Here is a 47,102-nt window from a genome sequence, read left to right on the forward strand (position 1 = left end):
TGACCTTCGCGAGATAGATGTTGCCCTTTACCTGTTTTTTGGTCGACGACTCGAAATCGAACTCTTCGAGCCGGTTGCCGCTGAGCACCACAACCCGAGTCTCTTCGGGGTGGGCAGCGTCGATAAGCATGCGCTTTGCCATTCGGACGGAACTCCGGGACGCGCGGCTGCGACCGCTTCAGGAGCGGCCGGCGGCGCGGTGAGGTGAGATGAGAAGCGGGTGGCGTCTGCCATGGGAGCGTCGCGGAAATTGATCATCGGCATCGCGGCGACAATGTCGGGGGGCCAGAGTCGCCCTCGCCGTGCAGGACACGTTTGTTTTGTTTGCAGGAACGCAGGCCAGCGCCAATCGGCGCGGGCTGATGAGCGCCGCTTTGATGGGGTCCGGCTTTGGCCTGGCCCTGGGCGCGACCTATCTGATCGGCGGCATGGCCCAGGCCATTGGCGACCATCACCGAGCGGTCCGGATCGCGGAAGCGGCCGGCGGCGGGTTCTCGGAAACCATGTTGCAGCGCGAAATGGATCGCATGGATCCGGGCGCCCTGCGGCTGGCCCGGGCGCATGACGCCTTCGCCGCCGACGCCGCGACTGGCGTCGCCGCGAGCTGGCCGTTCCGGCCCGGCGTGCGGCAGCCGATCGGCGGTCGCGCGACGCCGTTGGCCAGCGCCCGCGAGCTCGATTGCCTGACCCAGTCGGTCTATTTCGAAGCCCGTGGGGAGACCCCGCGCGGCCAGGCCGCGGTGGCCCAGGTGGTGCTGAACCGCGTCGCCAACCCCAACTTCCCGAAGACCGTCTGCGGCGTGGTCTTCCAGGGCGCCGCCACCCACGGCTGCCAGTTCAGCTTCGCCTGCGACGGCTCCATGCGCCGTGGGCGCGAGCTCGGCGCCTGGGACCGCGCCCGCCAGGTGGCCGAACGCGCGCTTTCCGGCGTGTCGGTGGCCGGCATCGGTTCCGCGACGCACTTCCATACGATCGACTGTTCCCCGGACTGGGGACCGCAGATGCTGCGTGTGGCTCAGGTCGGCCTGCACGTCTTCTACCGCTTCAATCCGCACGCCCCGCTGAACCGGCCGGAGGATCAGCGTATGCTGGCCAGCCTGCCTATGGGCCCTGGCGCTAACCTGCGCCTCGCCACGGCGGTGTTGGAAAAGGCTTCGGACGTGACGGTGGCCGCCAGCGGTCTTGGTCCGGCGGCCTCGGCTCCCGAGGCCGAGGCTAAGGCCGCCGCCGTGAAGGGCGCGGACGTCGCCGCTAAGGCGCCGGAACCGGCGGCTCCGCAGCAGCCCGCGGAATCCTAACGCTCCGGCCCTAAGCCCTGGCCGCGCGACGCAACGCCTGCGGCGGCTGGCCGAAGGCGCGCAGGAAGGCGCGGCGCATACGTTCCGGGTCACCGAAGCCGGCGGCCAGCGCGACGCGGTCGATCGGCTCATGCCCCGCTTCGACCCGCACGCGCGCCGCCTCCAGCCGCAGCCGTTCGACCGCCTTGGCAGGGGTGACGCCTGTCTCGGCGGCGAAGGCGCGGGCGAAGTGGCGCGGGCTCATGGCCGCTCGGTCCGCCAGCCGCTCCACATGCAGCGGCTCAGCCAGCCGCTCGCGGATCCACTCCATCAGGTCGGCGAACCGGCCGTTGGGCCCGCCCATATCCAGTAGGGCGGAGAATTGCGACTGGCCGCCCGGCCGCCGCTGATGGACCACCAGCTGCTGGGCCGTCTGCTTGGCCACCTCGCCGCCCAGGTCGTCCTCGATCAGCGCCAGCGACAGGTCGATGCCGGCGGTGATCCCGGCCGAAGCCCAGACCTCGCCATCGCGTGTGAATATCCGGTCGGGCTCCAGCCGCACCCGCGGATAGCGCCGGGCGAAATCGTCGGACCGGCTCCAGTGGGTGGTGGCGCGCCGGCCATCCAACAGGCCGGCCTCGGCCAGGATGTACGCCCCGGAGCAGACGCTCGCCACGCGTCGCGCGCGCGGCGCTGCGGCCTTCAGCCAGGTCACGACCTCCGCGAGGGCGGGCAGATCACGCGTCCCGGCGCCGCCGGCGACGACGATCGTGTCGTAGGGCCCATCGCCGAGGCGCTCCGCCGCCAGGCTGACGCCCGCCGAACTCGCCACCGCGCCGGCCTGCGCCGCCAGGACCTCCAGCTCATAGCCGCCGCGCGCGATGCGGCCGGCGATGTCAAAGGCGCTGATCGGTCCGGCAGCGTCGAGCAGTTGAAATTGGGGGAAGATCACGAATGCGACGCGGCGGGTCATGGCGTAATCCGAGGGAAGAGCGAGTTTCCAGCCAACAGCTAGGCCTGGGATGATCCGTTCGTCAAATCCGCCTCAGTCGGCCTGATCTCGACGGTCCTCACCAGCGCAGCTTGCGCGCGCCAGGCGCCCTGGGTCTTATGCCGCCGCCCGATCGTCGGCCATCCCAGGACGCGTCTCATGAAGTACCGCAAGCTCGGCGCCAGCGACCTCGAGGTCTCGGAAATCTCCCTGGGCTCCTGGCTCACCTATGGGGTGGGCGTGAAGGAGGACGCGGCGCGGGCCTGCGTCGACAAAGCCTTCGACCTGGGCGTCAATTTCATCGACACGGCCAATGTCTATGGCCGCGGCGCCGCCGAGAGCGTGCTGGGCGAGACCCTCGCCGGCCGCAAGCGCGACAGCTACATCCTGGCCACCAAGGTGTTCGGCGCGATGAGCGACACCGACAAGGGCCTGTCGCGCGTCCAGATCCTGAAACAGATCGACGCCTCGCTGACGCGGCTGCGCACCGACTACGTCGACCTCTACCAGTGCCACCGCTACGACACGGAGACGCCGCTGGAAGAGACCATGGAGGCGTTGAGCGAGGTGGTCCGCGCAGGCAAGGCGCGGTGGATCGGCTTTTCCGAATGGTCGCCGGACCAGATCGAAGCGGCCTTCGCCATTCCAGGCGTCGAGCGGTTCGTCTCCAGCCAGCCGCAATATTCGCTGCTGTGGCGGCGGCCCGAGGCCAAGGTGATCCCGATCTCGGCGGCCAGCGGCGTCTCACAGATCGTCTGGTCGCCGCTGGCCCAGGGCGTGCTCTCCGGCAAGTACCGGCCGGGCGCGGCTCTGCCGGCCGACAGCCGCGGGGCTAGCGACTCCATGGGTAACGCCATGCAGACCTGGCTTGAGCCTTCGATCCTGGAAGCGGTGCAGAAGCTGAAGCCCCTGGCGGAGGAAGCCGGCTGCTCGCTGTCGCAATTCTCGCTGGCCTGGGTGCTGCGCGAGCCCAACGTCGCCTCGGCCATCGTCGGCGCGAGCCGGCCCGAGCAGCTGGAGGAGAACGCCGCCGCTTCCGGCCTGAGCGTCGACCCGGCGCTGTTCGCCAAGGCCGAAGCGATCGTCGCCGACGTCCGCCGCGCCGTGCGCTAGGCTAAGGCTTTCGGCGGCTTCGCCGAAGCGATAGGTAGAATGATTGCATATCGAATTGGGGTGGGGAATGCAGATGAACGCTAAGCTCAAGGCGGCGATCGCGATTGGGGCCGGATCGGCGATTCTCCTGGCGATGAGCGCGGGGCTGGCGGTCCAGGCGCAGCCCAAGGCGCCGGCGGGAACCGCGGCCTGTTCCGGCGGCGACACGGGTATCACGCTTCCGCCCGGCTTCTGCGCCACGGTGTTCGCCGACAATGTGGGCAATGTGCGCCACATAGCGGTCGCCGCCGACGGCACGCTCTACGGCAACCTGTGGAACGGCTCGTCCTACTTCCCGCGGGACAAGCCGCCCGCCGACGGCTTTCTGGTCGCCATTCAGGACACCGACCACGACGGCAAGGCCGATAAGGTCACGCATTTCGGCCAGACCCCGGCTGAGGGCTCCAAGGGCGGCACCGGCATCGGGCTCTACAAGGGCTTCGTCTATGCGGAGATGAACGACAAGATCGTCCGCTATCCGCTGGCGGCGGGCTCGGTGGTCCCCGCCAACAAGCCGGAAGTCGTGGTGTCGGGCCTGCCACTGGGCGGCGACCATCCGATGCATCCCTTCGTGATCGACGCCAAGGGTCAGATGTTCGTCGACATGGGCACGGCGACCAACTCCTGCCAGCCGAAGAACCGGGTGGCCGGCGTACCGGGCAATGAGCCCTGCACGGAGCTGGAAACCCGCGGGGGCACCTGGCTCTATTCCGCCGACAAGCTGGATCAGAAGTTCACGCCGGCCGAGCGCTACGCCACCGGCATCCGCAATGGGATGGGCCTGTCGCTCGACGCCCAGGGCCGCATCTTCGCCACTCAGCACGGCCGCGACCAGCTCCTGCAGAACTGGCCCAAGCTCTACGCCGACGCCAAGATGACCACCGAGCTGCCCGCCGAAGAGCTGATGCTGGAGACCAAGGGCGGCGACTACGGCTGGCCGTTCTGCTACTACGACAACTTCCAGAAGAAGCTGGTGCTGGCCCCGGAATACGGCGGCGACGGCGGCAAGGCCGTGGGCGTCTGCGCCGGCAAGATCGCGCCGGTCGCGGCCTTCCCGGCCCACTGGGCGCCCAACGACCTGCAGATCTACAAGGCCACCGCCTTCCCCAAGGCCTATCAGGGCGGCGCCTTCATCGCGTTCCACGGCTCGTGGAACCGCGCGCCGGCCGCCCAGGACGGCTTCAACGTGGTCTTCCAGCCGCTGAAAGACGGCAAGGCGTCCGGGAATTACGTGGTCTTCGCCGACGGTTTCGCCGGCCCCAACAAGGCCTCGGGCAAGGCGGTGTTCCGGCCCAGCGGCCTGGCCGTCGGGCCCGACGGCGCGCTCTACATCTCCGACGACGTGAAGGGCCGCATCTGGCGGGTGACCTACCAGGGCCCGCCCAGCGCCCCGGTCACGGCTGCGCCTGAGCCCACTTACGCCCAACCCGCCGCTCCGGCGGCCGGCGCGGGCGTCCTGCCTGTGCCGCCTGGCGCGACCGCCGAGCAGGTCGCCAAGGGCATGGCGCTCTTCCAGGGCGGCAGCTGCGGCGCGTGTCACGGCAAGGACGCCGCCGGGGGTTCGATCGGCCCGCCCCTGACGACCGGCAGTCCGCTGTGGACCGACGGCAGCCTGGCCCAGATCACCGACCTGATCACCAAGGGCGTCCCAGCGCCCAAGCAGTACCGTAGCCCGATGCCGCCGATGGGCGGGGCGCAGCTGTCGCCGGACGACCTGGCGGCGGTCAGCGCCTATGTCTGGGCGATCGGCCACCAGAAGAAATAACAAGACCGACAAGGGAGAGACTGATGAACACGCCCCTTCGCATCGCGGCCTGCGCCGCAATGCTCGGCCTGGCCGCGGCGCCCGCGCTCGCCCAGGTCAGCCGCTCGACCCCCGGTCAGCCGGAGGCGCGCACCGCGCTCGACCTGATGCCGGCCAAGACCAAGCTCGCGGTCACTACCCCCGCCTTCAAGGACGGCGGCGACATCCCCTTTGAGAACACCCAGTACCGGACCAACACCTTTCCGGGCCTGAACTGGACCAAGGGGCCGGCGGCGACGAAATCCTACGTTCTGATCATGCAGGACAATGACCTCCTGGCGCGCGGCGCGCCCGTGCTGCACTGGACGATGTTCAACATCCCGGCCGGCGTGACCAAGCTGGAGGTCGGCATGACCACGCCGCCCGCCGGCTCCGGCTATGGCCCCAACTACAAGGGCGCCGCCCAGGCCTACACCGGCCCGCGCACGCCGCCAGGCCCGAAGGATCACTACCATTTCGAGATCTTCGCGCTCGACACCACGGTGCCCGATCCCGGCAAGGACTACGCCGCGCTCACCGCCGCCATGGCCGGCCACGTGCTGGCCAGCGGTGAGGTGGTGGGCCTGGGCGAGAAGGACCCGATGGCGCCCGATCCGGCGCCGCGGCCCGCGCCGCCGAAACAATAGGCGGAATCTCTGCGACGCCACGGTTGTCGCGCCGCGCGCCATACCTAGGTTATGAATCCAGGGAATCGGCGTTGGGGGGCGCAAAACCGTGAGTGCGACGGAATTCACCGACATTGAGAAGCGGGTCACGCTGTGGGGCGTCGCCATCGTCTTCCTGCTGTCGGCGCTCGATCAGACGATCGTGGCCACCGCCATGCCGCGGATCATCTCGGAGCTGAACGGCCTGGCGCTCTACAGCTGGGTGACCACGGCGTACTTGCTGTCGTCGACGGTGATGGTGCCGATCTGGGGCAAGCTGGGCGACCTCTTCGGACGCAAGCCCGTGCTGCTGGCCGGCATCCTGTTCTTCCTGGCGGGGTCCTGGCTCTCCGGCCTTTCCGGCGAGTTCGGGCCGTTGCCGATCATCGGCGGCGGCATGGTTCAGCTGATCGTCTTCCGCGCCCTCCAGGGGATCGGCGGCGGGGCGCTGTTCACCACCGCGTTCGCGATCATCGGCGACCTCTATCCGCCGCGCGAGCGGGGCAAGATCGGCGGCATGTTCGGAGCGGTCTTCGGGCTCTCCAGCACCATCGGCCCCTTGATCGGCGGCTACTTCACCGACCACGGCACCTGGACGCTCGCGGGCCATGTGATCGCCGGCTGGCGCTGGGTGTTCTACATCAACCTGCCGCTTTCGATCCTGTCGCTCTTCATGATCATCGTGAAGATGCCGAAGATGAGCCACCAAGCGAAGGGCAAGATCGACTTCATCGGCGCGGGCCTGATCATAGCCACGGTGGTGCCGCTACTGCTGGCGCTCACCTTTGGCGGCCACCAGTACCCCTGGGGATCGGCGATTGAGCTGAGCCTGTTCGGCGGTTCGGCGCTGGGGCTGGTGCTCTACATCGTCAACGAGCGGTTCGCCTCGGATCCGATCCTGCCCCTGGAGCTGTTCAAGAACCGGGTGTTCTCGACAGCCAACCTGGCGGGGTTCCTGGTCTCCATGTCGTTCATGAGCACGGTAGCCTTCCTGCCGCTGTTCCAGCAGCTGGGGCAGGGCGTGGCGGCCACCACCAGCGGGCTGGCGCAACTGCCGCTGATGTTCGGGCTGTTCGGCTCGTCGATCCTGTGCGGGCGCATGGTCAGCCAGACCGGCAAGTACAAGGCCTTCATGATCGGCGGCTTGGTGCTGACCTTCGCCGGCATCTGGCTGCTCAGCCGCATGCATGCCGACACCTCGCGGCTGGACCTGGCCTGGCGGATGCTGGTGCTGGGCATCGGCCTAGGCCCCGGCCAGAGCCTGTTCTCGCTGGCCATACAGAACGCCATGCCGATCAGCCAGTTGGGCGTGGTGACCTCGTCCAGCCAATTCTTCCGTCAGATCGGCTCGACCATGGGGGTGGCGATCTTCGGCACCTTCCTGACCGCCAACCTGAATTCGGGGCTGGGCAAGATCATGCCGGGCGTCGATGTGGGCAAGCTGCGCGCCATGGGCGGGGCGGCGCATGCGGGCGCCGCGCCAGTGTTGCCGATGTTCATCAAGGTGATCATCTCCGACGCGATCACCAACGTCTTCTTCCTGGGCCTCTATGTGGTGGCTGTGGCGTTCCTGGTGACGCTGTTGATCCCCAACGTGCCGATGCGCGACCGCAGCCTGATGGGCGCGCAGGCCTCGAAGAAGGACGGCGAGACCGTCATTCCCGCTGAGGCTCATCTCTAAGGCGCGCCACAGTCTAGGTAGTATTGCTATGACGTAGTGTCGCAGTCGCCCTCACGTCCGCGTTAAGGCGGTGGCGCTAGTGTTAGGCCCTCAGAACAGGGGCTACCGATGCGGGCGACAAGCCGTAGGATATTTGCGGAACTGCTGACGGGCCTCGGCGCCCTGGTCCTTGCGGTGCTCGCTCAGGGGGTGATCGTTTGGGCGACGATCGACCGCCTGCAGGCGCTGGACGCGGCCGACGATGAGGCGCGCACGGAGCTGCTTCAATACGGCGTCATGATCGAGGCGGTGCAGGATCAGGAGGCCGGGGTGGCCGGCTTCGCGGTCAGCCGGGATCCGGCCTATCTGCGGATGTACGAGAACGGTCGCCGGCGGTACGACGCGGGCCTGCCGCGCCTGATCGAGCTGGCCAGCGACGACCCGAAGTTCATGCGCGACTGCGTCGCCGACGTCTCCGTCCAGGTCCACCGTTGGACCGACACGGTCGCTTGGCCGCAGATTGGCGCGGCCCGCTCCGGCCGCCGTTTGTCCGGCGCGCCGACCGGCAGAGCCGAGATGGACGCCATCCGCAACGATTTCGCCGTGCTGCGCTTCCACGAGATGCGCCGGCTTCAAGAGCGCGACGGCTCTTGGAACGCCGCCTTCTGGCGGAGTCGATTGACCTTGCTGTTGGGCTCGGGCGTGGCCCTGGCCTTCGCCATCCTGATCGCCGCCCGGTCGCTGCGGCGGCTTGTCCAGCAGCAACAGGCGGCGCACGCCGCGGCCACACGGCTGGCCGACGCCCTCGACCGGGCCCACGCCGCCGAGCGGGCCAAGACGCTGTTTCTCTCCAACATGAGCCACGAGATGCGCACGCCGCTCAATGGCGTCGTCGGCATGGCCGAGGTGCTGAGCCGGACGGGGCTTACGGCGGCGCAGCGGGACTTGCTGGATGTGATCTGCGCTTCGGCAGGAACCCTCGACGGGTTGATCGGGAATCTCCTAGCGCTATCGAGCGGGGCGGGCCGCGACCACGCGGTCGCGACGCTGAGCTTTGCGCTCGGAGATACGCTCCGCAGCGTCGCCGCCGAGCATCGGCTGCAGGCGGAACTGAAGGGTCTTCAGCTCGACCTGCGGGTCGATCAGCGGGCAGAGGTCGATGTGACCGGCGACAGCGCGCGGTTGGAGCAGCTTCTCGATTGCCTGCTCTCCAACGCCATCAAATTCACTGAGAGCGGCCGGATCGGCGTCGAGCTCGAGCTCCTCGACGCCGGACGCTACCGCTTCCAGGTCGCCGACACCGGCGTCGGCTTTGACGAGACGCGCAAGACCGAGCTGTTCGAGACCTTCTCCCAGTCCGACGACAGCGCCACACGGCGGCATGGCGGGGCTGGCCTCGGTCTGGCCCTGGCCCGCCAGCTGGCGGCTGACCTGGGTGGCGAGTTGGATTGCCACTCGGCGCCCGGCGGGGGATCTGTGTTCAGCTTTGATATCGAACTCCCGACCGTCGGCGTCAAGATCGACACCCTGCCCGCGCAGGCCGCGCCGATAGACGACGCGCCGCCGCGCATCCTGGTGGTCGACGACCATCCCACCAACCGCAAGGTGCTCGAGCTGATCCTCGATCAGGTTGGGGCCGAATGGGTCTCCGTCGAGAACGGCCAGCAGGCGGTGAACGCCTGCGCGCTACAGGACTTCGCGGTGATCCTGATGGACATCCAGATGCCGGTGATGGACGGCCTTACCGCCACCCGCGAGATCCGGCGTCAGGAACGGGCGGCGGGCCGGCCGGCGGTTCCGGTGATCATCGTCTCCGCCAGCGGCCAAGCCGATCACGTTCAGGCCGGCCGCGCCGCGGGAGCTCAGATGCACCTGACCAAGCCGGTCAACGCCGAGGCTCTGATCGACGCCGTCAACACCGTCCTGGCCGAGCCGGAGCCGCGGGCCGCAACCGCTGTGGCGGCCTGACGCCCGTCGCCGTGGAGCGACGTTCGGCGCTCGACAACCACGTCCCTACGTCAAGCAGCGTCCAGGCCGATATCGAGGACGACGGCCGAGTGGGTGAGGGCGCCGACGCTGATCACGTCCACGCCGGTTTCGGCGATGGCGCGCACCGTCTCGAGATTCACGCCGCCGGACGCCTCCAGCACCGCGCGGCCGGCGGTGCGGCGAACGGCCTCCGCCAGGTCGGAGAGCGCGAAATTGTCGAGCATCACGACGTCGGGGCCATACTTCAGGGCGTCCTCGAGCTGGCCCAGTCCGTCGATCTCCACCTCGACCTTCATCAGGTGGCCGACAGCGGCCTTGGCGCGGCGCACGGCCTCGCCGACTGAGCCGCAGGCCGCGATGTGGTTGTCCTTGATCAGGATCGCGTCATCCAGCCCGAAGCGGTGGTTCACCCCGCCGCCGCAGCGCACGGCGTATTTCTCAAGCGCCCGCAATCCCGGCGTCGTCTTCCGCGTATCCACGATGATAGCGCCGGTCCCTTCGACCAGGTCGACGTAGGCGCGGGTGAGGCTGGCGACGCCGGATAGGCGGCCCAGCAGGTTCAGGCCGACGCGTTCGGCGCTCAGCAGGGCTCGCGCATTGGCGTCCACCCAGGCCAACTTGTCGCCGGGGCCGACCCGCGCGCCGTCCTCGACGACCGCCTTGAAGTCGGCGCTGGGATCGAGCGCGGCGATGGCGAGCCGCGCGCAGGCCAGACCCGCCACCACGCCGCTCTGGCGGCTGGCGAACACGCATCGCAGCCGCGCCTCGGCCGGCACACAGGCCTGGGAGGTGACGTCGCCCGCCCGTCCCAGGTCCTCCGCCAGCGCAGCCTGGACGACAGGCGCGATCAGCAAGTCCGGCAGGGGCTCGATCATTCGGCGGCGTACTTCCAGGCGCGGGGCAGGATGTCGGGGAGGCGGACGAAAGTCCGCCGCGGCTCGGCATCGGTCGCCGGCGCGTCGGTGCGGAAATGGCCCCCACGGCTTTCGGCGCGCGCCAGTGCTGAGGCGGCCACGAGTCGGGCGGCCGCCAACTCGGCGGTGCGTCCGTACTGAGCGACGAGGCCCTCGATTTCGTCCAGCAGCCGCAGCAGGCCGTCAGCCGATCGGATGACGCCAGCGTCGCGGCTCATGGCTTGGCGCAGCCGCTGAACGGCGTCATGGGGCAACGACGGAGCAACCAGCCGAACCAATCGCGTCGGGTTTGGCTCAGGCGCCGCGGCCGCCGCGCGGCCGGCCCGCGCGCCGAAGACAGCGGCCTCCAGCAGCGAGTTGGAGGCCAGGCGATTGGCCCCATGCACCCCGGTCGAGGCGCACTCGCCGGCCGCGTAGAGGCCAGGCAACGAGGTCGCTCCGTCCGCATCGGTGGCGATCCCGCCCATGTGGTAGTGGCAGGCAGGCGCGACGGGGATCGGCTCCATCCGCGGATCGACACCGCCGGCCATACAGGCGGCGAACACCGCCGGGAACGCTTCGGGGAAGTGTGTGCCGACGGCTTCGCGGGCGTCGAGGAAGGCGCCGCGTCCGGCTTCGCGCTCGGCGTGGATGGCGCGGGCCACCACGTCGCGCGGCGCGAGCTCGGCGTCGGGGTGATAGGCGGCCATGAACTGCGCCCCGTCGGCGTTGATCAGCACCGCGCCTTCGCCGCGCAGGGCCTCGGTCGCCAGCGGGGCCGGATCGCGGCCGATGTCGATGGCGGTGGGGTGGAACTGCACGAACTCCGGGTCGGCGATCACCGCGCCAGCCAGGGCCGCGAGGCCGAGGCCCTCGCCCTTGAGCTCGGCGGGCGTGGTGGTCACGGCATAGAGGCCGCCGACGCCGCCGGTGGCCAGGATCGTCGCGGATGCCGCGATCTCGACCAGGACGCCGTTGTGCTCGCAGATCACGCCGCGCACGCCGCCGGCGGCGTCCTGCAGCAGGCCGCGAAGGCGATGGCCGGCGCGCACCTCGATGTGTGGCGCCGCCAGCGCCGCAACGATCACTGCACGCATGATCTCAGCGCCCGCCTGGTCGCCCTTCACCCGGGCGACGCGAGGGCGCGAATGCGCCGCCTCCAGGCTCTGGGCGAACCCGCCGTCCGCCGCGCGGTCGAAGGGCGCGCCGAGGGCCGCCAGAGCGCGGACGGCGGCGGGGCCTTCCGCGGTGAGCAGGCGCGCCATGGCCGCGTCCACCAGGCCTGCGCCGGCTGCGATGGTGTCTTCGGCGTGCCGCTCGGTCGTGTCGCCGTCGGAGAGCGCCGCCGCCATTCCGCCCTGGGCCCAGGCCGACGAGCACCCCTTGCTCAGCGGCGCGTCGGTCAGCACCAGCGCCTTGCGCGGATTGGCGGCCAGGGCCGCGGAAAGCCCGGCCAGGCCGGCGCCGACGATCAGCACCCCGTCATGGACAAGGCGGCTCATCAGATCAGCTCGACGTCGACGTGGTAGCGCGCCTTGACCAGGTCGTAGCGGGCGGGGACAGCCGGCGGCGGCAGGTCGACCATCCGCTGCACGGCCAGCCGCGCCCGCTCGGCGATGATGGGGTCCACGGTCACCTCGTGGAGGCCGTGGAGCAGGGACTCGTAGATGTTCTCCAGCGTGATCCGCTTCATGTGCGGGCAGAGGTTGCAGGGCCGCACGAACTCGGTGTCCGGGGCGTCGGCGGCGACGTTGTCGGCCATCGAGCATTCGGTGATCAGCACCACGCGCTTCGGCTTCCGCGTCAGGACATAGTCGTTCATCGCCGCCGTGGAGCCGGCGAAATCGGAGACCGCGATCACCTCGGCCGGACACTCGGGGTGGGCCAGCACCTCGGCGTCGGGATAGGCCGCTTTGATCTCGAGGATATCTTCGGCGGTGAAGCGCTCGTGCACCTCGCAGCGGCCCTGCCAGGCGATGATCCTGATATCCGTCTGGCGCGCTACATTGCGGGCCAGGAACTCATCGGGGATCAGGATGACGCGGTCGGTTCCGAACAGCCGCGCGGCTTCCTCGACCACCTGCACCGCGTTGGCGGAGGTGCAGCAGATGTCGGTCTCGGCCTTCACCTCCGCGGTGGTGTTCACGTAGGTCACCACCGGCACGCCGGGATAGCGCTGCTTGATCAGGCGCACGTCGGCGCCGGTGATCGAGGCGGCGAGGCTGCAGCCGGCGCGCAGGTCCGGGATCAGGACGGTCTTTTCGGGGCTGAGGATTTTCGAGGTCTCGGCCATGAAGTGCACGCCGGCCTGCACGATCACCTTGGCCTTGGACTTGGCGGCTTCCTTGGCCAGGCCCAGGCTGTCGCCGACGTAGTCGCCGACCCCGTGGAATATCTCAGGCGTCATATAATTGTGCGCCAGGATCACCGCGTCCTTCTCGGCCTTCAGGCGGTTGATGGCGGCGATCAGCGGCGCCTGGGCGCGCCATTCCATCGGCGTGACGTGGCGGCGGACCTTCTGCCAGATCGGCGCGGTCTCGATCTCGACCTCGGGGGTGAATGCGAACTGGAACCCGTCGGCGGCCATGCAAGCCTCCTTATGCTCAATTTGAGCATTTCATCGGACTAAAAAGACGCCAGACGAGACGATCGCTGGCGCTAGTTATGCTCAGTTCGAGCAAAACCGGTGAACGAGATATAGACCGCTCCCGCGATTTCGCAAGTCACGGATTGCTACACGGTTGCGGGAGCCTTCCGCATCACCGCGTCGATCACCGCCGCCAGGGCCTCGGCGGGGTAGGGTTTGGCGAGCAGGGGCCAGGGCGCCTCGGCCGCCGCGCCCAGGGTCTCCCCGGTGTAGCCGGAGGTCAGGATCACCGGCAGGCCAGGACGCAGCGCGACGGCGGCGTGGGCCAGTTCGACCCCGTTCATGCCGCCGGGCATGATCAGGTCGGTGAGCATCAGGTCGATGCGGTCCTTGCGCCCCAGGATCTCGATGGCCGGCGCGGCGGCGTCGGCGCGCAGCACCTCATGGCCCAGGTCCGAGAGCATGGCCTCGACCATCTCGCCGACGCTGGCGTCGTCCTCGACCAGCAGCACGCGGCGCGCGGGGCCGCGCGCGGCGGTCGGGGTCTCTGGCGTGGCGATCGTTCGGGCTACGGCGTCCTCAACCCGGGGCAGATAAATCCGCAGGGTTGCGCCCTTGCCGGGCGCGCTTTCGACGATCGCCGCGCCGCCGCTCTGGCGCGCGAAGCCGTAGACCTGGCTGAGGCCCAGCCCCGTGCCGCGGCCAGGTTCCTTGGTGGTGAAGAAGGGCTCGAACACCCGGCCGGCGGTGTCGGCGTTCATGCCCGCGCCGGTGTCGTGCACCGAGACGCAGAGATAGTCGCCGGCCGGCGCGTCCTCCGCTTCCCCGGCCGCCAGGACGCAAGGGTGGGTCTCGACGCGGATGCCGCCGCCGGGCGGTGTCGCGTCCCGCGCATTGACCACCAGGTTCATCACCGCCGCTTCGAACTGGCTGGGGTCGATGTTGCAGACGCCGCCCGGCGCGCCGGCCTCCACGGTGAGCGTGACGGCTTCGCCGACCGCGCGGCGCAGCAGAGGCTCGCTCTCGATCAGCAGTTCGTCGATGGAAACCAGCTCGGGCTTCAGCGCCTGGCGCCGGGAGAAGGCCAGCAGCTGCTGGGTCAGCCGCTCGCCGCGTTTGGCCGCGCCCTGGGCCGCCTCGATCATCCGTTCGCGCCGGGCGGCGTCGCCGGGGTGGCGCTGGATCAGGTCGAGCGCGCCGATGATGACGGTGAGCAGGTTGTTGAAGTCGTGCGCCACGCCGCCGGTGAGCTGGCCCACCGCCTCGAGCTTCTGGGCGCGGCGCAGCGCCGCCTCCGCCTCGTCGCGCTCGCTGAGCGCGGCCTGCACCCGCTCGGCCAGCAGGTCGTTGATTCGGCTAAGGTCGGCCTGGGCGCGCTTGGCGTCGGAAATGTCATAGCCGACGCCGATGTAGCCGGTGTGCTCGCCGTCCGGTGCGAAGCGGCGCTGTGAGATCGAGCGGATCCAGGGGTACTCGCCGTTGCTGCGGCGGTAGCGGGCCTCCCAGATGAAGTCGCCGCCGCCGGCGATGCTCTTCGCCTCTTCGGCCGCGATGCGATCGAGGTCGTCGGGGTGGATCAGGGCGCGCCAGTCGAACCGCATCGCCTCGTCGTAGCCCAGGCCCAGGAAGTCCAGGTAGGCGCGGTTCACGAACTCTCGCGTTCCGGCGAGGCTGGACACCCACATCAGGACCGGCGCGCTGTCGGCCAGGGTTCGGAAACGGGCCTCCGTGGCGATCAGGTCGGCCTGCACCTTGGCCTCGGCGGCCTTGGATTCGTCCAGCCGCAGCAGGGCCTCGCGCAGCCCCTGGGCCACCAGCACCGTGGCGACGCCCGACAGGCCGAACTGCAGGATCACCGCGTCCCGCGACAGGGTCGAGACGACGGCGGTCGTCTGGAAATAGCCCATCACCATGATGAAGCCGAGGGAGGCCCAGCCCCAGCGAGGCCCCGCGTAGAGGGTCGCCAGGATGAAGGCCGGGAAATAGGTCGCCGAGATGCCGGTGGCGTTGGCGAAGCCTAGCAACAGGCCGCGGATGACGATGGCGCCGGCGAACGCCGCCAGGGTGATCAGGGTCGCTTGCCAAAGCGGCGGGGAGCGCCGGGGAACAAAACGCAGCGGCCACTCGGACGGCGTCATTCGGGGGCCTCTCCGGCACGCGATCTGCAAGCGGCGCCTGCGGAGCCAGAATGGGAGCCCTGGCGGCGGGGCGCAACCGGGGATATGACACTCGGCCGCCACGGGAACCGTCCCGTTCTGGCGCCGCTTGTTCATGTTGTGGCCGAGTTGCGGCCTAACCCGGGACGAATTGCTGGGTTCAGGTTCGAAGGGCTGAGACAGGGAAGAGACAAGATCTTCAAGGCTCTCGACAGATGGCGCCGCGCCGGCCTGGCGGCGGCCTTGGCCGGTTTGGCGCTCTGCGCCTGCCAGCCGGCGGCCGAGCACGCCTCGTCGGGGGTCCGCGCGCCGGACGCCCATGCGCTGGCCGCCCAGGGCCTGTCCGACCCGGCGTTCATCGCGGCCACGGCGAACCTCGATCCCGGCGTCCGCGACATCGCGCGCCGTCACGATCCGGCGCTGCGCCGCGCCGACCTCTGGGGCCGGCCGCTCGGCTGGAGCAACCTCGACCTTCGGGCCGTGCCCGACCTGGGGTTCTCGACCCAGGAAGGCGAGGGCGCGGTGGCGATCAACAACCTTCGCCCCTTCGCCGGGCTGCCGATCCGCCCGATGCGGCCCTTCGTGCTGAACGCCGGCGCTGACGACAGCGCGCGTGCGCTGCACTGCATGACCCAGGCGATCTACTTCGAGGCCGCCCGCGAGCCGATCCGGGGCCAACAGGCGGTGGCCCAGGTGGTGCTGAACCGCGTGCGCCACCCGGCCTATCCGCACTCGGTCTGCGGCGTCGTCTATCAGGGCTCGGCCCGGCCGACCGGCTGCCAGTTCACCTTCACCTGTGACGGCGCCCTGCGCTGGGCGCCGCAGCCGGCCTTGTGGAAGCAGGCGCAGGAGGTGGCCAGGAAGGCCCTGGCCGGCTTCGTCGACAAGGACGTGGGTTCGGCCACCCACTATCACGCCGCCTACGTCGTGCCTTACTGGGCGCCGACGCTGGTGAAGATGACCCAGGTGGGCCAGCACATCTTCTACCGCTGGACCGGTCCCTGGGGCGAACCGCCGGCGTTCAACAACCGCTATGAGGGGCGCGAGTCCGAGCTGTCGCCGCAACTTCTGGCCAGCCTCGATCCGCGCACCCAGGGCTATCTGGCGGCCCAGGCGCAGGGTCCCGCCGAGCGCCAGATCACTCTCGCGGTCGCCGGTGAGGTGCGCACCTACACGGTCGCCGACCCGACCACGCCGTCCGGCGAGCGCACCCGGGTCATGGGCGTACTCTATCCCGCCCACCGTCAGCCGACGCCGGACGAGGTCAAGCGGATCAACGACAGCTTGGCGGCGATGGAAAAGGGCCAGGACGCCTCGGCCGCCGCGCCGGCCAAGCCTGTGGCGACCGGCGTCAAGACGCCGGGCGACGAAAACTAGCCGACGCCGAACGCGCTGGGGTAGGCGACGGTCAACCGCACCGAGAAGGCGCCGTCCTCCAGGGCCAGCGCCTGAAACGCGGGCATTCCCCGGAAGGGCGCGGCCACATCCGCCGCGGCGTCTGCCGAAAAGCCGAAGCGGCTGTAGTAGGCGGGATCGCCCAGCACTAGGAGGCCGTGGCAGCCAAACTCCCTGGCGCTGTCGAGGCCGGCGCGGACCAGGCCTGAGCCCAGGCCCTTGCCCTGCCGGTCGGGGCGAACGGCGAGCGGCGCGAGCGCGCCATAGAGTCCCGTGCGATCGGCCCACATGCGGCTGAAGGCGATGTGGCCCTGAACCGCGCCGTCGTCCTCGGCCACCAGCTCGAACAAGGTGTCGCCGTCCGCGCGCAGCCGCGCCACCAGCTCGGCCTCGTCAGCGCGTCCGAAAGCGCCGGCGACAACCTCGGCGATGGCGGCGTGATCCGCAGGCGTGGCGTAGCGGACCCGGGTCACCAGACGCCGATCTTCTCCGCCTCGTGGTGGCTGATCGGATGGTGCGCCTTGCGGTGGTCTTCCTCGGCCAGGAAGCGCACGGCCTCCAGCGCGGCCATGCAGCCCATGCCGGCCGCGGTGACCGCCTGGCGGTAGATGTCGTCGGTGACGTCGCCGGCGGCGTAGACGCCCTCGATCGCGGTCGAGGCCGAGCCCGCCTTCACCTTCAGATAGCCCGCGGCGTCCATCTCCAGCTGGCCCTTGAACAGCTCCGAGGCCGGGGCGTGGCCGATGGCCACGAAGACGCCGTCGCAGGCCAAGTCCGTCGTCTCTCCGGTCTTGAGGTTCTTCAGCCTGACGCCGGTGACGCCGACAGGGTCGGTGACGCCGGTCACCTCGTCGATCACGCTGTCCCAGACCACCTCGATCTTGGCGTGATGGAACAGCCGCTCCTGCAGGATCTTCTCGGCGCGGAATTCGTCCTTGCGGTGCACGACCGTGACCTTTGAGGCGAAGTTGGTGAGGAAGAGAGCCTCCTCGACGGCGGTGTTACCGCCGCCCACGACCACCACCTCCTTGCCGCGATAGAAGAAGCCGTCGCAGGTGGCGCAGGCCGAGACGCCGAAGCCCTGGAAGGTCTGCTCCGAGGGCAGGCCGAGCCACTTGGCCTGGGCGCCGGTGGCGATGATCAGGGTCTCGGCCAGCCAGACCTGGCCGCTGTCGGTGGTCAGGCGGAAGGGCCGCTTCGAGAGGTCCGCGCTCAGCACGATGTCGTTGACGATCTCCGTGCCCACATGCTCGGCCTGGGCCTGCATCTGGTCCATCAGCCACGGGCCCTGGATCACGTCGGCGAAGCCCGGATAGTTCTCCACGTCGGTGGTGATGGTCAGCTGCCCGCCGGGCTGGATCCCCTGGATCAGCACGGGGTTGAGCAGCGCGCGCGCGGCATAGACGGCGGCGGTATAGCCGGCCGGGCCGGAGCCCACGATGAGGCAGCGGACGGAACGGGGTTCGGAACGATCTTCAGACATGGCCCTTATGTAGGTGCGATTCTGGAGCGCCACATGCAAGACGAATTGAAGACCGCCGGTGTCGTCGGCCTGGTCGGCGCAGCCCTTGGCGCGGGCGTGGCTCTGGGCCTGGGGCTGCGGCTGTTTTCCGCGGTGGCCATGGTGGGCCTTGGGACGGGCATCGCGCTGGGGCTGGTGGCCGGAACGCAACCGCGCACGGTCGAGATGCCGCCGCCGTCGAAGCTCTAGCTACAGGCTCAACTGTTCGAACCTTGCCGCAGGGCTGGCGGCAATCCCCGAGGCTCCGCGGCGGCGGAGGCTCAGTCTTTTGAACCACGGAAAACACGGAAAGAGCACGGAAGGAGCTCTGATCGGGCAAAGCCGACGGATGATTGATTGCGCGCAAGGCGCGCGATTCAGCCTGGCTCGGATGCCTGAGGTCGGCCCCCTTCCGTGCTCTTTCCGTGTTTTCCGTGGTTCTCTTGTCTTGTGTTCGCTTAGCCGGTGTCGGCCAGCTGCGGCTGGGACGACTCGTCGCCGCCCTCACCGGGCGTCTCGCAGAGGCTTAGGGTCAGGTCGCCGGAGAGGTTCATATCGGCGATCATGCGGCGGGCCAGGACTTCGATCGGCAGGGTCTCGAAGTCGGGGCTGCGTGCGGCTTCGTCGAGGCGGGCGGTGAGGTCGTCGCACAGCACCTCGTAGTCTTCTTCCTCGCCCTCGGATTCGGTCCAGAGCAGGCGGTTCAGGAGGTTGCGGACGCGGCTCTTGCGTTGCTCGATCGGGTTGGGAGCCGCGCGCGCTGGCTGGACGGGCGGCGGCGGCGCAGAACTCGCGGCCTCGGCTTCGCGGGCCAATTCCTGCGCCTGGCGCGCGGCGTCGCGTTCCAGCTTGAAGTCCAGCGCGAGCGTCAGGCGCACCACCCGCGAGGTCTTCTGGAAGGCGTCGGCCAGGGCCACGGTCTGCTCGACGTCCTCGCTTTCGCGCAGCCGCACGGCGAGTTCCTTGGCCACCATCAAGGCGAGCTCGGCGAGCTCGCCCAGCATGGCCTCGGCGCGGGCCTGTTTTTCCGGTTGACGCGGCACGAACAAAAAGAGAACATCGGAACAGGCCGAAGTCAAATTTTAAGCGACATTTGCCGCGTGAGATTCTGCGCGCGCCCTCCTCCCCTTGTGGGAGGAGGTGGCCTGCGGAGCAGGTCGGAGGTGGGGTTTCTCGGACTCTCTGCGCGGCCGGAAGCTCAGTCTCGCGCGGCGAACGGAGTGTGACCCCACCTCCGCCGGCCTTCGGCCGCCACCTCCTCCCACAAGGGGAGGAGGATCGCCAAGCTATGGCCTTTGAGTTTGTGGGTTTCCCCAGTCGCGTCGCTTCGCGACCCACCCGGGGCAGGCTTACAAGGCCGGGAATGACGAATTTTGGGCGCGGCGCGGCGGGCGCCCCCAGCGCAGGGTTAACGACGCCTTCAGCGCATCGGCCTAGACTGTCTGGCGATGAGCGCCTCGCCCGAAATCGAGATCGCCGGCCGCAAGATCGGGCCGGCCCATTCGCCCTACGTCATCTGTGAGCTGTCGGGGAACCACAACGGCAGCCTGGAGCGCGCGCTGACCATGATAGACGCGGCGGCCGCCACCGGCTGCGACGCGATCAAGATCCAGACCTACACGGCCGACACCATCACCCTCGACGTCGACCGCCCGGAGTTCCGGATCACCGGCGGGCTGTGGGACGGGCGCAGCCTGCACGAGCTCTACCGCGAGGCCCAGACGCCCTACGAGTGGCACGCGGCGCTGTTCGCCCGTGCGGCGGAACGCGGCGTCACCCTGTTCTCCAGCCCCTTCGACGAGACCGCCGTCGACCTGCTCGAGGGGCTGGGCGCGCCGGCCTACAAGATCGCCTCCTTCGAGGCCGTGGACCTGCCGCTGATCCGCTACGCCGCGGCCAGGGGCAAGCCGCTGATCATCTCCACCGGCATGGCCAACCTCGCCGAGATCGAGGCGGCGCGGACGGCGGCGATCGACGGCGGCGCGGCGGGCGTGGTGCTACTGCACTGCGTCTCCAGCTATCCAGCCGACCTGGCCGACGCCAATGTCCGCACGGTGGCCGACATGGCGACGCGGTTCGACTGCCCCATCGGCCTCTCGGACCATACCCACGGCTCGGCGGCCTCGGTGGCGGCGATCGCCATGGGCGCCAGCGTCATCGAAAAGCACTTCACCCTGGCGCGGTCCGACGGCGGGCCCGACGCGGCCTTCAGCCTGGAGCCGGCGGAGTTCACGTCCCTGGTGCGCGACTGCAAGGACGCCTGGACCGCGCTCGGCCGCGCCCACTACGACGTGCTGGGCTCGGAGCGGGCCAACCGCCAGTTCCGCCGCTCGCTCTACGTCACCGCCGACGTGAAGGCCGGGGAGCCGCTGACGCGGGCCAACATCCGCTCCGTACGCCCCGGCAACGGCCTGCCGCCCGTCCACCTCGACGAGGTGCTGGGCCGCCCCGCCGCCCGTGACCTCGCCCGCGGCGAGCCGCTGGCCTGGGACATGCTGGGTTAGGCTGAATCGATATTCATTTTGAGGCGAGGCCATGGTTTGGCGGTCCTCCTCCCCTTGTGGGAGGAGGTGGCGGCCGGAGGGCCGACGGTGGGGTCGCACTCCGCTCGCCGTGCGAGACCGAGCTTCGGACAGCGCCGAGAGAATTGAGAGACCCCACCTCCGACCCGCTCCGCGGGCCACCTCCTCCCACAAGGGGAGGAGGACGCTTCGAGCCCCAAGCCTGAATGTCGACAAGCCCTAGCCGCCCTTGGCGGCGATGAGCTTCAGGAAGGTCTCGGCCACGCGCGGCGCGCCCAGGCCGTCGCAGAGGTCGGCGCTGGCCTCGGCCAGCTGGCGGCGCAGGGCGGCGTCGGTGGTCAGCCGCATCAGCGCCCGGTCGAAGCTCGCGTCGAAGGCCGGATCGGCGATGTCGAGGGTCAGCGCGGCGCCGCGCTCGGCCAGGGTCCGGGCCGCGGCGCGCTGGTTCTCCGCCAGCACCACCATCAAGGTCGGCAGGCCGAGCGTGCAGCGCTCCCAGGTGGAGGACCCCGCCGCGCCGATGGCGATGTCCGCCTCGGCGGTCAGGCGGGCCATGTGCGGGCTGTCGATGTGCAGCACGATGCGCGTGTCGCGGCGGGCGATCTTCTGCAGGCTGGGCAGGCTCGGGGCCTCGGCGCCCAGGACGATGTCGATGCCGACGTCGCTGACCTTGGGCCGCAGGCGCTCGACCAGGCGGCCGGTGACGCCATCCACGTCGGTCAGCCCCAGCGAGACCAGCACCCGGCCCACCGGCTCGCCACGCCAGGCCAGCGCGGTCTCGCGTAGCGCCGCGAACTCCGGCCGCACCGGCGCATATTGCGGCCCCAGCAGCAGGCGCACGCCCTCCGGCGTCAGGCCGTCATAGTCCTCCGCCCGACGCGCCGGGCCGGAGTCCAGCAGGAGGTCCGCGGCCAGCGGCCGGTCGGCCAGATCGTCGATCACCAGCGTCGGGCGGCGCTGGGCCATGCCCGCATGGTCGCCCTGCGAAAGCCCGTAGTGGTCGAAGACGATCGCGTCGAACCGTGTCGCGCGGACCGCATCGGCCAGGTCGCCGGGCGAGGTCGAGGCCGCCGCCAGACGCTCGGTTTCCGGCGCGAAGGCCGCCAGGATCGCCTCGACCGCCGGCGGGGCGACGAACCGGCAGGCCGCGCCCTGGCCGCTCAGCGCGCCGGCCAGGGTCAGCGAGCGCATCACATGGCCGCCGCCCACGGATGGACCGGCGTCCGTGACAATCAGGATGCTGGGGCCGCTCATGACCGACATCTCCCACACGAATCGACCGCCGACACCCTAGGCGCAAACGCAAAGGGCCGCCCCGAAGAGCGGCCCCCGCAAGAACTAGGAGATCGTGGCCGTCATATGAAGTTTGCGGCCGTAACGTCGGTGAGTGATTTGCCGGTGAGGATGATCGCGTCATCTGCGTTCGTGATGTGGGTGTCGCCGCTTGTGTTCGCGAAGACGACCACGTCGGAGCCGACTTGGATGGCGATATATTTGTCCCCGGCGTGGGCCTGAAGGTCGGTCTCAGCCTGGGTGACCGCCGCAATGAAGTTGGCCGCCACGACCGTATCGCTCCCGAAGAAGACACCCGCACCAGGGCCCAAGGCCCCAATCTGCAGATGGTCCGCGGATGTCCAGTCGGTGATGACCTCGGCGTTGTTGACGTTGGCCAGCGAAGTTCCGGCCACGAAGTCGAATTGGTCGTTTCCGCCGCCGCCGGAGATGACGTCATGGCCGTTGACGCCCAGGCCGCCGCCGGCGGTGATGGTGTCATTACCAGAGCCGCCGGTGATGGTGTCGGCGCCGGTCCCCATGGTGATCTGGTCGTTGCCGGTTCCGCCGTCGATCAGCGAACCGGTGTTGCCGCCGGTGATGGTGTCGTCGCCGTCGCCGCCCTGGATAGCGCCCTGCCCGGCGAAGTGGATGCTGTCGGCGCCGCCGCCGCCGTTGATCACGTCGGTGCCGGTTCCGCCGATGATGGTGTCGGAACCCGTGCCGGTGGTGACGACATTGTTGCCGGTGTCGTTATGGAGGTCGATCTGGTTGCCGCCGCTGCCGCCGGTGATGGTGTCGCCGCCGGCGTTCGCGGTGTTTTCTATCGCCGTGTTGCTGCCTTCGCCGAGGTTGATGGTGTTCACGCCATTGCCGTTAAGGGTCAGCGTGTCGTTGCCGGCCCCCGTCGTGATGTTGTCATGGCCGCCGTTTTCCGTGATGACGTTGGCGCCCGCGCCGGCGTTGATCGTGTCATGACCGCCGGCGGTGATCTGGTCGGCGCCGGCGCCGGTGGTGATCGTGCTCGTCCCCGCCGCTGCGGTGACGGTGTCGCCGCCGTCCCCGAGGGTGATCTGGCCAGAGGCGGTCACGGTGTTGGCGCCCGCGCCGGCCGTGATGGTGTCAATGCCGCCGCCGCCGATGATCGTGTTGGCGCCGTCGCCGGCCGAGATGTTGTCGTCGCCCGCGCCGGCGGTGATCTGGTCGGCGCCGGCGCCGGAGGTGATGGTGTCGGCCAGGGCGCCCGTGTCTGTGATCGTGTTGCCGCCTGCCCCGACATTGATGACGTCGCCGCCGCCCGCGCCGGTGACCGTGTTGGCCCCCGCGCCCAGGGTGACCAGATCCTTGGCGGCGGCGTTCAGCGCGATGCTGTTGTTGCCGTCGACGGCGGTAATCGTGTCCTGGCCGCCGGTCGTCGTATAGGTGTTGTTGCCGGCGCCCAGGTCGACGGAATCCTTGCCGCCACCGCCAGTCACCTGATCGGCGCCGTCGCCGCCGACGATGGTGTCGTTGCCCGAGCCGGCAATGATCGTGTCATTGCCCGTGCCGCCGTTCAGCGAGTCGCCGCCGCTGCCGCCGATCAGCTTGTCGTCGCCGTCCTCGCCCGCCAGGACATTGCCGCCGAAGGAGCTGGCGGAGGCGTCGATCGTGTCGTTGCCGAGGTTGCCGTCCAGGAAGTCCGACGATGTCGCATTGCCGCCGCTGGTGATGCTGTCGTCGCCCTTGCCGCCCAGGATGGTGTCGGCGTTGGCGCTGCCGACGATGGTGTCATTGCCGAGGTTGCCCTGGGCGAAGTTGGTGCCGGTGGCGGAGTGGCCGGAGCCGGTCAGCACGATGCTGTCGTCGCCCTGGCCGCCGAAGATGGTGTTCAGCCCGAGGCCGCCGGTGCTGCCGACCAGCGAATCGTCGCCCTGGTTGCCCTGCAGCACGTCATTGCCGCCGGCACCGCCGATCAGGGTGTCGGCGCCGTCGCCGCCGAACAGGCCGTCGGAGTTGGCCGTGCCGGTGACGTTGTCGGGGCCCGTGGTGCCCACGTAGAGCTTCGAGCTGTCGGGGAAGAGCAGGTGGGTTGATCCCAGGTTGCGGATCGCCGCGCCGTCGTTGCCGAAGGTCACGCTGTTGTTGCCGAGCGTCAGGGTCACGGTGGGCGGGCCGTTGAACGATAGCGGGTTGAACAGCACGGTCGCCTGCGAGGCGGAGCCGGTGCGGAAGATGATCGTGTCCGTCCCAGCCACGAACGCATCGGCGTTCGCTTGCGTCATCTGATCGAAGAAGAAGTTGGCCACGTGGATTCCCCGACTCTAAAAAAGTTGCACCACCATGCCGCGAGGGTGTTGCGAAAGTCTTGCTAAATTGCGGCCTCGTTTACCATGAAGCAAGCTCGGCCGCGGCGGTCTCAGGCGGTCTTTCGTGCGTCGAAACGGCGCAAAAGCTCGTCGGCGGCGCGGTTTGTCTCGTCGAGCGGCGGATAACGCCAGTCATCGAACCGGCCTTCGAACGGGCGGCTGACCCCGCGCCGCCGCAGGTCCTCGTGGAACCGCTCGAATTTCCGGCCTCCGCCCGCCATCGCCAGCACCTGGACGGGCTTGCCGGTGGTCGCCGCGTCGGTGGCCAGGTTCGTGGAGTCCCCGGTCACCAGGATCTGGTCGGCGGCGGCCAGGAAGGCGAAATAGGGATTGTCGCCCTCGCCATCCCAGATCCAGCCGGGCAGGTCCTTCAGGCCTTCGGTGAGGATCGCCTGCGCTGCGTCGGGCGTGCGCCGCGTGAAGCTCAACAGCAGCGAGCCGCCCGCCGCGCGCACCGCCCGGGCGACCTCGGCGGCCATGGCGCGGGCGCGGTCGGGGGGCAGGTCGTGGACCTTGGACTTGCCGCCGACGATCATCGCCACCCGCGGATGCGGCAGGCGCGCGATGCGCGGGCCGAAGCGGGCGAGGTCGCGGCTGAAGCCGTCGGCGTTCATCCGGTTGGGCGCGCCGACGATCGGCAGGACATTGTCGCCGGTCAGGCCGTCGTGGGCGGGCGGCACCACCAGGTCGAAGCGCGCCACCGCGCCGCGCGGATCCTGGGTCTGGACGATGAAGGTCTTGCCGCGCGACCAGCGCCGCACGCGACTGGAGAGCGGCAGGCTGGCCCGCCCGGCGCCGATCCAGATGTCCGGCCAGGGCGGCGCGACGGGACTGTCGGCGCCGAGCGCGAACGCCGGGATCAGCTGCCAGGGCAGCCGGCCCAGGCCCCACTTCCAGCCGATGCGCTTGACGGTGATCTCCGCCGGCCGCCGGCGCGCCACGGCTTCCGCCAGGCCCAGGACCTGGGCCTCGATGCCGATGCGGCCGTCGGAGACGGCCCAGATGGTCAGAGGCGGACGGACCTCAGTCATGGAGCTGGCATTGGGGGCGGTCAGCATTCAGCGAGGCTAGGCGCTCACCCGTCTCCTTCCTCCTCGACGGAGGAAGGTCGGGATGGTGGTGTGACCGGGACGCGGGGGCCAGGCCCCAGGTCGGCGCCGGCCGCTGCTTCACTTCGATCTCGGCGCGCACACCACCACCCTGGCCCTCCTCCGTCGAGGAGGAGGGAAAAGCTTTCCAGTCCGGCCGCTGAATGTCGAGTGGGTCAGACCCACTCCACCTTGGTGATCTCGTAGGCCTTGACGCCGTTCGGGGTGTTCACCTCGACGGTCTCCCCGCTTTCCTTGCCGATCATGGCGCGGGCGATCGGCGAGGTGATCGACACCTTGCCGTCTTTCACGTTGGCCTCGTGCTCGCCGACGATCTGGTAGCGGGCCTTTTCCTCGGTGTCCTCGTCGATCACGCTGACCGTGGCGCCGAACTTCACCTGAGCTCCGGAGAGCTTCGAGACATCGATCACCTGGGCGCGGGCCATCTTGTCCTCGATCTCGGCGATCTGGCCTTCGATCCAGCCCTGACGGTCTTTCGCGGCGTGATATTCGGCGTTCTCCGAAAGATCGCCGTGCGCGCGCGCTTCGCCGATGGCGGCGATTACAGCCGGCCGCTCGATCGTCTTCAAACGCTTCAACTCTTCGTCGAGGGCGTGATAGCCCTCGGCGGTCATCGGGACTTTTTCCATGGGAGATCGGTGACTCGGGTTCGCCCTAAGTTAGAAGTTCGCAGAGACCGGCCGCGGGCGCAGGCGTCCGGGAGGGGAAAGAAGATAGAATTGTGCGCCGCAAAACGCAAGTTCACCCATAGCGGCGCTCTGCGAGCCCCACATGGAGCCGATCTCGCAAGTCTGGCGAAGCTTTGCGACCTGATCGTGACCCCTGTCTATCACGGCGTTGCGGGCGGCCTCGTCTGGCGCGGATCGTAGAAGAAACGCTCCTCGGCGATGCGCTCGCCGTCCCAGCGCTGCAGGGTCAGTTCCTCCATGACCACGGCGGGCCCCTCGGCCGGGGTGAAGGTGAACCGCCAGCGGATCATCACCTTGTCGCCGTCGATCAGTAGGTCGGTGACCGGGTCGGTCTTCATGTGGGCGAACCGCGCCATGGTCGCCCGCTCGTCGGCGATCAGGCGGCCGAGGCCGACCCGCGGCGGCTGCTGGTTGTCCTGCATGGTCGCGTCCGGGTGGTAGAATTGCTCCAGCGCCTCGACGTACTGCGCGCGTTCCACCAGGGCGAGAAAGGCTTCGACGCGCTCACGGGCAGGCATTTCGACGCTCCCAGGCTGGCGGCAGAGGTGGGCGCGCCCTAGCTTAGGCGCAAGCCCTCAGCCACGATGATCTGGAGACATGACACCTATGGCGAGCCCCCGCGGGATCACCCTCTACCATTCGCCCGCCAGCCGCGCCTTCACCGCCTATTGGATGCTGGAAGAGCTGGGCGTGCCCTTCAAGGTCAAGACCATCGACATCAACAAGGGCGAGCAGAAGCAGCCGGCCTATCTGAAGCTCAATCCGGCCGGCAAGGTCCCGACCCTCACCGACGGCGACGTGGTGGTCAGCGAGAACCCGGCCATCGCGATCTACCTGGCCGACCGCTACGGCTACGGGACGCTGGCGCCGAAGATCGAGGAGACCGACCGCGGCGCCTATCTGAAGTGGATGGTGTTCTCCACCGCCGTCGTCGATCCGGTCGCCACCCTGCACGAGAAGAAGATCGACCTGCCGGGCTTCGACTTCAGCTTCGGCGCCTTCGACGACATGGTCCAGGTGCTGACCGGCGTGCTGACGGACCGCCGCTATCTGCTGGGCGACCGGTTCTCCGGGGCCGACGTGGTGCTGGGCGGCACGCTCTCGCGTCTGCTCTACAAGAAGGTGCTGCCGGAGGAGCCGATCCTGCTGGACTACAACGACCGCCTGACCGAACGCGCGGCCTTCCACCGCGCCGCCGACGCCACCTGGCCGGGGCAGTTCTACGCGGCGCTGGTTTAGTCGCTGACGCTCATCACGGCGCCGGTCAGCTCGCCTGGCTCCGGCGGCTCGTAGACGCCTTCGATGAAGTCGAACATGTCCGGCGAGACCTCGATGGCGAAGCTTTCGCCGCGCACCACGTTGCGGCCGGCGACCCGGGCGCGCCGCACCTCGGCCGGGGCGTCGACGAAGTGCCATTGCAGCGGCAGCTCCGTGGCCTCGGCGATCTGGCGCACCCGCGCGCGGTCGGCCTTACGCATCAGGCCGATGTCCAGGATCACCGAGGTCCCCGCCGCGATGGTCCCGGCGGCCACCGACCAGATCTGGGCCTCGCAGCGCCCGACCCGCTCGACCATCCACTCGTATTCGATGGGGTCGGGCATATCGGCGGCGAACAGCCGCGCCATCCAGTCGTCGAGGATGAAGGCCACCGCCCTTTCGCGCCGCGCGAAGGCGTGGGCGTAGGTCGTCTTGCCCGCGCCGCAGGGCCCGAAGATCACGTTGAGGGTCGCCGGCATGGTCGCTTCTGCTAACGGACCGTGAGCCCGCCGTCGATCACCAGCTCCGCGCCCGTGACGTAGCGGCTCTCGTCGCTGGCCAGCCACAGGACGCCGTTGGCGATATCCTGCGGATAGCCCTTCACGCCCAGCGGCACGGCCATGGACGACAGCGCGTCGAGGTCCGGCGGGGCGTTCGCGCCGGGCGCAGCCGAGCTCACGATGCTCATCCAGATCGGCGTCTCGATGATCCCGGGATGGACCGAGTTCACCCGGACGCCATCCTTGGCGTTGGCGCATTCCATGGCCACCGCCTTGGTGAGCAGCCGCACGCCGCCCTTGGTGGCGCAATAGCCGGCGAGGTTCGCCGAGCCCTTCAGGCCGGCCACCGACGACATGTTGATGATGCTGCCGCCATCGCCCGAAGCGCGCATCAGCGGGATCGCGTGCTTCACGCCCAGGAACACGCCGTCCAGGTTGACCCCGGTCTGCCGGCGCCAGTCGCTGAGGCTCATCTCGACCACCGATGCGCTGATCGCGATGCCGGCGTTGTTGACTAGGATGTCCAGGCGACCCTCGCGCGCCTTCACCTCGGCGATCACCCGTTCCCAGGCGGCTTCGTCGGTGACGTCGTGATGCAGATACCAGGCCTTGCCGCCCGCGGCGGTGACGGCGGCCACGGTCTCCGCGCCGGCGGCGTCCTGGACGTCGGTGACCGCCACCGTCGCGCCTTCGGCGGCGAGGCGTTCGGCGCACCCGCGCCCGATGCCGCTCGCCCCGCCGGTGACCAACGCCACCTTGCCCGCCACGCGCCCTGCCATCGCCATCCTCCGCTCTTGTCGGAAGGAGGCCTAGCCCAGGGCGCAAATCCCCGCCAGAGGCCTTCGGGCAGGGCGGAAGTTGGACGCCGGCGCGTTCAGCGCCGGCGCCGGGGCCTCAGCGCATCCAGCTCGGCGTCGAGTCGCCGCCGGTGGCGATGGCGTAGATCATGCCGATCGCCAGCACGACGATGGCCGCGACCATCAACTTGCCGAGGAGACCTTCGAATCGCTCGGCCACATGCTTGTTCTTATGTGGCCGGACTTCCGGTTGATCAGAGTGCATAGAGCGTCCTTCCCAATCTGCTTGGGGGTTCTTCGCCCCCGCCAGACTGCGGCAGACGCCACGCGGCGTCGTTCCGGCCGGTCTATTCTGGGGCCGCCGGAGCGCGCCCGTGAGCCTGCTTCAGTCAGGCTTCTGCGGTGGAATCTGCGCTCATGACGACTCCGCGTCAAACAATATGCTTCAGCTTGTTCGTCGAACGCTGGAATTTGGCTTAGCGTTTCGGGATTTCCGTCGAGGGGAATGGCGGGCGCGGTTCGTCGTCCTTGACCCCCATCTTGCGGCGCAGGGCGTCGATGGTGGCCTTGCCGGCCGCGAAGCTGGTGTCGGGCGCCGGCGGAGCCAGGACGTGGGCGGTGAGGAACCGGAAGCCGTCGCGCAACCTGGGCGGAAGCGACTTGCCCAGGTGGTCGGCGCCATGGACCAGGCGGTATTCGTGCGGGATGTTGTGATCCCAAAGCACGCGGTGGAGGAACTCGTTGCCCTCGTCGAGATGGAACATGTCGAGGTCGTCGGCGTCGACGTAGATCTGCAGGCCGGACGCCAGGATCTTGTCGCGGTTGTCGATGGCCATGTTGGCCGGATTGGCCTTCTTCCAGAAGGCGCGGTCGACCGGATCGCCGAAGATCGATTTAAAGAAGGCGTCGTCGCGCTGGAAGCGGTTGCGCATCTTCACGTCCTCGAACCGCAGGGCGGGTTCGACCCCGGCCTCCAAAGAGGCCAGGCCGCCGAAAATCTCCGGATGGTCGAAACCCAGCCGCAGCGAGCCAAGCCCGCCCATGGAGATACCCGTCACCACCGTCTGCCGCCGGTCGGTCGAGACGCGGTAGCGCTTGCGGATGTCCGGGATCAGTTCGCTGACGATGAAGGTCTCCCATTTCTGGGAGCCATCGTGATAGTCCATGTAGAGCGAGCGATGGACGTCCGGGGTCACGATGACCGCCGGGGGCAGCTCGCCCGCCGCCCAGGCCGCCTCGATGGCCGGCCGCATCTGCGCCAGGAAGCCGTTGTCGCCACCGCCGCCGTGGAGCAGCAGCACCAGCGGATAGGGACCCTTCGAAGGGTCGTAGCCGGCCGGCAGGAGCACCGAGTACTTGGCCGGCGAGGGCACAAGCTTGGTCGGCAGATTGACCGCCTCGAGTTTACTCTGCGCTTGCGCAGCGCCTGCCAAAGCCAGGGCGAACACCGCCGCCAACCAGACCCGAACCATCCTCGCCTCCCACGTTTTTCGGGAAGCTATCACGGGGACCAAGACCTGCTATCGCGCCGTGCCGCTGTGCCGCCGAGTGGAACGCGGCCCTAGGCGTAGCTCTGCAGGGGGCGCACTTCGAGGGTATCTTCCACCGTGGCGATGATCGCCTGGGCGGCGGCCAGCGCGCCGGCGGCTGTCGTGTAGTAGGGCGTCTTCATCATCAGGGCGGTGCGGCGCAGCTCGAAGCTGTCGGCCAGGGACTGGCGGCCCTCGGTGGTGTTGAACACCAGCTGGACCTCGCCGTTCTTCATGGCGTCGACGATGTGCGGGCGGCCTTCCAGCACCTTTTTGACGTGCTCCACCTTGACCCCCTGGGCTTCGAGGTAGGTCGCGGTGCCGCCCGTGGCGAGGATCTTGAAGCCCAGCGTCTGTAGCAGGCGAACCGGCTCCAGCACCCAGGGCTTGTCGGCGTCCTTCACCGAGACGAAGACCGCGCCGGATTTCGGCAGGACGGTGCCGCCGCCGAGCTGGCTCTTGGCGAAGGCCCGCGCGAAGGCCGGCGCGAGAGTCTCGCCCGGCCGCACCCAGTCGAGGCCCATGACCTCGCCGGTGGAGCGCATCTCCGGGCCCAGCACCGTGTCGACGCCGGGGAAGCGGGCGAAGGGGAAGACCGCTTCCTTCACCGCGATATGGTCGTAGGGAGTCTCGGTCAGGTCGAAGTCGGCCAGCTTCTTGCCGGCCATCACCTTGGCCGCGATCGCCGCCAGCGGCCGGCCGATGGTCTTGGCGACGAAGGGCACGGTGCGGCTGGCGCGGGGATTGACCTCCAGCACGAAGATCCGCGGCTCGGCCGAGTGCGGCTCCTCGATAGCGAACTGCACGTTCATCAGGCCGCGGACATCCAGGGCGCGGGCCATGGCGGTGGTCTGCACCTTCAGCTCAGCGATGGTTTCGGGTTTCAGGGAAAACGGGGGCAGGGAACAGGCGCTGTCGCCCGAGTGCACGCCGGCCTCCTCGATGTGCTCCATGACGCCGGCCACATAGACCTCGCCGTCGGCGTCGCAGAGGGCGTCCACGTCCACTTCAGTGGCGCGGGAGAGATACTGGTCGATCAGCACCGGGCTGTCGCCGCTGACCTTCACCGCGTTGGTGATGTAGCGCTCCAGCTGCTCGTCATCGCGGACGATCTCCATGGCGCGTCCGCCCAGCACGTAGGAGGGCCGGATCACCACGGGATAGCCGACCTTGTGGGCGCCCGCGAAGGCTTCGTCGCGGCTGCGCGCGATGGCGTTGATCGGTTGGGCGATCTTCAGCTTATGGAGCAGCTGCTGGAACCGCTCCCGGTCCTCGGCCAGGTCGATGGCGTCGGGGCTGGTGCCCAGGATGGGGATGCCGGCGTCTTCCAGCGGCTGGGCCAGCTTCAGCGGCGTTTGGCCGCCGAACTGCACGATCACGCCCAGCAGGGTCCCGTTCTTCTGTTCGACGTGGATCAGTTCGAGGACGTCTTCCGCGGTCAGCGGCTCGAAGTAGAGCCGGTCGGAGGTGTCGTAGTCGGTGGAGACCGTCTCGGGATTGCAGTTCACCATGATCGACTCCACGCCGATCTGGTCGAGCGCAAAGGCCGCGTGGCAGCAGCAGTAGTCGAACTCGATGCCCTGGCCGATACGGTTCGGTCCGCCGCCCAGGATGATGGCCTTCTGGCGGTCCGACGGGTCGCTCTCGCAGTCCGCTTCCTGGCCCAGCGCGCCGGTCTCGTAGGTCGAGTACATGTAGGGCGTGTCGGCGCGGAACTCGCCGGCGCAGGTGTCGATGCGCTTGAACACCGGGCGCACGCCGAGCGCGCGGCGCGCATCGCGCACCCGGGTCTCGCTGGTGTCTGTGAGCTGCGCGAGGCGGGCGTCGGAGAAGCCTTGCGCCTTCAGCGCGCGGAAGCCCTGCGCTGTGGTGGGCAGGCCTTCGAAGCGGACCTTGGCCTCCTCGGCCACCAGGGTCTCGATCTGGCGCAGGAACCAGGGTTCGTAGGAGCAGGCCGCATGGATGTCCTCGACCGACAGGCCGTGGCGGAAGGCCTGGGCGATCACCCGCAGACGGTCCGGCGTCGGCTGGCCGAGCGCGCGGACCACGGCGGCGTGGCCCATCTCCGGATTGGAGGCGTTCTCGATCTCCACCTCGTCGAGGCCGGAAAGGCCGGTTTCGAGGCCGCGCAGGGCCTTCTGCAGGCTCTCGGCGAAGGTGCGGCCGATGGCCATCACCTCGCCCACCGACTTCATGGAGGTGGTGAGGTGCGGCTCGGACCCCGGATACTTCTCGAAGGCGAAGCGCGGGATCTTGGTGACGACGTAGTCGATGGAGGGCTCGAACGAGGCCGGCGTCGCGCCGGTGATGTCGTTCATCAACTCGTCGAGCGTGTAGCCGACGGCAAGGCGAGCGGCGACCTTGGCGATCGGGAAGCCGGTGGCCTTGGACGCCAGCGCCGAGGAGCGCGACACCCGCGGGTTCATCTCGATGACCACCATCCGCCCGTCGGCCGGATTGACCGCGAACTGCACGTTGGAGCCGCCGGTCTCGACGCCGATCTCGCGCAGCACGGCGATCGAAGCCGCGCGCATCCGCTGGTATTCCTTGTCGGTCAGGGTCAGCGCCGGGGCGACGGTGATCGAGTCGCCGGTGTGCACGCCCATCGGGTCGATGTTCTCGATGGAGCAGACGATGATGCAGTTGTCCGCCTTGTCGCGGACGACCTCCATCTCGTACTCCTTCCAGCCGAGCACGCTCTCCTCGATGAGAACCTCGGTGGTCGGCGAAAGGTCCAGGCCGCGCTCGACGATCTCGCGGAATTCCTTGGCGTTGTAGGCGATGCCCCCGCCGGTGCCGGCAAGCGTGAAGGAGGGCCGCACGATCGCCGGGAGACCCACGAACTCGAGGCCTTCCAGGGCCTCTTCCATGGTATGGGCGGCCTTGGATTTGGGGCTTTCGAGGCCCAGGTGGTCCATGGCGTCGCGGAATTTCTGGCGGTCCTCGGCTTTGTCGATGACCTCGGCGCGGGCCCCGATCATCTCCACGCCGTACTTCTTGAGAACACCGGAGGCGTCGAGCGCGAGCGCGGTGTTCAGCGCCGTCTGGCCGCCCATGGTCGGCAGCAGGGCGTCGGGGCGCTCCTTGGCGATGATCTTCTCGACCATCTCCGGCGTGATCGGCTCGATGTAGGTGGCGTCGGCGACGTCCGGATCGGTCATGATCGTCGCCGGATTGGAGTTCACCAGCACGATCCGATAGCCCTCGGCGCGCAGCGCCTTGCAGGCCTGGACGCCGGAATAGTCGAACTCGCACGCCTGACCGATCACGATCGGCCCCGCGCCGATGATCAGGATCGAGGAGATGTCGGTACGTTTGGGCATTCCGTCTCGCGCGCGAGGGCTCGCACGCTTTCACGCGCCGCCCGGCCAAATCTGCAGGTTAAGCCGCCCGTTTAGAGACGGAGTCGAACCCGCGCAAGCCCGCGCACGGCGCAGGAAGGATTCAACCACGAACCACACGAACCACACTAACGGGCTGGCTTCCAAGACTCCGCGATAGCGGAGGCTCAGCCATATCCAACCAAGGATCGCACGGATTTCCACGGATAGCGCCAGCGCCATCCGTGCGATCTGTGCAATCCGTGGTTCCAAGTGGATGGCGCCCGCTGTGCGGGCTTCTGAAGATCGAACCCGTTCGTGTGGTTCGTGTGGTTCGTGGACAAACAAAATGGGCCGGTGCGGGCACCGGCCCATTGCGAGGCTCTGGATGGGCTGGAGGCGGCCTTTAGGCCTGCAGGTTGCCCGCCGCGGACTTGCCGCTGCGCGGATCCTTTTCCAGTTCGTAGGTGATCTTCTGACCTTCGTTCAGTCCGCGCAGACCCGCCTTCTCCACCGCGGAGATGTGCACGAACACGTCAGGACCGCCTTCATCCGGCTGGATGAAGCCGAAGCCCTTGGCGCCGTTGAACCATTTGACTGTGCCACTAGCCATGTAATTCCAAGTCCCTTGATAGGTTATGGCCGACCGGCGCAAGCATTCACGCCAGCGATCTCAGTTCGAAAGGGATCGGGAGGCAGGTCCGGCGCCGAGGTTATCGAGCGGGGAAAGTCGGCCGAACCGTGACGAATTCGATGGACGCCAGCCTGTAGGATTTCCGCGAGGGAGGCAAGATCGCGAAAAAGTGCGGCAAAGCTCGAAACCAATCTGCGGCTTAGCCATATAGGATGGGAACGGCCGCACCAGCGGCGGCCGATGCGAAAGGCGCGTTCCATGACCCTCGTCGAGAAGATCCCCACGCTCACCGACGCCGAAGTCATCAATCTGTTGACCAATGCGCGTCGTCTGCAGGAGACCGGCGACGCCCGTCAGCAGGCCGCGGCGGCCGAACTGCTACCGGCGCTGGAAGACGCCGCCGCGCAGCGCCAGGCCGAGCGCTCCGCCGCCGCCCAGGTGAAACGCGCCGCCGCCCGCAAGCCGCGCATCGTCGCCGCCTGACCCGGCTTGGCGCCGTCGGCGGACCCCAGCTTGGGCGTAGAGGCTTGCCGCGGCCGCCTTGAGCGGGCAACCTCGATTCCTGACCGCCAGCCGGCAAGCCAGCCTAGCGAGATCTGAGCCCCCACCTTGGCCGCCGCGACCACGCCCGAAGACCTCGCCGCCCTGATGACCCGCGTTGCGTCGGGCGAGCGCGCGGCCCTGCGACAACTTTATGAGGCGACCTCCGCGAAGCTTTTCGCCGTCTGCCTACGTATCTTGTCCGATCGCGAGGAATCCGAGGACGTTTTGCAAGAGGTCTATGTAACAGTTTGGCGTCGGGCGGACCGTTTCGATGGGTCCCGCGCGAGCGTCATGACATGGGTCTCAACGATCGCCCGCAATCGGGCGATCGACCGCATTCGGGCCCGTGGTCCGATGGCCTACGCCGACCAGGTCGAGGATCTCGATATCCCCGACGGCGGCGTCAGCGCCGAGGCATTGCTGGTCACGGCCGGCGAGGAGGGGCGGTTATGGGACTGCCTGTCCGAGCTCGATGGCCGAACTGAAAACGTGATCCGCACCGCCTTTTTCGAGGGCGTAACCTATGAGGCCTTGGCACGCCGCATGGACACGCCATTAGGCACAGTAAAGAGTTGGGTTCGCCGGGGCCTGGCCAAGCTCAAGGGTTGTCTGTCGCAATGAGCGAAGCTCCCGAACTTTCCGAATCCGAAGCCTTCGCGGCCGAGCATGCCCTGGGCGTGCTGACCTCGGCGGAGCGGCGGCAGGCCGAGGCGCGCATGGCGTCCGAACCGGCCTTCGCCGCCCTGGTCGAGGCGTGGCGCGAGCGCTTGACGCCCATGGCCACGGCCCTGACAGCGATTGCGCCGCCGCAGAACATGTGGCTGCGCATCGAGCGGTCGCTGGCGTCCAACGACAATGCGCCGGTCCAGCGGATGGTGCGCTTCTGGCGCGGCGCCACCGCCGGCTCCCTGACGCTGGCCGCCGCCAGCCTCGCGGCGGCCGTGATGCTCGCCAACCGCGCGCCGACCGTGGTGCAGGGCCCGCCGGCCGCCGGCGGTTCGCTGCTCGACGCCAGCCTGGTCAGCCAGTCCGGCGCGCCGGTGCCGCTGTTCGTCGCCGCCTACGATCCGACCCGCAAGGCGCTGATCGTCACCTCGCTGGTGACGCCGAACAACGATCCCGCCCACGTCCACGAGCTGTGGGTGATCCCGGCCGACGGCAAGCCGCGGCCGCTGGGCATACTGGAGCCCGGCAAGACCCGGGTGATCCCGATGTCCGAGAAGCTGCTGCCGTCGCTCGCCGCCGGCTCGGCGCTGGCCGTTTCCGTCGAGCCGCCCGGTGGTTCGCCGAAGATCGACGCGCCCTCGGGCCCGATCACCGCCGTCGGCAAACTCGCCAAGATCTAGGGCCCTCGCCGTCGCCCCGCCTTAGCCGGGCGCAGGCTCGCTCGCGGTGTGACGCCGGTGATGGCGGCGCACGGCGCCGCTGCCCGACGCCCGATTGATGGTCGCCATGCCCGTGTAGCCGTCCGGATGGGTTCCCGTGCGGTCGGTCACGATGGTGGACGAGCCATTGGCGGTGGTGTCGCCGACGTGCATGCCGACCTGCTCGTTCGGCGTGGGCGGCCCCCAAGCCCTGGGCTGCGCCGCCGCCGGCAGCGCCAAGGCGACTGCAGCGGCGGCCAGGACGATCGATTTCAACATTTTGACGTCTCCGTACAAATGTCCGGAGGAAACACGTGACGTGGGCGGGAGGTTTCCTTCGAGACTCCGCGGGAGCGGAGGCTCTGTCTTTTCAACCACGGAAAACACGGAAAGATCACGGAATGGCGCCGGCGTTTTCCGTGATCTTTCCGTGTTTTCCGTGGTTCCAATAGGAAGGCGCCCGCTACGCGGGCCTTTTAGCAGGGCCGCTACTTCGCCGCGTCCATCAGGCCCGCGAAGCGTTCGAAGAGGTAGAGGCTGTCGGTGGGGCCGGGCGAGGCTTCCGGGTGGTGCTGGACGCTGAAGACCGGGCGGTCCTTCAGCGCGATGCCGGCGTTGGTGCCGTCGAAGAGGGAGACGTGGGTTTCCACGACCGGGGCCGGCAGGCTGTCGCGGTCGACGGTGAAGCCGTGGTTCATGGAGACGATCTCGACCTTGCCGGTGGTCAGGTCCTTCACCGGGTGGTTCGCCCCGTGGTGGCCCTGCTCCATCTTCACGGTCTTGGCGCCCACCGCCAGCGACAGCATCTGGTGGCCCAGGCAGATGCCGAAGACCGGCACGCCTGACTCCAACAGCCCCTGGATCATCGGCACGGCGTATTCGCCGGTCGCGGCCGGGTCGCCGGGGCCGTTGGAGAGCAGGACCCCATCGGGTTTGCGGGCCAGGATCTCTTCCGCGGTGGTCGAAGCCGGCACGACGGTCGCCCGCGCCCCGACGCTGGTCAGCGCCCGCAGGATGTTGCGCTTCACGCCGTAGTCGACGACCACCACTTCGTACTTGGGCTGATCCGGCTTGGCGTAGCCCTCCGGCCAGGACCACAGGCCCTCGTCATAGACGAAGGGCTGCAGGCAGGAGGCGTCCTTGGCCAGGTCCAGGCCTTCCAGGCCGCTCCAGGCCTTGGCCTCGGCTGTCAGGGCGTCGAGATCGAATTTGCCGTCGGGCGCATGGGCGATCACCGCGTGCGGCATGCCGTGCTCGCGGACCCGCCGGGTGAGCGCACGCGTGTCGACGCCGGCCAGGCCGACGACGCCGCGCCGCGCCATCCAGCCGGGCAGGTCCGCGTTGGCGCGCCAGTTGGCGGGCGTGGTCGGCAGGTCGCGGAAGATCGCGCCGCGCGCGGCGGTCTGCGCCGAGCCGGACATCTGCTCCAGGTCTTCGACGGTCGTGCCGGTATTTCCGATGTGCGGGAAGGTGAAGGCCACGATCTGGGCCATGTAGGAGGGGTCCGTCAGGATCTCCTGGTAGCCGGTCATGGCGGTGTTGAAGCAGACCTCGCCCACCGCCGAGCCGACCGCGCCGACCCCGTACCCTTGCAGGATGGTCCCGTCGGCCAGGGCCAGCACACCGGTGCAACCGGGCAGCAGATCGCGGCTCATGACGAGAGGTTCCTTCTGGCGGGCAAACGGCGGCGTAGGTAGTGCTACCCGACGGGCGGGTCAATGCGAGCCTATCGCACGTCAAGATCAGGAGAAGCACCCCAGATGAGCGAGACCTACGTCGATCCGGGGCGCGAGGCCTGGGAGGTGTTCAAGGGCCTGCCCCGCGACGAGCCGATCCACATGCTGAACCTGATCCGCCTGCGCGAGCGGGCCGAGTACCCGCCGGGCCATCCCAACCACGGGAAGGACATCTCCGGCCGCGAGGCCTATCGCGAGTACGGGCGCACGATCGCGCCGCACCTGGCGCGGCTGGGCGGGCGCCAGGTCTGGGCCGGCGCGCCGCAGGTGATGGTCACCGGGCCTGGGTCCGAAGCCTGGGACCTGGCCTTCATCGTCGAATATCCTGGCTCGCAGGCGTTCATCGACATGGTCCGTGATCCGGACTACCGCGCCAATGTGGTGCCGCACCGCACCGCTGCGGTGGCGGATTCTCGTCTGTTGCGGCTGGCTCCATTGGCCCCCGGCGACAAACTGGGCGACTAGCCGGCCGGATTTGCGGGAACGCCGTCATTTCGCTGGTTCTTTGACGAGCGCATGATTGCCGGATGCTGATCCTGAAACCCAACTGCGAATGCTGCGACCGCGATCTGGCGCCGGACAGCCGCGAGGCCCGCATCTGCACCTTCGAGTGCACCTTCTGCGCCGAGTGCGCCGAGACGCGCCTGGGCGGCGTCTGCCCCAACTGCGGCGGAGATTTCGCCTCGCGCCCGATCCGGCCCGCGGCGCTCCTGGCCAAATATCCCGCCTCGACGGAGCGGGTCGTGGGCAAGCACGCGGCCTGCGCGGCGGCCTAAGCCGCCAGGGCGCCGGTCAGGGCGGCCAGCAGGTCTTGTGCCTGCACGGGCTTGCCGATGTGGCCGTCGGCGCCTGCCGCGGCGCTCGCCCCGCGGTCCTGGGGCGAGGTGTTGGCGGACAGGACCACGATCGGCGTGCGCCGCCGACCCGACGCCGCCTCGGCCTCGCGGATCGAGCGGATCGCGGTCAGCCCGTCCATCACCGGCATCCGCAGGTCCATCAGCACCACGTCATAGGCGCCGGCCTGCCAGGCCTCCAGCGCCTGACGGCCGTCCTCCACACAGGTGGGCTGGGCGCCGGCCGCACTCAGCATCAGCTCGATCACCTTGCGGTTGGTGGGGTTGTCGTCGGCCACCAGCACCCGGAAGGGCCCGGGCGCGCCGCCTGACGGCGGCGTTGGCGGTCGGGCGTCGCCGCTCTCGCCATAGTCCAGCAAGCCGTGGACCAGCCGCTCCAACTCGGCGGCGGACGCGCGGATCTCGCCGACCAGCGACGCCTGTTCGGGATCGAGCTGCGTCGCCTCCAGCGCCTGGGCGAGGCCCGAGACCCCGTTCAGCGGGGTGCGCAGTTCGTGGCTCATGTCGGCCAGGAATTCACTCTTGGCGCGGCTGGCCGCCTCGGCGCGGGCCAGGGCCTCGTGCAGAGCCTCGGCCTGCGCCTTGAGCGCGGTGATGTCGACGCGCAGGCCGATGGAGCCGCCCTCGGAGGTGCGCCGGTCCTCGATCATCAGCCAGCGGCCGTCGGCCAGCTGCTGCTCATGCCGCTCGCCGGCGCCGGCCGCCAGCATCGCCTGGCGTTCGGCGAGCCAGGCTTCCTCGCGCCCGATGGCGGCGGGATAGTCGCCGCGCCGCACGCCCTCACGCAGGGTGTCGATCAGCTTGGTTCCGGGGCGGAACAGGTCGGCTGAGCGGTGGTAGATTTCTGCATAGCGCCGGTTCCACAGGATGTAGCGCCCCTCCGCATCGAGGAAGACCACGCCCTCCGGGATGGCTTCGATCGCGTCCCGCAGGCGGTCACGGGCGAGCTGGGCTTCGGCGCGGGCGGCGGCCACCGGGTCAACTCGCCGGGATTTGGGCGCCAGGACCCGCACGATCCGCGCCCAAATCGCCGCCAGACGTCCGCCCCTCATGCCCAACGCCCCGACTCAAAACCCGGTCCATCTTCCACGCCGCCAGGGCGAGCGGCCCCGCGGGACGCGACTTGCGCAACAGGCGCGGGCAGGCGCCGCACGATTGGGCGCCGGCGCCGCGGTTTGGGCAGGCTTCGAACGAAGGCCGGGCGCTGATAAGAGGCCCGTCATGCGTATCACCACGGTCGGCCTCGATGCCGACGACACCCTCTGGCACAACGAGACCATCTTCCGCCTGACCCAGGACCGCTTCCGGGCCCTGATGGCCGAGGTCGCGGCCCCTGATGTGCTCGACGCGCGGCTGGCGGCGATCGAGCGGCGGAACCTGTCGCTCTACGGCTACGGCGTGAAGGGCTTCACCCTGTCGCTGATCGAGACGGCCATGGAGCTGACCGGGGGCGAGCCGCCCGGCCGTATCGTCGCCGACATCCTGGCCGCCGGGCGCGAGATGCTGAGCCATCCGGTCGAGCCGCTGCCCGGCGTTCGCGACGCCCTGGCCGAACTGGCCGAGGACTATCGCCTGGTGCTGATCACCAAGGGCGACCTCCTGCACCAGGAACAGAAGCTGGCGGCCAGCGGCCTGGGCGAGCTGTTCGCCGCCGTGGAGATCGTCAGCGAGAAGGACGCGGCGACCTACGAGAGAGTCTTCGCCCGTCACGGAACCGGCGCGGCGGAGGCGGCGATGGGCGGCAACTCGATCCGCTCTGACATCCTGCCGGCGCTGGAGGCGGGCGCCTTCGCCGCCCACATCCCCTATCCGCTGACCTGGGCCCACGAGATGGCCGAGACGCCTGCCGGCCACCCGCGCTTCGCCGAACTGCCGGCCATCGCCGACCTGCCCGGCTGGGTGCGCGGCCTGGGGTAGCCTCTAGGGCCGGCGGCGGCCCGGCGGGGACGACACCGCCCGCTTCAGATGACCCGCCCAGCGGCGTGCGGCCGCCAGCAGCGAGGTCGCCATGACCACGAAGAAGATGGCCAGCCAGAAGATCTCTTTCGCCGGCGCATAGGCCGCCGCCCGGGCGTCTTCCGGCGCGCGGCCGCCCAGCAGCCGGCTCACGCCGAAGTATTCCAGGGCGCCGATGCCGACCAGGGTCACCAGCAAAGCGCCCGCGAGACGGAGCCACATGATCAAGCGCCCATCCCCCAATTCAGTACGCGCGGCAGAAGCCCGTAACATCGGCCCGGACAGGCGGCGGGTCAATGCGCAGCAAGCGTGAACACTCGGTCCGCGTGTCGATCGAGACACAGAAATGTACAGAACAAATAGTGTACGCGTAGAGTTACCCACAAGGCGATTCGATTCGTCCCCGCTGGCGGTCGTCGGGGGACTCTCGGGGCAAGCGATGGCCGCGTAGGAAACTCCGTTGACCGTGCTGCGGGGCAGCAGGTTCGTTCGGCGCAGGTGCGTTTTCCGGGATGGCAGTTCGGTTCGACGAGCGGTTTCTAGACGAGATCAAGTCTCGCCTTCGCCCTTCCGACGTGATCGGCAAGACGGTGAAGCTGCGCCGGCAGGGCCGTGAGTACGTCGGCCTGTCGCCCTTCACCAAGGAGAAGACGCCCTCCTTCTACGTCAACGACGACAAGGGCCAGTTCTTCGATTTCTCGTCCGGCAAGACCGGCGACATCATCGCCTTCCTGCAGGAGGCCGAGCGCCTGACCTTCGTCGAGGCGGTGGAGCGGCTGGCGGCCGATGCGGGGGTGCCGCTGCCGGCGGTCGATCCCCGCGCCGCCGAGCAGGAGAAGGTCCGCCAGGGCCTTTCCGAGTGGCTGGAACTCGCCGCCCAGTGGTTCGAGGCGGAGCTGCGCCGCCCCACAGGGCGCGAGGCGCGGGCCTATCTGGAGAGGCGCGGCCTGCCGGAGAAGGACTGGGCCCGCTTCCGCCTGGGCTTCTCGCCGCCCGGGCGAACGGCGCTGAAGGACTATCTGGTCGCCAAGGGCGCCAGGCCCGGCGAACTGGTCGAGACCGGCCTGCTGATCGCGCCGGAGGAGGGCGGGGCGCCCTACGACCGGTTCCGCGACCGGATCATCTTCCCGATCGGCGATCCGCGGGGCCGGATCGTGTCGTTTGGCGGCCGGGCGATGGATCCGCAGGCCCGCGCCAAATATCTGAACGGCCCGGAGACATCCGTCTTCCACAAGGGCCACCAGCTCTACGGCCTGGCCGAGGCGCGCAAGATCATCGCCGCCGCGCCGTCGGACGAGCATCCTCCCCTGGTGGTGGTCGAGGGCTACATGGACGTGATCGCCTGCCAGCGGGGCGGCATCCCGGCGGTGGCGGCCATGGGCACGGCCCTGGGCGAGGACCAGATGGAGATGCTCTGGCGCCATCATCCGGAGCCGACGCTGTCGTTCGACGGCGACCGGGCAGGGCGGCAGGCCGCCGACCGGACCATGGACCGCGCGCTGCCGCTGCTGAAGCCCGGCAAGAGCTTCCAGTTCGCCATGGTGGAGGGCGGCAAGGACCCCGACGAGGTGCTGCGCGAGCAGGGGCCGGCGGCGCTGAAGGCCCAGCTCGCCAACGCCACGCCCTTCGCCGAGGCGCTGTTCCGGCGCGAGCGCGATGCGGCGCCTTACGACACGCCTGAGCGCAAGACCGCGCTGAAGACCCGCCTGCGCAAACTCGCCGCGACCATCGCCGACCCCGACCTCGCTCAGGCCTATAAGGAGGACCTGCTCGGCCGTTTCGAGCAGCTCTGGCCGACCCGCCAGGCGGTCTACACGGTGGGCGCGGCCGCCCGGGAGATGTCCCGCGCCCGCTGGGACAAGCGGCGCAACCCCAATGGCATCTCCGATGCCAACGCCACGTCGCAAGCCAAGGACGCGAGCCGCCGGTTGCGGGCCTCGCCGCGTCCGCTGGCCGCGGCCCTGGCGCTGGCGGCGGTCCGCGATCCCGGCGTCATCGATGAGAAGATCGAGCTGGTCGGCGCGCGCGGCTTCGGCGACGAGAAGCTGGACGCCCTGGCCCAGGAGCTGGTCCGCCTGCGCTATGAGACCGAGGGGATGGAGTTCGATGCCGCGATCCGCGAGCTCGGCGCCCGTGGCTTTGGCCCGGCCAGTCTCGCCGTCCTGGAGGAAGACGCCCGCCGCGCCGGGGTCAGCGCGCCGTTCCTCGAGGCCACCGGCGAGCGTGCGCGCGACCTGTGGCGCCAGGCCTTCGACCTGCTCATGCAATTGGAGGCCCTGGAGCGCGCGGTCGAAGCCGCCGCCCGCGACCTCGACCGCGATCATGACTCATCGACCCTGATCAGCCTGAAGACCGAGCGCGACCTCCTGCGCAAGCTGGTGGCCAGCGACTGGTCGCATCCCGACGAGTCCGCCTCACCGGTGCTGCCGCACTAAGGCTGTGCCGCCCGCCGCATCAGGATCACCGGAGTAGTGACGCCCAGCGCGGTGTAGCGGGCGTCCATTGTCTTGCCGTCCGGGCTGAGCTTGGCGTCGATCGCAGCGCCGATGGTCTCCATGCGCATTGAGACCCGATCGCCCGCGCGGTGGATCTGAGTGACGAAGGCTCCTCGGGAATTGAGGTCCGGCAGGTCGAGGCTCCCGGACGTGCCGTGGCCGGGGCGGGTGCGGAAGCGGAACAACAGGGACGGGCCGGGTTTGCCAGCGATGGCGGGGGCGCTGTCCCAGGTCCCGGTAAGGGCCTCAATGGTCTCCAAGGGTGCGAGCTGGCCGCGGCTGAGCGTCATCGGCGGCCCCGGTCCGGACTGGCTCCAGTGGCCGACCCATTGGGCGTCGCCGGCGCGCCACTGCCCCTCGAACTGGGCGCCGATCGACGGCATGTGGAGGGACAGGGTCTCGCCCTTGACAGAGACGACGGTCGGGACGTCGAAGGCGCCGGAGTCGGGGCTGTCGCAGCTGGCTTCGTAGACGCCGTCCGGCGTCGCGCGGATGTGGAAGGCGATGCGCAGGGACGACAGCGTCGTGATCCAGTCGCCGGAGGCATCCACGCCCTCGCCTGTGCGGCTGGTGGCCGAGAGCGGCGGCCGCAGGACCGGCAGGACGGGAGGCAGGGCCTCGATGCGGGCGGCCTCGGCAAGGTCGATGCGGCGAGCTTCGATCTCGATCCCATTGCGTCGCACGGCTGCTGAGTTGGCGTGGCCCGACGCGGCCGTTTGGAAGGACACTTGGACGTCGTAGTCGCGCTCGAAGAATCGGCCGTCGGAGCGGGCGAACAGCTCGACCTTCACGGCGCCAGGGTTGGTGATGGCGAACAGCCGCTCGCCTTCGCGTTCGACGCGGGTGATGGCGCGCGGGCCGAGCTGGTAGGCGCCGACGTAGCGGTCGAGGACGGCTGCCGGCAGCGCGACAGACTTCGGCGGCGCGAGGCCGATCTGGCGGTCGGTCTCCGCGAAACCGTAGACATCGGGGACCTCGACGGCGTGGGGCGCGCCAGAGGGCTGGTCGATGACGGCGACGACCGGGCCGCCGCTCAAGGCTTTGACGCGCGGGGTGGGGATTTCCTGGACTTCGAGCCCGCCCGCCCGGAGCGCGGCAAGCATGTCCGGACCATAGGCGCCGGCTTCCACCAACTCCGGCTGGGCCCAGGCCTCGCCCGGGCCGGGCACGTTGAAATTGGTCACCAGGGGCGTGGCCGCCAGGGTCGATTGCAGGTCGGCGCGGTTTGCCAGCAGGGTGGCGGCCAGACGGGTGGTCTCGGCCATCAGGGAAGAGCCGATGGTGGCGATGGCCAGCACCGGCTTGCCGTCCCGCAGCGCGATCACCGGGGCCATCTCGGTCGGCACACGGCCGCCCGGCGTCACGGAGGCCAGCCTGATCCGGTTGACCGCCGCGGCGTCGGAGACGGTCACGCCGCCCACCACGATGCCGGTGTCGCCCCAGGAAAGGGCGTTGAGGCTATGGACCAGGGCCGCGACATTGCCCCAGCGGTCGACCACCACCACGGAGTCGCTGTGGGCTATGGGCGCGGCGGTCTTGGAGGCTGAAGCTGCGGCCGCGGGCGGGGCCGGGACCTTGGCGAGCTGCGGCGCGACCGCGGCGGCGTAGGCGGGCGTCAGCCAATCCTTGCAGGTCGTGGATCCCAGGCCCGCCGCCGTTTCCGGCGGCAGGGCCCACGGGACGATCGACTTGTCGATGGCGAAGGTGAGCGTGCGCAGGTAGGTCCGGAGCGCTTTGGGGTCCTGCCAGTAGGCGCCCATCCGGTCGGCGCCGGCGGCGGAGAGCAGGTTCAGGCTCATCAGGATCGGGCAGGCCGAGGGGCTCTCGCCCATGCCGTACACCTGGGCGCCGGCGAAGGGGACGCTGGCGGGATTGCGCCAGATGGCCCGGTAGTTGGCCATGTCCTCCAGGGTTGCCTTGCCGCCCGCCGCGCGGACCGCCGCCACATAGGCGTGGGCCCAGTCGCCCGTGTACATATAGCTCGCGCCCTGGGCCGCCACGGCGCGCAGGGTCTGGGCCAGCGCCCGCTGGCGCAGCAGGTCGCCGGTCCTGGGCAGGGCGCCGTCGGGCATGGAGGCGAAGGCCCGGCCTTCCGGCGTGCGCCAGAACCGCGGCTGACGTTGCTGGAACCAGTAGCCCTCGCTGCGGCCGACCGGTGCGCCGTTCTCGGCGTACCAGATGGCCGGCTGGAGCAGGTCGGCGAAGGGCAGGCGGCCGAACCGCTGGTGCATGGCCTCGATGCCGGCCATGAAGCCCGGGACCAGGGTCTGGCGGCCGAGCTCGCCCACACCCGCGGCGGGCGGCGGTGGCAGGCCGCTGATCACGCTGAGGTCGGTCTGCGGGATGCCGGGGACGTCGGTCTCGCCTACGTAGCTGTTCCAGCCGCCGTCGAGGATGGAGACCTTGCCGGTCTTCGCCTCGAAGTAGGCGAGCTGCATCACGCCGGCGTAGGAGACCACCGAGCCGTGGTTAGTGGCGATCTGGGTCAGGGCGACGGTAGCCGCGGCGTCGGCGGCCGTGCCGCCCCGGCGCAGGACCTCGGCGCCGGCATGAACCGCGACCGGCGAAGCGGTGCCGGTGACCAGGATCCGGGCACCGTCCACCGGGCCGGCGAAGGCGGGGTAGGAGAAGAACTCCTGGGTCTGGAGTTCGGCCCGTTCGGCGGTAGGCCAACGGGCCGGCGACAGGTCGGCGGCGATGGCGGATGTGGCGTACAGCGCGGTCGCCAGACCGATCAAGCCGTTCGCGATCTTCATCGTGAACACGTCCCCCCATTCGGCTTTCCCAGGCTATGTCGCCAAGCTCCGCCGTGAATAGGGCGACACTCTGGCGGCGCGGCCTTTCCCGCCTCAGGACCAATCGACATTCGCGACGCGAGTGATTGGCGCTCCCTCCTCCATGGAGGAGGATCGTTTTGGTCAAGCCGCGCTCTTGAATGTCGATCGGACCAAGGCCCACCCCTCCCCTCCCGCCGCTTCGCGACAGGGGCAGATGGCCCTTACGCCCAGCGCAGGTCGGCATGCTTCAGCGGCAGGCGGCGCACCCGCTTGCCGGTGGCGGCGAAGACCGCGTTGGTGAGCGCCGGGGCGAAGGGGCCGAGGCCCGGCTCGCCGACGCCGCCCCACTTCGGGCCGCCGCTGGGGACCAGGTGGACGTCGATCCTGGGCGGCGTCTCGACCATCTTGGCCATGCGGTAGGTGTTGAAGTTGCCTTCCACCGGCGCGCCGTTCTTGATGTTGATCTCGCCCCAAAGCGCAGCGGTCATGCCCATGATCACCGCGCCCTCCATCTGCTGTTCGACGGTGTTGGGGTTGGCCACATGGTAGGGGTCGAGCACGCAGGTGACGCGGTCGACCTTCAGCTTGCCGTCCTGCGAGACGGTGACCTCGACCACCTGGCCGGAGACAGATCCGTAGGCCTCGATGATGGCGATCCCGCGCCCACGGCCCTTGGGCAGGGGCTGGCCCCAGTCGGAGTGCTTGGCGAGCGCGTCGATGACGCCTAGCGCATCGGGCCGCTCGGTGAGCAGGGCGCGGCGGTACTTGTAGGGGTCCTGGCCCGCCGCGTAGGCGACCTCGTCCATGAAGCTTTCCATGAAGAAGCCGTTCTGCGACGAGCCGACGCCGCGCCAGAAGGACACCGGCACATGGCTGTTCTTCAGCACCACGCCCACGTCACGGGCCGGGAAGGCGTAGAAGCTGTTCTGGATGCACTCGGTGGCCATGGGCTCGCTGGCCTGAAGCTCCTGCGGGCCATTGCCGCCGCGGAGCAGCGAGCCGACGGCGATCTGGGCCTGGAAGGCCTGGGGCTTGCCGGCCCCGTCGAGCGCGGCGCGGAAGCGCACGGCCGCCTGCGGGCGGTAGCGGTCGCGGCGGATGTCCTGCTCGCGCGACCAGATCAGCTTGACCGGCTTGCCCACCTGCTTGGCGACCGCGATCGCCTGGATCAGCTCGTCATGCGCCCCGCCGCGCCGGCCGAAGCCGCCGCCGACGAAGGCGTTGTGCACATAGACCTGCTCGGGCTTGAGGCCGGTTTCCTTGGCGGCCATCTGCAGCACCGCCATCGGCGCCTGGGTGGAGATCCAGACGTCGGCGCGGTCGGGGCCCAGGGCCACCGTGCAGTTCATGGGCT

At 69.3% G+C, this 47,102-nt stretch carries 43 protein-coding genes; 17 read left to right on the forward strand and 26 right to left on the reverse strand.

Annotated elements, in window-relative coordinates:
* The coding region (locus VHS75_RS19130) for a hypothetical protein (RefSeq protein ID WP_329640251.1) at window positions 1–142 on the reverse strand (142 nt) is incomplete at its 3' end.
* 220 nt (window positions 143–362) lie between these two features.
* Between VHS75_RS19130 and VHS75_RS19135 the strand changes: the two genes are divergently transcribed.
* The gene (locus tag VHS75_RS19135) at window positions 363–1,298 is read left to right on the forward strand and encodes a cell wall hydrolase (protein ID WP_329640210.1); all 936 of its coding nucleotides are present in this window, start codon (window positions 363–365) and stop codon (window positions 1,296–1,298) included.
* A 10-nt stretch (window positions 1,299–1,308) separates the two neighbouring features.
* On the opposite strand, the gene VHS75_RS19140 is transcribed toward VHS75_RS19135, so the two are convergent.
* Window positions 1,309–2,250, reverse strand: coding sequence for a GlxA family transcriptional regulator (locus VHS75_RS19140; RefSeq protein WP_329640211.1), 942 nt, complete (start codon window positions 2,248–2,250; stop codon window positions 1,309–1,311).
* 177 nt (window positions 2,251–2,427) lie between these two features.
* On the opposite strand from VHS75_RS19140, the gene VHS75_RS19145 reads away from it, so the two are divergent.
* The 5 genes from VHS75_RS19145 to VHS75_RS19165 all read left to right on the forward strand — a co-directional run bounded on the left by VHS75_RS19145 (window position 2,428) and on the right by VHS75_RS19165 (window position 9,496).
* Window positions 2,428–3,381 carry an aldo/keto reductase family protein gene (locus tag VHS75_RS19145; protein ID WP_329640212.1) on the forward strand — a complete coding sequence of 318 codons (954 nt, stop codon included), beginning with the start codon at window positions 2,428–2,430 and terminating at the stop codon, window positions 3,379–3,381.
* A gap of 73 nt (window positions 3,382–3,454) precedes the next feature.
* Complete coding sequence (locus VHS75_RS19150) at window positions 3,455–5,185, forward strand: c-type cytochrome (RefSeq protein ID WP_329640213.1); 1,731 nt, start codon at window positions 3,455–3,457, stop codon at window positions 5,183–5,185.
* Window positions 5,186–5,208: 23 nt separating this feature from the next.
* A complete protein-coding gene (locus VHS75_RS19155; RefSeq protein WP_329640214.1) occupies window positions 5,209–5,850 on the forward strand; it encodes a YbhB/YbcL family Raf kinase inhibitor-like protein in 642 nt (213 codons plus the stop codon).
* Between the two features lie 88 nt (window positions 5,851–5,938).
* A complete protein-coding gene (locus VHS75_RS19160) occupies window positions 5,939–7,549 on the forward strand; it encodes an MDR family MFS transporter (protein WP_329640215.1) in 1,611 nt (536 codons plus the stop codon).
* A 108-nt stretch (window positions 7,550–7,657) separates the two neighbouring features.
* A complete protein-coding gene (locus VHS75_RS19165) occupies window positions 7,658–9,496 on the forward strand; it encodes a response regulator (protein ID WP_329640216.1) in 1,839 nt (612 codons plus the stop codon).
* 50 nt (window positions 9,497–9,546) lie between these two features.
* On the opposite strand, the gene nadC is transcribed toward VHS75_RS19165, so the two are convergent.
* From nadC to VHS75_RS19185, 4 genes are all read right to left on the reverse strand, one after another.
* Window positions 9,547–10,392 carry a carboxylating nicotinate-nucleotide diphosphorylase gene (gene nadC / locus VHS75_RS19170; RefSeq protein ID WP_329640217.1) on the reverse strand — a complete coding sequence of 282 codons (846 nt, stop codon included), beginning with the start codon at window positions 10,390–10,392 and terminating at the stop codon, window positions 9,547–9,549.
* The gene (locus VHS75_RS19175) at window positions 10,389–11,912 is read right to left on the reverse strand and encodes an L-aspartate oxidase (protein ID WP_329640218.1); all 1,524 of its coding nucleotides are present in this window, start codon (window positions 11,910–11,912) and stop codon (window positions 10,389–10,391) included. Before VHS75_RS19175 ends, nadC begins: the two co-directional genes overlap by 4 nt.
* Window positions 11,912–12,997 (reverse strand): quinolinate synthase NadA, encoded by a 1,086-nt coding sequence (gene nadA / locus VHS75_RS19180; RefSeq protein ID WP_329640219.1) that lies wholly within the window; start codon window positions 12,995–12,997, stop codon window positions 11,912–11,914. The genes VHS75_RS19175 and nadA overlap by 1 nt, the downstream gene beginning before the upstream one ends.
* Before the next feature lie 146 nt (window positions 12,998–13,143).
* The gene (locus VHS75_RS19185) at window positions 13,144–15,135 is read right to left on the reverse strand and encodes an ATP-binding protein (RefSeq protein ID WP_329640220.1); all 1,992 of its coding nucleotides are present in this window, start codon (window positions 15,133–15,135) and stop codon (window positions 13,144–13,146) included.
* 261 nt (window positions 15,136–15,396) lie between these two features.
* Between VHS75_RS19185 and VHS75_RS19190 the strand changes: the two genes are divergently transcribed.
* Window positions 15,397–16,530 carry a cell wall hydrolase gene (locus VHS75_RS19190; RefSeq protein WP_329640221.1) on the forward strand — a complete coding sequence of 378 codons (1,134 nt, stop codon included), beginning with the start codon at window positions 15,397–15,399 and terminating at the stop codon, window positions 16,528–16,530.
* Here VHS75_RS19190 and VHS75_RS19195 read toward each other — a convergent pair.
* Window positions 16,527–17,021 (reverse strand): N-acetyltransferase, encoded by a 495-nt coding sequence (locus tag VHS75_RS19195; RefSeq protein ID WP_329640222.1) that lies wholly within the window; start codon window positions 17,019–17,021, stop codon window positions 16,527–16,529. The genes VHS75_RS19190 and VHS75_RS19195 overlap by 4 nt on opposite strands.
* Window positions 17,018–18,031, reverse strand: a complete 1,014-nt coding sequence (gene trxB / locus VHS75_RS19200) for a thioredoxin-disulfide reductase (protein ID WP_329640223.1) — start codon at window positions 18,029–18,031, stop codon at window positions 17,018–17,020. Before trxB ends, VHS75_RS19195 begins: the two co-directional genes overlap by 4 nt.
* A gap of 33 nt (window positions 18,032–18,064) precedes the next feature.
* Here trxB and VHS75_RS19205 point away from each other — a divergent pair, with 33 nt between their 5' ends.
* Window positions 18,065–18,259: a hypothetical protein gene (locus VHS75_RS19205; protein ID WP_329640224.1), complete on the forward strand. Its 195-nt coding sequence runs from the start codon at window positions 18,065–18,067 to the stop codon at window positions 18,257–18,259.
* Between the two features lie 248 nt (window positions 18,260–18,507).
* On the opposite strand, the gene VHS75_RS19210 is transcribed toward VHS75_RS19205, so the two are convergent.
* Window positions 18,508–19,092 carry a hypothetical protein gene (locus VHS75_RS19210; RefSeq protein ID WP_329640225.1) on the reverse strand — a complete coding sequence of 195 codons (585 nt, stop codon included), beginning with the start codon at window positions 19,090–19,092 and terminating at the stop codon, window positions 18,508–18,510.
* A gap of 405 nt (window positions 19,093–19,497) precedes the next feature.
* Here VHS75_RS19210 and pseI point away from each other — a divergent pair, with 405 nt between their 5' ends.
* On the forward strand, window positions 19,498–20,553 hold the full coding sequence (gene pseI, locus VHS75_RS19215) for a pseudaminic acid synthase (RefSeq protein ID WP_329640226.1): 1,056 nt from the start codon (window positions 19,498–19,500) through the stop codon (window positions 20,551–20,553).
* Window positions 20,554–20,790: 237 nt separating this feature from the next.
* Here pseI and pseG read toward each other — a convergent pair whose 3' ends face one another.
* The 5 genes from pseG to VHS75_RS19240 form a co-directional block, all read right to left on the reverse strand.
* Window positions 20,791–21,825, reverse strand: a complete 1,035-nt coding sequence (pseG, locus tag VHS75_RS19220; RefSeq protein ID WP_329640227.1) for a UDP-2,4-diacetamido-2,4,6-trideoxy-beta-L-altropyranose hydrolase — start codon at window positions 21,823–21,825, stop codon at window positions 20,791–20,793.
* A gap of 101 nt (window positions 21,826–21,926) precedes the next feature.
* Complete coding sequence (locus VHS75_RS19225; RefSeq protein ID WP_329640228.1) at window positions 21,927–24,128, reverse strand: calcium-binding protein; 2,202 nt, start codon at window positions 24,126–24,128, stop codon at window positions 21,927–21,929.
* 110 nt (window positions 24,129–24,238) lie between these two features.
* Window positions 24,239–25,219: a mitochondrial fission ELM1 family protein gene (locus VHS75_RS19230; protein ID WP_329640229.1), complete on the reverse strand. Its 981-nt coding sequence runs from the start codon at window positions 25,217–25,219 to the stop codon at window positions 24,239–24,241.
* 233 nt (window positions 25,220–25,452) lie between these two features.
* On the reverse strand, window positions 25,453–25,926 hold the full coding sequence (gene greA, locus VHS75_RS19235) for a transcription elongation factor GreA (RefSeq protein WP_329640230.1): 474 nt from the start codon (window positions 25,924–25,926) through the stop codon (window positions 25,453–25,455).
* 200 nt (window positions 25,927–26,126) lie between these two features.
* Entirely contained in the window at window positions 26,127–26,504 is a 378-nt protein-coding gene (locus VHS75_RS19240) for a nuclear transport factor 2 family protein (protein ID WP_329640231.1), read from the reverse strand.
* An 88-nt stretch (window positions 26,505–26,592) separates the two neighbouring features.
* Between VHS75_RS19240 and VHS75_RS19245 the strand changes: the two genes are divergently transcribed.
* Window positions 26,593–27,225 (forward strand): glutathione S-transferase family protein, encoded by a 633-nt coding sequence (locus tag VHS75_RS19245; RefSeq protein ID WP_329640232.1) that lies wholly within the window; start codon window positions 26,593–26,595, stop codon window positions 27,223–27,225.
* Here the strand turns inward: VHS75_RS19245 and VHS75_RS19250 are convergent.
* The 6 genes from VHS75_RS19250 to VHS75_RS19275 form a co-directional block, all read right to left on the reverse strand.
* Window positions 27,222–27,722 (reverse strand): ATP-binding protein, encoded by a 501-nt coding sequence (locus VHS75_RS19250; protein ID WP_329640233.1) that lies wholly within the window; start codon window positions 27,720–27,722, stop codon window positions 27,222–27,224. The genes VHS75_RS19245 and VHS75_RS19250 overlap by 4 nt on opposite strands.
* A gap of 11 nt (window positions 27,723–27,733) precedes the next feature.
* The gene (locus VHS75_RS19255; RefSeq protein WP_329640234.1) at window positions 27,734–28,528 is read right to left on the reverse strand and encodes a glucose 1-dehydrogenase; all 795 of its coding nucleotides are present in this window, start codon (window positions 28,526–28,528) and stop codon (window positions 27,734–27,736) included.
* Window positions 28,529–28,637: 109 nt separating this feature from the next.
* On the reverse strand, window positions 28,638–28,805 hold the full coding sequence (locus VHS75_RS19260) for a hypothetical protein (RefSeq protein WP_329640235.1): 168 nt from the start codon (window positions 28,803–28,805) through the stop codon (window positions 28,638–28,640).
* Window positions 28,806–29,016: 211 nt separating this feature from the next.
* Window positions 29,017–30,012: an alpha/beta hydrolase gene (locus VHS75_RS19265; protein WP_329640236.1), complete on the reverse strand. Its 996-nt coding sequence runs from the start codon at window positions 30,010–30,012 to the stop codon at window positions 29,017–29,019.
* A gap of 89 nt (window positions 30,013–30,101) precedes the next feature.
* Window positions 30,102–33,392: a carbamoyl-phosphate synthase large subunit gene (gene carB, locus VHS75_RS19270; protein WP_329640237.1), complete on the reverse strand. Its 3,291-nt coding sequence runs from the start codon at window positions 33,390–33,392 to the stop codon at window positions 30,102–30,104.
* 403 nt (window positions 33,393–33,795) lie between these two features.
* Complete coding sequence (locus tag VHS75_RS19275; RefSeq protein ID WP_293366447.1) at window positions 33,796–34,002, reverse strand: cold-shock protein; 207 nt, start codon at window positions 34,000–34,002, stop codon at window positions 33,796–33,798.
* A gap of 279 nt (window positions 34,003–34,281) precedes the next feature.
* On the opposite strand from VHS75_RS19275, the gene VHS75_RS19280 reads away from it, so the two are divergent.
* From VHS75_RS19280 to VHS75_RS19290, 3 genes are all read left to right on the forward strand, one after another.
* Window positions 34,282–34,506: a hypothetical protein gene (locus VHS75_RS19280; RefSeq protein WP_329640238.1), complete on the forward strand. Its 225-nt coding sequence runs from the start codon at window positions 34,282–34,284 to the stop codon at window positions 34,504–34,506.
* A 126-nt stretch (window positions 34,507–34,632) separates the two neighbouring features.
* A complete protein-coding gene (locus VHS75_RS19285) occupies window positions 34,633–35,187 on the forward strand; it encodes a sigma-70 family RNA polymerase sigma factor (RefSeq protein WP_329640239.1) in 555 nt (184 codons plus the stop codon).
* Window positions 35,184–35,912, forward strand: a complete 729-nt coding sequence (locus VHS75_RS19290) for an anti-sigma factor (protein ID WP_329640240.1) — start codon at window positions 35,184–35,186, stop codon at window positions 35,910–35,912. Before VHS75_RS19285 ends, VHS75_RS19290 begins: the two co-directional genes overlap by 4 nt.
* A gap of 21 nt (window positions 35,913–35,933) precedes the next feature.
* On the opposite strand, the gene VHS75_RS19295 is transcribed toward VHS75_RS19290, so the two are convergent.
* Both VHS75_RS19295 and carA read right to left on the reverse strand, forming a co-directional pair.
* Complete coding sequence (locus VHS75_RS19295) at window positions 35,934–36,209, reverse strand: hypothetical protein (protein WP_329640241.1); 276 nt, start codon at window positions 36,207–36,209, stop codon at window positions 35,934–35,936.
* A 209-nt stretch (window positions 36,210–36,418) separates the two neighbouring features.
* On the reverse strand, window positions 36,419–37,585 hold the full coding sequence (gene carA, locus VHS75_RS19300; protein WP_329640242.1) for a glutamine-hydrolyzing carbamoyl-phosphate synthase small subunit: 1,167 nt from the start codon (window positions 37,583–37,585) through the stop codon (window positions 36,419–36,421).
* 105 nt (window positions 37,586–37,690) lie between these two features.
* Between carA and VHS75_RS19305 the strand changes: the two genes are divergently transcribed.
* Complete coding sequence (locus VHS75_RS19305; protein ID WP_329640243.1) at window positions 37,691–38,131, forward strand: DUF1330 domain-containing protein; 441 nt, start codon at window positions 37,691–37,693, stop codon at window positions 38,129–38,131.
* Between the two features lie 62 nt (window positions 38,132–38,193).
* Window positions 38,194–38,442 (forward strand): DUF1272 domain-containing protein, encoded by a 249-nt coding sequence (locus VHS75_RS19310; RefSeq protein ID WP_329640244.1) that lies wholly within the window; start codon window positions 38,194–38,196, stop codon window positions 38,440–38,442.
* On the opposite strand, the gene VHS75_RS19315 is transcribed toward VHS75_RS19310, so the two are convergent.
* Window positions 38,439–39,572 carry a response regulator gene (locus VHS75_RS19315; RefSeq protein ID WP_329640245.1) on the reverse strand — a complete coding sequence of 378 codons (1,134 nt, stop codon included), beginning with the start codon at window positions 39,570–39,572 and terminating at the stop codon, window positions 38,439–38,441. The two genes, VHS75_RS19310 and VHS75_RS19315, sit on opposite strands and share 4 nt — an antisense overlap.
* Window positions 39,573–39,741: 169 nt before the next feature.
* On the opposite strand from VHS75_RS19315, the gene VHS75_RS19320 reads away from it, so the two are divergent.
* The gene (locus VHS75_RS19320) at window positions 39,742–40,437 is read left to right on the forward strand and encodes an HAD family hydrolase (RefSeq protein ID WP_329640246.1); all 696 of its coding nucleotides are present in this window, start codon (window positions 39,742–39,744) and stop codon (window positions 40,435–40,437) included.
* A 3-nt stretch (window positions 40,438–40,440) separates the two neighbouring features.
* On the opposite strand, the gene VHS75_RS19325 is transcribed toward VHS75_RS19320, so the two are convergent.
* Window positions 40,441–40,698 carry a hypothetical protein gene (locus tag VHS75_RS19325; protein WP_329640247.1) on the reverse strand — a complete coding sequence of 86 codons (258 nt, stop codon included), beginning with the start codon at window positions 40,696–40,698 and terminating at the stop codon, window positions 40,441–40,443.
* A 290-nt stretch (window positions 40,699–40,988) separates the two neighbouring features.
* On the opposite strand from VHS75_RS19325, the gene dnaG reads away from it, so the two are divergent.
* Complete coding sequence (gene dnaG, locus VHS75_RS19330; protein WP_329640248.1) at window positions 40,989–42,911, forward strand: DNA primase; 1,923 nt, start codon at window positions 40,989–40,991, stop codon at window positions 42,909–42,911.
* Here the strand turns inward: dnaG and VHS75_RS19335 are convergent.
* Complete coding sequence (locus tag VHS75_RS19335) at window positions 42,908–45,727, reverse strand: gamma-glutamyltransferase (RefSeq protein WP_329640249.1); 2,820 nt, start codon at window positions 45,725–45,727, stop codon at window positions 42,908–42,910. The two genes, dnaG and VHS75_RS19335, sit on opposite strands and share 4 nt — an antisense overlap.
* Before the next feature lie 242 nt (window positions 45,728–45,969).
* Window positions 45,970–47,102: xanthine dehydrogenase family protein molybdopterin-binding subunit (locus VHS75_RS19340; RefSeq protein ID WP_329640250.1), on the reverse strand; the 1,133-nt coding region annotated here is incomplete at its 5' end.

The sequence above is a fragment of the Phenylobacterium sp. genome (genome assembly GCF_036264965.1).
Lineage (GTDB): Bacteria > Pseudomonadota > Alphaproteobacteria > Caulobacterales > Caulobacteraceae > Phenylobacterium.

Excerpts from the sequence above, each read along its gene's own strand:
- VHS75_RS19325 (WP_329640247.1), bottom strand. The coding sequence starts at position 40,698 with ATGTGGCTCCGTCTCGCGGGCGCTTTGCTGGTGACCCTGGTCGGCATC.
- nadA (WP_329640219.1), bottom strand. The coding sequence starts at position 12,997 with ATGGCCGCCGACGGGTTCCAGTTCGCATTCACCCCCGAGGTCGAGATC.
- VHS75_RS19135 (WP_329640210.1), top strand. The coding sequence starts at position 363 with ATGAGCGCCGCTTTGATGGGGTCCGGCTTTGGCCTGGCCCTGGGCGCG.
- pseI (WP_329640226.1), top strand. The coding sequence starts at position 19,498 with ATGAGCGCCTCGCCCGAAATCGAGATCGCCGGCCGCAAGATCGGGCCG.
- VHS75_RS19290 (WP_329640240.1), top strand. The coding sequence starts at position 35,184 with ATGAGCGAAGCTCCCGAACTTTCCGAATCCGAAGCCTTCGCGGCCGAG.
- carB (WP_329640237.1), bottom strand. The coding sequence starts at position 33,392 with ATGCCCAAACGTACCGACATCTCCTCGATCCTGATCATCGGCGCGGGG.
- dnaG (WP_329640248.1), top strand. The coding sequence starts at position 40,989 with ATGGCAGTTCGGTTCGACGAGCGGTTTCTAGACGAGATCAAGTCTCGC.
- VHS75_RS19240 (WP_329640231.1), bottom strand. The coding sequence starts at position 26,504 with ATGCCTGCCCGTGAGCGCGTCGAAGCCTTTCTCGCCCTGGTGGAACGC.
- trxB (WP_329640223.1), bottom strand. The coding sequence starts at position 18,031 with ATGTCTGAAGATCGTTCCGAACCCCGTTCCGTCCGCTGCCTCATCGTG.
- VHS75_RS19230 (WP_329640229.1), bottom strand. The coding sequence starts at position 25,219 with ATGACTGAGGTCCGTCCGCCTCTGACCATCTGGGCCGTCTCCGACGGC.
- VHS75_RS19280 (WP_329640238.1), top strand. The coding sequence starts at position 34,282 with ATGACCCTCGTCGAGAAGATCCCCACGCTCACCGACGCCGAAGTCATC.
- VHS75_RS19250 (WP_329640233.1), bottom strand. The coding sequence starts at position 27,722 with ATGCCGGCGACCCTCAACGTGATCTTCGGGCCCTGCGGCGCGGGCAAG.
- VHS75_RS19260 (WP_329640235.1), bottom strand. The coding sequence starts at position 28,805 with ATGCACTCTGATCAACCGGAAGTCCGGCCACATAAGAACAAGCATGTG.
- nadC (WP_329640217.1), bottom strand. The coding sequence starts at position 10,392 with ATGATCGAGCCCCTGCCGGACTTGCTGATCGCGCCTGTCGTCCAGGCT.
- VHS75_RS19150 (WP_329640213.1), top strand. The coding sequence starts at position 3,455 with ATGAACGCTAAGCTCAAGGCGGCGATCGCGATTGGGGCCGGATCGGCG.
- VHS75_RS19305 (WP_329640243.1), top strand. The coding sequence starts at position 37,691 with ATGAGCGAGACCTACGTCGATCCGGGGCGCGAGGCCTGGGAGGTGTTC.
- VHS75_RS19205 (WP_329640224.1), top strand. The coding sequence starts at position 18,065 with ATGCAAGACGAATTGAAGACCGCCGGTGTCGTCGGCCTGGTCGGCGCA.
- VHS75_RS19185 (WP_329640220.1), bottom strand. The coding sequence starts at position 15,135 with ATGACGCCGTCCGAGTGGCCGCTGCGTTTTGTTCCCCGGCGCTCCCCG.
- carA (WP_329640242.1), bottom strand. The coding sequence starts at position 37,585 with ATGAGCCGCGATCTGCTGCCCGGTTGCACCGGTGTGCTGGCCCTGGCC.
- VHS75_RS19320 (WP_329640246.1), top strand. The coding sequence starts at position 39,742 with ATGCGTATCACCACGGTCGGCCTCGATGCCGACGACACCCTCTGGCAC.
- VHS75_RS19315 (WP_329640245.1), bottom strand. The coding sequence starts at position 39,572 with ATGAGGGGCGGACGTCTGGCGGCGATTTGGGCGCGGATCGTGCGGGTC.
- VHS75_RS19310 (WP_329640244.1), top strand. The coding sequence starts at position 38,194 with ATGCTGATCCTGAAACCCAACTGCGAATGCTGCGACCGCGATCTGGCG.
- pseG (WP_329640227.1), bottom strand. The coding sequence starts at position 21,825 with ATGAGCGGCCCCAGCATCCTGATTGTCACGGACGCCGGTCCATCCGTG.
- VHS75_RS19295 (WP_329640241.1), bottom strand. The coding sequence starts at position 36,209 with ATGTTGAAATCGATCGTCCTGGCCGCCGCTGCAGTCGCCTTGGCGCTG.
- greA (WP_329640230.1), bottom strand. The coding sequence starts at position 25,926 with ATGGAAAAAGTCCCGATGACCGCCGAGGGCTATCACGCCCTCGACGAA.
- VHS75_RS19265 (WP_329640236.1), bottom strand. The coding sequence starts at position 30,012 with ATGGTTCGGGTCTGGTTGGCGGCGGTGTTCGCCCTGGCTTTGGCAGGC.
- VHS75_RS19145 (WP_329640212.1), top strand. The coding sequence starts at position 2,428 with ATGAAGTACCGCAAGCTCGGCGCCAGCGACCTCGAGGTCTCGGAAATC.
- VHS75_RS19245 (WP_329640232.1), top strand. The coding sequence starts at position 26,593 with ATGGCGAGCCCCCGCGGGATCACCCTCTACCATTCGCCCGCCAGCCGC.
- VHS75_RS19155 (WP_329640214.1), top strand. The coding sequence starts at position 5,209 with ATGAACACGCCCCTTCGCATCGCGGCCTGCGCCGCAATGCTCGGCCTG.
- VHS75_RS19175 (WP_329640218.1), bottom strand. The coding sequence starts at position 11,912 with ATGAGCCGCCTTGTCCATGACGGGGTGCTGATCGTCGGCGCCGGCCTG.
- VHS75_RS19255 (WP_329640234.1), bottom strand. The coding sequence starts at position 28,528 with ATGGCGATGGCAGGGCGCGTGGCGGGCAAGGTGGCGTTGGTCACCGGC.
- VHS75_RS19275 (WP_293366447.1), bottom strand. The coding sequence starts at position 34,002 with ATGGCTAGTGGCACAGTCAAATGGTTCAACGGCGCCAAGGGCTTCGGC.
- VHS75_RS19140 (WP_329640211.1), bottom strand. The coding sequence starts at position 2,250 with ATGACCCGCCGCGTCGCATTCGTGATCTTCCCCCAATTTCAACTGCTC.
- VHS75_RS19335 (WP_329640249.1), bottom strand. The coding sequence starts at position 45,727 with ATGAAGATCGCGAACGGCTTGATCGGTCTGGCGACCGCGCTGTACGCC.
- VHS75_RS19165 (WP_329640216.1), top strand. The coding sequence starts at position 7,658 with ATGCGGGCGACAAGCCGTAGGATATTTGCGGAACTGCTGACGGGCCTC.